General features: G+C 69.1%; 53 protein-coding genes (2 of these 53 running past the window's edge). 35 read left to right on the top strand and 18 right to left on the bottom strand.

Annotation, left to right across the window (positions count from 1 at the left end; translation table 11 throughout):
- Nucleotides 1-687 carry the 3' portion of a bifunctional acetate--CoA ligase family protein/GNAT family N-acetyltransferase gene (locus ABD255_RS12000; RefSeq protein ID WP_344212965.1) on the top strand. 2,034 nt of this gene lie to the left of the window's left edge, so the window shows 687 of its 2,721 coding nt (coding positions 2,035-2,721); its start codon lies beyond the left edge, outside the window; it ends in the stop codon at nt 685-687.
- A gap of 22 nt (nt 688-709) precedes the next feature.
- Here the strand turns inward: ABD255_RS12000 and ABD255_RS12005 are convergent, their stop codons facing one another.
- A complete protein-coding gene (locus tag ABD255_RS12005) occupies nt 710-1,219 on the bottom strand; it encodes a DUF2087 domain-containing protein (protein WP_344212967.1) in 510 nt (169 codons plus the stop codon).
- A gap of 56 nt (nt 1,220-1,275) precedes the next feature.
- Between ABD255_RS12005 and ABD255_RS12010 the strand changes: the two genes are divergently transcribed.
- The 5 genes from ABD255_RS12010 to ABD255_RS12030 all read left to right on the top strand — a co-directional run bounded on the left by ABD255_RS12010 (nt 1,276) and on the right by ABD255_RS12030 (nt 7,011).
- On the top strand, nt 1,276-2,442 hold the full coding sequence (locus tag ABD255_RS12010; protein ID WP_344212969.1) for a P1 family peptidase: 1,167 nt from the start codon (nt 1,276-1,278) through the stop codon (nt 2,440-2,442).
- A 91-nt stretch (nt 2,443-2,533) separates the two neighbouring features.
- The gene (locus ABD255_RS12015; RefSeq protein ID WP_344212971.1) at nt 2,534-3,247 is read left to right on the top strand and encodes an ABC transporter ATP-binding protein; all 714 of its coding nucleotides are present in this window, start codon (nt 2,534-2,536) and stop codon (nt 3,245-3,247) included.
- Complete coding sequence (locus ABD255_RS12020; RefSeq protein ID WP_344212973.1) at nt 3,244-5,151, top strand: FtsX-like permease family protein; 1,908 nt, start codon at nt 3,244-3,246, stop codon at nt 5,149-5,151. The genes ABD255_RS12015 and ABD255_RS12020 overlap by 4 nt, the downstream gene beginning before the upstream one ends.
- A 95-nt stretch (nt 5,152-5,246) precedes the next feature.
- Entirely contained in the window at nt 5,247-5,867 is a 621-nt protein-coding gene (locus ABD255_RS12025) for a DUF5998 family protein (protein ID WP_344212975.1), read from the top strand.
- A 4-nt stretch (nt 5,868-5,871) separates the two neighbouring features.
- Complete coding sequence (locus tag ABD255_RS12030; RefSeq protein WP_344212977.1) at nt 5,872-7,011, top strand: alkaline phosphatase family protein; 1,140 nt, start codon at nt 5,872-5,874, stop codon at nt 7,009-7,011.
- Here ABD255_RS12030 and ABD255_RS12035 read toward each other — a convergent pair.
- The gene (locus tag ABD255_RS12035) at nt 7,008-8,651 is read right to left on the bottom strand and encodes a S8 family peptidase (RefSeq protein WP_344212979.1); all 1,644 of its coding nucleotides are present in this window, start codon (nt 8,649-8,651) and stop codon (nt 7,008-7,010) included. The genes ABD255_RS12030 and ABD255_RS12035 overlap by 4 nt on opposite strands.
- Before the next feature lie 122 nt (nt 8,652-8,773).
- On the opposite strand from ABD255_RS12035, the gene ABD255_RS12040 reads away from it, so the two are divergent.
- The 3 genes from ABD255_RS12040 (at nt 8,774) to ABD255_RS12050 (ending at nt 11,476) form a co-directional block, all read left to right on the top strand.
- Nucleotides 8,774-9,424 carry a thymidine kinase gene (locus ABD255_RS12040; protein WP_344212981.1) on the top strand — a complete coding sequence of 217 codons (651 nt, stop codon included), beginning with the start codon at nt 8,774-8,776 and terminating at the stop codon, nt 9,422-9,424.
- Entirely contained in the window at nt 9,421-10,257 is an 837-nt protein-coding gene (locus ABD255_RS12045; RefSeq protein ID WP_344212983.1) for a sulfurtransferase, read from the top strand. Before ABD255_RS12040 ends, ABD255_RS12045 begins: the two co-directional genes overlap by 4 nt.
- 130 nt (nt 10,258-10,387) lie before the next feature.
- On the top strand, nt 10,388-11,476 hold the full coding sequence (locus ABD255_RS12050; protein ID WP_344212985.1) for a glycoside hydrolase family 183 protein: 1,089 nt from the start codon (nt 10,388-10,390) through the stop codon (nt 11,474-11,476).
- Here ABD255_RS12050 and ABD255_RS12055 read toward each other — a convergent pair.
- The gene (locus tag ABD255_RS12055; RefSeq protein WP_344212987.1) at nt 11,473-11,943 is read right to left on the bottom strand and encodes a GNAT family N-acetyltransferase; all 471 of its coding nucleotides are present in this window, start codon (nt 11,941-11,943) and stop codon (nt 11,473-11,475) included. The genes ABD255_RS12050 and ABD255_RS12055 overlap by 4 nt on opposite strands.
- A 46-nt stretch (nt 11,944-11,989) precedes the next feature.
- Complete coding sequence (locus ABD255_RS12060; protein WP_344212989.1) at nt 11,990-12,373, bottom strand: VOC family protein; 384 nt, start codon at nt 12,371-12,373, stop codon at nt 11,990-11,992.
- Nucleotides 12,374-12,528: 155 nt separating this feature from the next.
- On the opposite strand from ABD255_RS12060, the gene ABD255_RS12065 reads away from it, so the two are divergent.
- Genes ABD255_RS12065 through ABD255_RS12100 form a run of 8 tightly spaced genes read left to right on the top strand, consistent with a single transcriptional unit; the run spans nt 12,529 to nt 20,673 of the window.
- Nucleotides 12,529-13,908: an ABC transporter substrate-binding protein gene (locus tag ABD255_RS12065; protein WP_344212991.1), complete on the top strand. Its 1,380-nt coding sequence runs from the start codon at nt 12,529-12,531 to the stop codon at nt 13,906-13,908.
- Nucleotides 13,909-13,912: 4 nt separating this feature from the next.
- Nucleotides 13,913-14,836 (top strand): carbohydrate ABC transporter permease, encoded by a 924-nt coding sequence (locus tag ABD255_RS12070; protein ID WP_344212993.1) that lies wholly within the window; start codon nt 13,913-13,915, stop codon nt 14,834-14,836.
- Nucleotides 14,833-15,795 carry a carbohydrate ABC transporter permease gene (locus ABD255_RS12075; protein WP_344212995.1) on the top strand — a complete coding sequence of 321 codons (963 nt, stop codon included), beginning with the start codon at nt 14,833-14,835 and terminating at the stop codon, nt 15,793-15,795. Before ABD255_RS12070 ends, ABD255_RS12075 begins: the two co-directional genes overlap by 4 nt.
- Entirely contained in the window at nt 15,792-16,670 is an 879-nt protein-coding gene (locus ABD255_RS12080) for an NAD-dependent epimerase/dehydratase family protein (protein WP_344212997.1), read from the top strand. Before ABD255_RS12075 ends, ABD255_RS12080 begins: the two co-directional genes overlap by 4 nt.
- Nucleotides 16,671-17,936, top strand: a complete 1,266-nt coding sequence (locus tag ABD255_RS12085; protein WP_344212999.1) for an enolase C-terminal domain-like protein — start codon at nt 16,671-16,673, stop codon at nt 17,934-17,936. It abuts the gene before it with no gap.
- A complete protein-coding gene (locus ABD255_RS12090; RefSeq protein ID WP_344213001.1) occupies nt 17,933-18,790 on the top strand; it encodes a sugar phosphate isomerase/epimerase family protein in 858 nt (285 codons plus the stop codon). The genes ABD255_RS12085 and ABD255_RS12090 overlap by 4 nt, the downstream gene beginning before the upstream one ends.
- A 54-nt stretch (nt 18,791-18,844) precedes the next feature.
- Nucleotides 18,845-20,119, top strand: a complete 1,275-nt coding sequence (locus ABD255_RS12095) for an ROK family transcriptional regulator (protein WP_344213003.1) — start codon at nt 18,845-18,847, stop codon at nt 20,117-20,119.
- Complete coding sequence (locus ABD255_RS12100; protein WP_344213005.1) at nt 20,116-20,673, top strand: GNAT family N-acetyltransferase; 558 nt, start codon at nt 20,116-20,118, stop codon at nt 20,671-20,673. The genes ABD255_RS12095 and ABD255_RS12100 overlap by 4 nt, the downstream gene beginning before the upstream one ends.
- On the opposite strand, the gene ABD255_RS12105 is transcribed toward ABD255_RS12100, so the two are convergent.
- A complete protein-coding gene (locus ABD255_RS12105) occupies nt 20,674-21,768 on the bottom strand; it encodes a Gfo/Idh/MocA family protein (RefSeq protein WP_344213007.1) in 1,095 nt (364 codons plus the stop codon).
- Between the two features lie 15 nt (nt 21,769-21,783).
- On the bottom strand, nt 21,784-25,656 hold the full coding sequence (locus tag ABD255_RS12110; protein ID WP_344213009.1) for a discoidin domain-containing protein: 3,873 nt from the start codon (nt 25,654-25,656) through the stop codon (nt 21,784-21,786).
- A gap of 175 nt (nt 25,657-25,831) precedes the next feature.
- Here ABD255_RS12110 and ABD255_RS12115 point away from each other — a divergent pair, with 175 nt between their 5' ends.
- The gene (locus tag ABD255_RS12115) at nt 25,832-27,091 is read left to right on the top strand and encodes an erythromycin esterase family protein (protein ID WP_344213011.1); all 1,260 of its coding nucleotides are present in this window, start codon (nt 25,832-25,834) and stop codon (nt 27,089-27,091) included.
- Here the strand turns inward: ABD255_RS12115 and ABD255_RS12120 are convergent.
- From ABD255_RS12120 to pepN, 4 genes are all read right to left on the bottom strand, one after another.
- The gene (locus tag ABD255_RS12120) at nt 27,088-27,498 is read right to left on the bottom strand and encodes a hypothetical protein (RefSeq protein ID WP_344213013.1); all 411 of its coding nucleotides are present in this window, start codon (nt 27,496-27,498) and stop codon (nt 27,088-27,090) included. The genes ABD255_RS12115 and ABD255_RS12120 overlap by 4 nt on opposite strands.
- 202 nt (nt 27,499-27,700) lie before the next feature.
- Nucleotides 27,701-28,354, bottom strand: coding sequence for a class I SAM-dependent methyltransferase (locus tag ABD255_RS12125; RefSeq protein WP_344213015.1), 654 nt, complete (start codon nt 28,352-28,354; stop codon nt 27,701-27,703).
- A gap of 27 nt (nt 28,355-28,381) precedes the next feature.
- Nucleotides 28,382-29,875 carry a septation protein SepH gene (sepH, locus tag ABD255_RS12130; protein WP_344213017.1) on the bottom strand — a complete coding sequence of 498 codons (1,494 nt, stop codon included), beginning with the start codon at nt 29,873-29,875 and terminating at the stop codon, nt 28,382-28,384.
- 201 nt (nt 29,876-30,076) lie between these two features.
- A complete protein-coding gene (gene pepN / locus ABD255_RS12135; protein ID WP_344213019.1) occupies nt 30,077-32,536 on the bottom strand; it encodes an aminopeptidase N in 2,460 nt (819 codons plus the stop codon).
- Between the two features lie 58 nt (nt 32,537-32,594).
- Between pepN and ABD255_RS12140 the strand changes: the two genes are divergently transcribed.
- From ABD255_RS12140 to ABD255_RS12150, 3 genes are all read left to right on the top strand, one after another.
- Entirely contained in the window at nt 32,595-33,542 is a 948-nt protein-coding gene (locus ABD255_RS12140; RefSeq protein WP_344213021.1) for an aldo/keto reductase, read from the top strand.
- Nucleotides 33,543-33,657: 115 nt separating this feature from the next.
- A complete protein-coding gene (locus tag ABD255_RS12145) occupies nt 33,658-34,425 on the top strand; it encodes a YaaA family protein (protein WP_344213022.1) in 768 nt (255 codons plus the stop codon).
- Between the two features lie 75 nt (nt 34,426-34,500).
- Entirely contained in the window at nt 34,501-35,130 is a 630-nt protein-coding gene (locus ABD255_RS12150; protein WP_344213023.1) for an HNH endonuclease family protein, read from the top strand.
- Here the strand turns inward: ABD255_RS12150 and ABD255_RS12155 are convergent, their stop codons facing one another.
- Complete coding sequence (locus ABD255_RS12155) at nt 35,131-36,078, bottom strand: LuxR C-terminal-related transcriptional regulator (protein ID WP_344213025.1); 948 nt, start codon at nt 36,076-36,078, stop codon at nt 35,131-35,133.
- An 87-nt stretch (nt 36,079-36,165) separates the two neighbouring features.
- Here ABD255_RS12155 and ABD255_RS12160 point away from each other — a divergent pair, with 87 nt between their 5' ends.
- A complete protein-coding gene (locus ABD255_RS12160) occupies nt 36,166-39,543 on the top strand; it encodes a S8 family peptidase (RefSeq protein WP_344213027.1) in 3,378 nt (1,125 codons plus the stop codon).
- Nucleotides 39,544-39,763: 220 nt separating this feature from the next.
- The gene (locus ABD255_RS12165; protein ID WP_344213028.1) at nt 39,764-41,182 is read left to right on the top strand and encodes an APC family permease; all 1,419 of its coding nucleotides are present in this window, start codon (nt 39,764-39,766) and stop codon (nt 41,180-41,182) included.
- A 12-nt stretch (nt 41,183-41,194) separates the two neighbouring features.
- On the opposite strand, the gene ABD255_RS12170 is transcribed toward ABD255_RS12165, so the two are convergent.
- Nucleotides 41,195-42,400 (bottom strand): Cmx/CmrA family chloramphenicol efflux MFS transporter, encoded by a 1,206-nt coding sequence (locus ABD255_RS12170; RefSeq protein ID WP_344213030.1) that lies wholly within the window; start codon nt 42,398-42,400, stop codon nt 41,195-41,197.
- A gap of 128 nt (nt 42,401-42,528) precedes the next feature.
- On the opposite strand from ABD255_RS12170, the gene ABD255_RS12175 reads away from it, so the two are divergent.
- Nucleotides 42,529-43,143, top strand: coding sequence for a rhomboid family intramembrane serine protease (locus ABD255_RS12175; RefSeq protein ID WP_344213032.1), 615 nt, complete (start codon nt 42,529-42,531; stop codon nt 43,141-43,143).
- A 12-nt stretch (nt 43,144-43,155) separates the two neighbouring features.
- A complete protein-coding gene (locus ABD255_RS12180) occupies nt 43,156-43,596 on the top strand; it encodes a GNAT family N-acetyltransferase (protein ID WP_344213034.1) in 441 nt (146 codons plus the stop codon).
- On the opposite strand, the gene ABD255_RS12185 is transcribed toward ABD255_RS12180, so the two are convergent.
- Complete coding sequence (locus tag ABD255_RS12185) at nt 43,582-44,502, bottom strand: threonine/serine dehydratase (protein ID WP_344213036.1); 921 nt, start codon at nt 44,500-44,502, stop codon at nt 43,582-43,584. The genes ABD255_RS12180 and ABD255_RS12185 overlap by 15 nt on opposite strands.
- A 34-nt stretch (nt 44,503-44,536) precedes the next feature.
- Between ABD255_RS12185 and ABD255_RS12190 the strand changes: the two genes are divergently transcribed.
- Genes ABD255_RS12190 through ABD255_RS12205 form a run of 4 tightly spaced genes read left to right on the top strand, consistent with a single transcriptional unit; the run spans nt 44,537 to nt 47,912 of the window.
- Nucleotides 44,537-46,411, top strand: coding sequence for a propionyl-CoA synthetase (locus ABD255_RS12190; RefSeq protein ID WP_344213038.1), 1,875 nt, complete (start codon nt 44,537-44,539; stop codon nt 46,409-46,411).
- Nucleotides 46,412-46,426: 15 nt separating this feature from the next.
- Nucleotides 46,427-47,077: an SDR family oxidoreductase gene (locus ABD255_RS12195; RefSeq protein ID WP_344213040.1), complete on the top strand. Its 651-nt coding sequence runs from the start codon at nt 46,427-46,429 to the stop codon at nt 47,075-47,077.
- A 32-nt stretch (nt 47,078-47,109) separates the two neighbouring features.
- Nucleotides 47,110-47,550, top strand: a complete 441-nt coding sequence (locus ABD255_RS12200) for an OsmC family protein (RefSeq protein ID WP_344213042.1) — start codon at nt 47,110-47,112, stop codon at nt 47,548-47,550.
- Nucleotides 47,547-47,912, top strand: coding sequence for a YciI family protein (locus tag ABD255_RS12205; RefSeq protein ID WP_344213044.1), 366 nt, complete (start codon nt 47,547-47,549; stop codon nt 47,910-47,912). Before ABD255_RS12200 ends, ABD255_RS12205 begins: the two co-directional genes overlap by 4 nt.
- On the opposite strand, the gene ABD255_RS12210 is transcribed toward ABD255_RS12205, so the two are convergent.
- Complete coding sequence (locus ABD255_RS12210) at nt 47,909-48,367, bottom strand: Lrp/AsnC family transcriptional regulator (RefSeq protein WP_344213046.1); 459 nt, start codon at nt 48,365-48,367, stop codon at nt 47,909-47,911. The two genes, ABD255_RS12205 and ABD255_RS12210, sit on opposite strands and share 4 nt — an antisense overlap.
- A gap of 93 nt (nt 48,368-48,460) precedes the next feature.
- On the opposite strand from ABD255_RS12210, the gene ABD255_RS12215 reads away from it, so the two are divergent.
- From ABD255_RS12215 to ABD255_RS12225, 3 genes are all read left to right on the top strand, one after another.
- A complete protein-coding gene (locus ABD255_RS12215; RefSeq protein WP_344213048.1) occupies nt 48,461-49,315 on the top strand; it encodes an LLM class flavin-dependent oxidoreductase in 855 nt (284 codons plus the stop codon).
- The gene (locus ABD255_RS12220; protein WP_344213050.1) at nt 49,312-49,737 is read left to right on the top strand and encodes a nucleoside deaminase; all 426 of its coding nucleotides are present in this window, start codon (nt 49,312-49,314) and stop codon (nt 49,735-49,737) included. The genes ABD255_RS12215 and ABD255_RS12220 overlap by 4 nt, the downstream gene beginning before the upstream one ends.
- 67 nt (nt 49,738-49,804) lie before the next feature.
- Nucleotides 49,805-51,067: a serine/threonine-protein kinase gene (locus ABD255_RS12225; RefSeq protein ID WP_344213052.1), complete on the top strand. Its 1,263-nt coding sequence runs from the start codon at nt 49,805-49,807 to the stop codon at nt 51,065-51,067.
- Here ABD255_RS12225 and ABD255_RS12230 read toward each other — a convergent pair.
- Nucleotides 51,054-52,964, bottom strand: coding sequence for a vWA domain-containing protein (locus ABD255_RS12230; protein WP_344213054.1), 1,911 nt, complete (start codon nt 52,962-52,964; stop codon nt 51,054-51,056). The two genes, ABD255_RS12225 and ABD255_RS12230, sit on opposite strands and share 14 nt — an antisense overlap.
- Before the next feature lie 123 nt (nt 52,965-53,087).
- Between ABD255_RS12230 and ABD255_RS12235 the strand changes: the two genes are divergently transcribed.
- On the top strand, nt 53,088-53,630 hold the full coding sequence (locus ABD255_RS12235; protein ID WP_344213056.1) for a helix-turn-helix domain-containing protein: 543 nt from the start codon (nt 53,088-53,090) through the stop codon (nt 53,628-53,630).
- Nucleotides 53,631-53,663: 33 nt separating this feature from the next.
- Here the strand turns inward: ABD255_RS12235 and ABD255_RS12240 are convergent, their stop codons facing one another.
- On the bottom strand, nt 53,664-54,407 hold the full coding sequence (locus tag ABD255_RS12240; protein WP_344213058.1) for an LppU/SCO3897 family protein: 744 nt from the start codon (nt 54,405-54,407) through the stop codon (nt 53,664-53,666).
- Between the two features lie 141 nt (nt 54,408-54,548).
- Here ABD255_RS12240 and ABD255_RS12245 point away from each other — a divergent pair, with 141 nt between their 5' ends.
- Complete coding sequence (locus tag ABD255_RS12245; RefSeq protein ID WP_344213060.1) at nt 54,549-54,992, top strand: GNAT family N-acetyltransferase; 444 nt, start codon at nt 54,549-54,551, stop codon at nt 54,990-54,992.
- Here the strand turns inward: ABD255_RS12245 and ABD255_RS12250 are convergent.
- Nucleotides 54,971-55,924 carry a helix-turn-helix transcriptional regulator gene (locus ABD255_RS12250; protein ID WP_344213062.1) on the bottom strand — a complete coding sequence of 318 codons (954 nt, stop codon included), beginning with the start codon at nt 55,922-55,924 and terminating at the stop codon, nt 54,971-54,973. The two genes, ABD255_RS12245 and ABD255_RS12250, sit on opposite strands and share 22 nt — an antisense overlap.
- A gap of 140 nt (nt 55,925-56,064) precedes the next feature.
- Between ABD255_RS12250 and ABD255_RS12255 the strand changes: the two genes are divergently transcribed.
- Nucleotides 56,065-56,619, top strand: a complete 555-nt coding sequence (locus ABD255_RS12255; RefSeq protein WP_344213064.1) for a cysteine hydrolase family protein — start codon at nt 56,065-56,067, stop codon at nt 56,617-56,619.
- 12 nt (nt 56,620-56,631) lie between these two features.
- Here ABD255_RS12255 and ABD255_RS12260 read toward each other — a convergent pair whose 3' ends face one another.
- A protein-coding gene (locus ABD255_RS12260; protein WP_344213066.1) for a VOC family protein crosses the window boundary here: on the bottom strand, nt 56,632-56,741 show its end. It continues 607 nt past the right edge of the window; the window shows 110 of its 717 coding nt (coding positions 608-717); its start codon lies off the right edge, out of view; its stop codon occupies nt 56,632-56,634.

A 56,741-nucleotide genomic window follows, 5' to 3' on the forward strand; every position in this document is an offset into this window, starting at 1 on the left:
GACCTGGACGACGCGGATCGGCAGCGGCTGCTGAGCTTCTACGACATCAGCGTGCTGCCCGCGTTCCCCGTGCTCTCGGCCGACGAGGCGGTGGCCAGAGCGGCTGACCTCGGGTTCGAGGTGATCCTCAAGGCGACCGCCGAGCAGTGGCGGATGCGCCCGGACCTGGCCGACATCTGGCGCCACATCCACGACGAGGACGACATGCGCGAGGCGTGGGCCGAGATGACCCGGACCTTCGGGGTGGCGTCGGATCCGGGGCGGGCGCAGTTCGTCGTACAGAAGATGGCGCCGCCCGGAGTACCGGTGGTGATCTCGGCGCTGGAGGACGTGGCGTACGGGCCGGTGGTGACGTTCGGGTTGTCCGGGGTGGCGACGGACCTGCTCGGCGACCGCTCGTACCGGATGCCACCGCTGACCACAGTCGACGCCGCCGAGATGGTCGGCGAGGTCCGCGCCGCGCCGCTGCTCTACGGCTACCGCGGTTCCGACCCGGTCGACATCCCGGCGATCGAGAACCTGCTGCACCGGGTCTCCCGGCTGACCCTCGAACTCGAGGAAGTCGTCCGCCTCGACCTCCGCTCGGTCCTGGTCGCCGCCCAGGGCGCGACCGTCCTCGACACCTCCATCCGCATCGCCCCCAACGAAAAACCACGCCAGGACACCCCGGCCCGCCGCCTCACGTGACGCCCGTCGAGGCCGCCTAGCCTCAAGCCGGGCGTTGGTAGACGCTGTCGGTGCGGGTCAGGAGGCCGTAGTCGACGAGCAAGCGGCGGAGGGCGGCGTGGTCGGAGTGCCAGGTGTTGAGGATGGCGTTGACCTCCGGCTCCGGGTAGCTACGGCCGGGCTCGAACGAGTTGACGAGGTACTCGAGCACGATCCGGGTCTTCGCCGGGAACGTCGGGAAGCCCGTCAGCCGGCCGTCGCGGATGAAGGCGCGGAGGAGGTTGTCGCGGGCCGGATCCGGATCGAGCGGCTCTCGCTCCGGTCGGGCGCGGACCGCCTCCTTGAAGATCTCCTCGTCGGCGCGCAGTCCGTCACCGGCGGCTGTCAGCAGGCCGGTCTTGATCAGCCGCTGGACAGACTTGTGGACCGCCGCGTGGTCGAGTCCGGTGATTCCGGCGATCTCCTCCGGGCTGCGCGCGCCGAGGACGACGGCGGAGTACGTCCGCAGTCGCGACGGTTCGGCCAGTGATCCACAGAGCAGGTCGGCGTTCATGCCATTCACCGTAAGGTCGGTGGCAACTGGATTTCCCCGGATGCTAGACAGAGCCCATGACGACTGAGCAGCCCGGCCCGCACAACGCGATCACCGACGTCCCGGGCGTGCTGGTCGGCCAGGTCGAGCGCCTCGACCCGCCCTACCTGACCGGTACTACGGTCGTGTACCTGCCGAGTACCGCGGTCGCCGGCGTCGATGTGCGCGGTGGGGCGCCCGGCACCCGCGAGACCGACCTGCTCGATCCCGTCAACTCCAACCCGGGCGCGAACGCGATCGTCCTGACCGGCGGCAGTGCGTACGGCCTGGAGGCTGCCTCGGGGGTGATGGCGTGGCTCGAGGAGCAAGGGCAGGGTGTGCGGGTCGGGCCGGGGGAGCGGGACGTCGTACCGATCGTCCCGGCGGCGGTGATCTTCGACCTCGGCCGGGGCGGTGGTTTCCAGGCCCGCCCGGACCACGGCTGGGGCCGCAGCGCGATCGAGGCTGCAAGCAACGGTCCCGTTGCCGAGGGCAACCATGGCGCCGGAGCCGGGGCAAGAGCGGGCGATCTCAAAGGCGGTGTCGGCACCGCAAGCATCAGACTGCCAGACGGCACGACCGTCGGCGCCCTGGTCATCGTCAACGCCGTCGGCTCCGCCGTAGATCCCCAAGGCCGCCTCCTCGGCAGCCCGTACGGCCTGGCCGAAGAGTTCGCAGACCTGCGAACTCCCACCGAGCCACCACCCAACCTCCCCGACCACGCAACGCCGGCCGCGCCGGCGCCGCCTCCGCCGGAAGGGCCAGGGACGCCCCCGCCGGGTGAGCCGACGCCGCCCTCACCGGGAGGGCTGGGTGAGCCGGCGCTGCCACCCGGACGGGCCGAGCAGGCGGCTCCGGTGATGAACACCGTGATCGCCGTGGTGGCGACCGATGTGCCGCTCGACAAGGCCGCGGCCAAGCGGATGGCGATGGTTGCTCACGACGGCCTCGCACGCGCGATCGACCCTGTGCACACCCTCCTCGACGGCGACGCGATCTTCGCGGTCTCGACCGGGCAGCCACCTCGCCTCAGCGTCACCGACCCGGCCGCGCTGAGCCGGCTGGAGACAGTCTTCGCGGCCGGCGCGCGGACCCTGGCGCGCGCCATCGTCCGCGGAATGCTGGCGGCCGAGACCGTCGAAACCCCCGCGGGCAAGCTCATCAGCTACCGGGACGCCTACCCCTCCGCCGTACGACCGGAGTAGTACACGGACCACCCGGAAGACGTCGAAAGACGCGCCGAGAACCGGTCCGCAGGCCGACGCTCCAAGGCTCGCTTCGCGAAAGCCTTCGGATATGAGCTTCCCGAGTCCCCAGACGACCTACCAGCAACCAACTCAGCCGCAACCGCCTGTCCTCGCCGGCCGCGGCCTCGTCAAGTACTACGGCCAAGTGGTCGGCCTCGCCGGGGTGGACGTGGCCGTGAGGGCGGGGGAGGCCCTCGCCGTGATGGGCCCGTCCGGCAACGGAAAGACCACCCTCTTGCACGTCCTGGCCGGCATCCTCAGTCCCGACCAGGGCGAGGTTTGGCTGGCGGGCGAACGGGTCGACCAACTCGGCGACGCCGCCCGGACCGTACTGCGACGCCGGCGGCTGGGCTTCGTCTTCCAGGACAACCAACTCCTGGCCGAACTCCCGGCAGACGAGAACGTGGCTCTACCTCTGATGGTCGACGGCATGTCCCGCCGCGACGCGATCGGCCGGGCACGTGCCACGCTCGCTCAGGTCGGTCTGGCCAACGAGGTCAACCGCCGCCCCGGCGAACTCTCCGGCGGCCAGGCTCAGCGGGTCGCGATCGCCCGCGCCCTCGTCGGCGAACCGCAGGCCGTCTTCGCGGACGAGCCGACCGGCGCCCTCGACGCGACCACCGGAGCCCAGGTGATCGACCTGCTCGTCGGCGCCGCCACCCAGCGCGGAGCGGCCGTGGTCGTGGTGACCCACGACGACGCCGTCGCCGCGCGCTGCCACCGGGTCGTACGGATCGTCGACGGCCGGGTGAGCGAGCGATGAATCCGATGACCGATCTCGGGCTGCGCTTCGTCCGGCGCCCGGGACCCGGCGGCCGGGCGGCGAATCTCGCGGCTTTCGGCGCCACCGCGGTGGTCGCGTTGCTCGTGACATTCCTGATCGCGGGCTCGCTCGGCCTGACCCACCGCTCCGACCGGATCGGCTGGCGCACCACCAACGACGGCGATGCCAAGTCAGCCGTCGGTGTGGTCAACGATGTCCACGACATGGCCGATGGCGTCCCGTTCACCCGCTACGACCTCGCCATCAACAACCCGCAGCGCAACAGTGAACTGCCGCCGCCTCCCGGCCTGCCCAGCGCACCCAAGCCCGGCGAGGTCTTCGTCTCACCCGAACTGGCCAAGCAGTGGTCGGCAGACCTGAGTAGGCGCTACCAGGTCGACAAGCCCACCGGCACGATCTCCGAGGCAGGCCTGTCCTCACCAGACGAACTGGTCGTCATCCGTGGTGTCGAGAAGAACTCGCCCGGCGTCGGTTCGGCGGATCGCCCGAAGTACCTGGAGACCTGGCGCGGCACCACGCTGGACGACCGGATGGCACTGCTGCTTGCACTGGTCGCCTTCGGTATTGCCCTGGTCCTGTTCCCGCTCCTCAGCCTGGTCGGTCAGGCGGCAGGCGTCGCGGCCAAGCGGCGCGAACATCGCCTGGCCGCGCTGAGGCTCGCTGGAGCGACCAGGAGCCAGGTCCTCTGGCTGAGCGCGGTAGAGCAGGCAGTGCTCGCGTTCGCTGGGGCGATCGCCGGTCTGATCGGCTACACGCTGCTCAGCCCGCTCATCGCCCGTATCCCGCTCGGCGGCGGCCGGTGGTACCTGCATGACCTGACCGTGAGTTGGTGGGTCGTGCTCGTGGTGCTGGTCGCAGTACCGGTGCTGTCGGTGCTCAGCGCGATGATCGGCCTCGGCCGGGTGAGCATCACCCCGCTCGGCGTCGTCCGCGGGCAGACCCGCAAGGCCACCAGCGCGCTGCGACTCGGGCTGCTGGTGATCGGCCCGATCATGCTCGCGGTCCTGGGCACGGGCGGCGCGATCCTGCCGCTGCTGATCGGGATCGCGATGGCGGCGCTGGCGGTCCGCGTGGTCGGTCCGTGGGCGGTCCAGCTGATCGGCAAGATCATGGCCCGTACTGCGAAGGGCCCGGTGGCGCTGCTCGCTGGCCGGCGTCTGGCTGACGACCCGAAGGGCGCGTTCCGCCCGGTGGCGGCCCTGGTGCTGAGCGGGTTCGTGACCGGGTTCCTCGCCCTGTTCATGCCGTACGGCATCTCCCAGGACAGCACCAACGCCCAGTTCCAGCTCTACCCGAAGCAGGGTCAGAGCGTCGCTGTCGCCGAGGACGCGAAGAAGCGGCTCACCGAGGCCGGGTTCACCAGCGACGTGAAGACGGGCGACCAGAGTGTGACCATCTCTGTCTCGACCACCGATCGCGAGAAGGTACGGACCGTGCTCTACGACGTCGTCCCTAGCCAGGTGCCGTTGACGGATTGGGAGAAGGACGAGCAGGAGGCCGGGATCTACCTGGACCTGCGACTCGGCGTGGCGTTGCTGCTCGGGCTGGTGTTCGTCACCGGTGCCGCGTCCACCGCTGCCGGTGCGGTGGGGACCGCGCTGGACCAGGCCGCTCCGGCGAAGGCGCTGCGGCGATCCGGTGTACCGCTGCAGGTGATCGAGCGATCCGCGCGGCTGGCAGCCGTCGTGCCAGTGGTCGGTGTCGGGCTTCCGGTGGTCGGGTTCGGCGCGTTGTGCGGATTGGCGGTGAGCGGCGGACAAGTCATCACCGAAGGCAGTTCCGGAGTGATTCTCCTCGTGGGCCAGGTGATCATCGGCCTCGTCCTGGTCTTCGTCGCCGGAGCCGCCGGAGCGCCTGTACTACGCAAGGCCAGCGCGGGCTGAGCTGCACAACTACCTTCCCCACCCCGCCGCCCCGGTCAGGCAGCTATCCACAGGACGGATAAAGCTCCGGGCCCCGCGCATGCAAGGATGAGGTCATGCGTGACCTGAATGCGCCGGTCCCGGAGCTCGCGGACGCGTCGTCCGACCTTCGCGACGCGATCGACCGGTGCGGCTACTACCCAGACGTCGTGACGGACTCACTCGCGGTGGCGATCGCCGGCGAACCGATCCGGGCCTTCGTGCTCCAGCACGAGCCGACCTTCGATCGTGACGAGGTCCGGCGCCACATCACCATCCTGGCGCTGACCCCGAGCCGGCTGATCGTCGGGCACACCGACGAGCATGCCGCGGACGACCTGATCCGGGCGCCCTACGCGTCCACCTCGACCGAGGCGATCCCGCTGAACCGGGTGAACGCCGTGGTGGTGAACCGGGTGGTGCCGAACCCGGCCGGGTACGCCTCCGGCAAGGCGGACCGCGACCCGGCCGCCGGCGGCGAGGTCGTGCTGACGATCGGCTGGGGGATGGTGAACCGGATCGACCTCGAGCCGGCCGTCTGCGCCGACCCGAACTGCGAGGCCGACCACGGGTACACCGGGTCCGTCGCGTCCGACGACATCTCGCTGCGGATCAGCGCCGCGGCCGACGGCCCGGCCGGGATCCAGCAGGTGCTCGACTTCGCGGCCGCACTGTCCTTCGCGACGACCAGTAAGTAGCGCCGTGGCTGACCCGACGCCTGCTGGTCCCTACGGATACAACCTCCCTGCTTATGGCGGCGGGTCCCTTGCTGACGTTCTCCCGTCCGTCGCCGGCGCACTGTCGGTGCCGGAGGAGCAGAACATCCTCGACCTGCCACCAGCACCCCGGTACGCCGTATTGCTGCTCGACGGGCTCGGGTGGAATCTCCTGCGCCGCAACGCGGAGGTCGCGCCGTACCTGTCGTCCTTGGCCGCTCGCAGCCTGACGGCCGGAGTGCCGTCGACCACCGCGGCGAGCCTGACCAGCCTGGGCACGGGACTTCCGCCGGGCGCTCACGGCATCGTCGGCTACACCTCGATCGTGCCGGAGACGGGTGCGCTGCTGAACGCGCTGCAATGGGACGCCCCGGTGGATCCACGCAAGTGGCAACCACATCGGACAGTGTTCGAGCGCGTCGCCGCAGCGGGTGTCGCCGTGCGCAACGTGAGCAAGGCGCGCTTCGACACCTCGGGCCTGACGGCGGCCGCCTTCCGGGGCAGTGCGCACCGCGGTGCCGACACGGTCGAGGATCGCCTCGACGCGACCAGGTTCGCCAGCCGCGAAGGCAGGTCATCGCTGGTCTACGTGTACGACTCGCAACTCGACTACACCGGCCACGGGCAGGGGAGCGAGTCGTGGCAGTGGCGTAAGGAACTCGCCGCGGCTGATGCGTTCGCCTCGCAGGTCAGGTCGGCGCTGCCGCGCGATGCCGTGCTCGTGGTGGTCGCCGACCACGGCATGATCGACGTCGCGCCGGAGAACCGGGTCGACCTCGACGCGGAACCGGCGCTGACAGAGGGGCTGCGGTTGATTGGTGGCGAGTCCCGCTTCCGTCACCTGTACTGCGTGGACGGCGCGGCCGGCGACGTACTGGCGACGTACCGCGAGCGGGTCGGGGACAAGGCACTCGTGCTCAGCCGCGAGGAGGCGATCGCGCGCGGGTGGTTCGGCCCGGTCGACGAGCGGGTGGCGCCTCGGCTCGGTGATGTCGTGGTGGCGGCTCTTGGACCGCTGGCGCTGGTGGCCGGCCGCCGGTACCCGCAGGAGGCCGGACTGATCGGCTTGCACGGCTCCCTGACCGAGGACGAGATGATGATCCCGCTACTGGTCGACGCGGGCTAGAAGCTCCACACGTTCCAGAAGAAGCTGGACTGAGCCGTTTTGGCTTCGGCGTCGCGAGCGGTGACCGTCACCTTGTAGCGGCCTGAGCCGGGCGTGAGGACACCGGTGATCCAGCCGCGCTCGGCATCGATGCTGAGCCCCGGCGGCAGCCCGGTCGCCGTGTAGCTGATCTCGCCGGACGAGCTGAGGCCCTTGATGAGCAGCGGGATCGCCGGAACACCGCCGACGCCGAGTTGCTCGGACGGCTTGGTGATACTGACCCCGGTCCGCGGAGCCTGCCCGGCGACGCCGACAGCCTCCGCGGCGTCGACCAGTCCTTCGCCGTAGTACGAGTTGTTTTCCTCGGTGCCGGTGCATTCACCCGCCGAGGAGGCCGGGCAGGGAATGTCGTTGGCCTGCGCTGTCAGCCGCGCCCGCACCTGCTCAGGCGTCAGCTTCGGATTCGCGCTGCGGACCAGCGCGGCGACGCCCGCGACGTGCGGCGATGCCATCGACGTCCCGTCCAGCGACTGGTAGGCGCCGCCCGGGACGGTCGAGTAGACGTCCTCGCCGGGCGCGGCGACGGTGATCTTGTTCGTGCCGTAGTTCGAGAAGTTCGACTTGCCGCTCTGCGGGTTGACCGAGGCGACGACGATCATGTTCGGCAGTTCGGTCGGCAGGGTGATGCACTCGTTGGTGATCTGGCGGATGGCCGGCGTGGAGTCGTTCGGGCTGGTCGGATCGGTGGTCTTCGCGGCCAGGTCGTAGTCCTCGTTGCCGGCGGCCGCGACGTTCACGACGCCCTTCGAGTCGGCGTACGCGACCGAGCGCCGGACGGCCTCCGCGATCGCCTCCTGGTCGGGGTCGGTCGGACACAGGAACAGCCACGGGTCGACGTAGTAGCTGTTGTTGGTGATCGAGACGCCCTTGTCGGCGGCGAAGATGAACGCGCAGACCGTGTTCTCCGGAAAGAACAACTGGCTGCCGGCTTCCGCGACGCGAATCGACGACACCTTGGCTCCGGGTGCGACACCGACCATGCCCTTGCCGTCCTTGGCCGCCGCGATCGAGCCGGCGACGTGGGTGCCGTGCTCACCGACCGGGCGCCACGCACCGGGCCGCACGTCGGCCTTGCCGTACGCGCAGGACGCCGACTTGGCCGCGTCGAAGTTCGCCTTCAGGTCCGGGTGCAGGTCGTCGACCCCGGTGTCCAGTACCGCGACCGTGATCGCCTTCGAGCCCGGGTTCACCGCCCAGGCCTTGTCCGCGCCGATCATCGTCATGTCCGGCCGGGCGGTCTCGGGTGCGCGGTCCGCGATCTCGGTTGGAGCCGTCGGGATGGCCGGGTTCGCGACGGCGGCGGGGAGGTCCGACGTACGGGTGGCGCCGACTTTCTCGACGCCGCTGACCCCGCGCATCTTGGCGGCGAAGTCCGCCGCCGCCGAGTGCACCACCAGAACGCCGATCGCGTCGTACGCCGCGTAGACAGTGCCGCCGCTGGACGTCACTCCGGCGGTGACTCCGGCCGTCTGCTTGGGGGCGGTGATCACGAAGTACGCGCGCAGCCCGGCCTCGATCCGCGTCGGAGCCGCGGTGGACGGCACCGTCGAGGTCAGCAGGCTCAGGCACAGCGTCAGGAAGAGAATCAGGGCTTTGCGCACGCTCAAGTAGAACCCGCGGGAGGTGCATTGCGAAAGCCGACGCACTCCCGGCGGCGGTCGGCATTCCCCGCGTGACCCCCGGTGTCACTGACGCGGAGACGACTTTGGCAGGATGAGCGCCCGTGGCTGATCTGCTCTACTTCACCGGGACCATGGACTGCGGCAAGTCCACGCTGGCACTGCAGATGGATCACAACCACAAAGCGCGCGGCCGGATCGGCCGGATCTTCACCAGCAACGACCGCGCCGGCGAGTCGACGCTGTCCTCGCGGCTGGGGCTGGAGGCCGAGGCGATCGAGGTCCGGCCCGACTTCGACTTCTGGCAGTACGTCGTCGACGAACTGACCCAGGGCGGCCGGATCGACTACGTCGTCTGCGACGAGGCGCAGTTCTACCAGGCCGAGCAGGTCGAGCAACTGGCCCGGCTGGTGGACGAGTTGCAGATCGACGTCTTCTGCTTCGGCATCCTGACCGACTTCCGGGCCCGGATGTTCCCCGGCTCGGCCCGGCTGGTCGAGTTGGCGGACCGGATGGAACTGCTCCAGGTCGAGGCGCTGTGCTGGTGTGGCGAGCGTGCCACCCACAACGCCCGGACCGTCGGTGGTGAAATGGTCACCGAAGGCGAGCAACTCGTCGTCGGCGACATGGTCACCAACGCGGCGGACGTCGCCTACGAGGTGCTCTGCCGTCGTCACCACCGGCGCCGGCTGACCGCCGCCCGTGCCCGTGCCACCCTGTCACCCGAAGTACTGCCGTTCGGAGGCGCACTGTGAGCCCGCTGATCTCTGCTTCCTCGTTGCTGTCGGCCCCTGTGGGCGAAAACACCGTCCGGCCGGTGCTGATCGACGTCAGCTGGAACCTGGCCGGCCCGCCCGGCCGGGAGGCGTACGACGCCGGCCACCTGCCCGGCGCGTACTTCGTCGACCTGGAGACCGAGCTGGCCGGACCGCCCGGTGACGGCGGCCGCCATCCGTTGCCGTCGGCAAGCATTGTGGAGGCGGCGCTGCGCCGGGCCGGGGTGGACCAGGACAGCGCGGTCGTCGTCTACGACGCGGCCAACTCGATGGCCGCCGCCCGCGCCCGCTGGGTCTTCCAGTACTTCGGGCTGCGCGACGTCCGTGTCCTGGACGGCGGCTTCGCGGCCTGGCAGGCAGCCGGGGGAGAGGTCAGTACCGAGGTACCGGCCGACGCTGCTGGTTCCTTCGTCGCCTCTGCCGGGCACATCCCGGTTCTCGATGCCGCGGGAGCCGCCGAGATCGCTTCGAGCGGGGTACTGCTCGATGCGCGGGCGCCGGAGCGTTTCGCCGGCGAGGTGGAGCCGATGGACAAGGTCGCCGGGCACATCCCCGGCGCGGTGAACGCCCCGACCACCGCGAACGTCAGCGCGGACGGCCACTTCCTCCCCGCCGACGACCTCCGCGCCCGCTTCACCGCTCTCGGCGCGGACGGCTCGAAGCCGGTCGGCGCGTACTGCGGTTCCGGTGTCACCGCCGCGCATGAAGCCCTGGCGTTGGAAGTAGCCGGCATCGAGGCGCCCGTCTACATCGGCTCGTGGTCCGAGTGGATCACCGACCCGACCCGGCCGATCGCCACCGGGCGCTCCTAGCGGTTCCCGCCCTGGCCTTTCGACCAGGGTCGAAGGGCCGCAGGCTGGCTCCGGAGTGAGTCCTTGACTTCCTCCGCAGGCTGCGGAAACGTCGTGGGCAATCGATTTCTCACCGCCCCGAGGAGTGACGATGCCGCCCGAACCGACGCTCAGACGATCCACTTTCCTGAAGGCAGCGGTCGGCGCCGGCGCGCTGCTCGCCGTACCGGGAGCCGCTGAGGCGGCCACCCGAGGTGGTACCGGAGTACAGGCGGTGCTGACCAACAAGGTGGCCGACCTGACCGGGCCGGGGCTGACCGACCGGTTCCGGATGGCGGCGACGGATCTGGGGATCCCGGTGCGGACGCCCGACGGGCGGATGCTGTTCATGTTCGGCGACACGTTCGAGAATCCGGTCGTCGGTGGCGGCTGGTGGCGGTCGCCGGTCGCGTTGTGGTCGACCACGACGAACCTGGCCGGGGGAGTGCAGTGGTCCGGCGCCGTCGGGGGAGCGGCGGCGCAGCAGTTGTGGGACTACCCGCACGACAACCCGACGTTCTCGACCGTGCTGCCGTCGGACGTGATCACCATCGGCGGCTCGATGTACCTGCACGCCATGGTGAACAAGGGGTTGGGAAACGTCGTCTGGACCGAGATCTGGCGGTCGGACAACTCCGGGGCCAGTTGGTATCACACGGGCGCGAAGTTCCCGAGCGACCTCGACGGCGGGCTGTTCCAGTTGCTGACCTGGGGAGAGGGCAACGACGGCTATGTGTACGTGTACTCGACCGGGTTCCAGCGGAACAAACCGATCATCCTCAAGCGGGTCCGGAGCAACCAGATCGCGAACCCGGCGGCGTACGAGCCGTGGGGGTATCGCAACGGCGTCTGGGCGTGGGGGAATCCGGCCACGCCGATCCTGACCGGCAGCTTCGGGGAGATGAGCCTGCGCCCGCTCGGCGGCAAGTGGGTGCTGACGTGGTTCAACGCCGGTGACTACCGGATCGACGGGATCATCATGGACACGCCGACCTCGAACCTCTACACGGCGTACCGGCAGACGCTCGTCTACGGCGGCGCCTGGGGTGCGGAGAACAACAACCACGTCGCGCAGTTGTACGGCGGCTACATCATTCCCGGCTCGACGTTGAGCGACATGCACCTGGCCGTGAGCCAGTGGAAGACCGACTCGGGCTGGCCGTACCGCGTCATGCAGTTCCGGGTGCGGGGTTTCGGCTAGACCTCGAGCACCATCGTGTCGGACCCGCCGGAGCGGCCGACCTTCCGGAAACCGAGCGAGCGGTAGAGGTCCGCCGCTCGGTTCTCCGGCTCCACGCTCAGACTCAACCGCGACCCGTACTCCGGCGCCGCCGCGACCAGCGCCTCAAGCAGCGCCCGGCCGACCCCACGTCCTCGCTGGCCGGGAGCCACCCCGATGCTGAGCTCCGGTACGTCGTCCGCCACATACCCGTAGCCCGGCCGGTCCGCGGTCAGCAACCTCGCCCACGCGGCACCAATCGGCCCGCCGTCCTCGGCGATGACCCCGAAATCACCCGGCCGCATCCACCCGTCGACGTACCGCCAGGCGTGGTCCTCGGCCCGCAACTGCTCCATCGTGAACCGCGGTTGGCCGTCCCAGTTGTACGCCTCCAGCAACATCTCCTCGAGGAATCCACGGTCGTCAGCGGTCGCCGCTCTGAGGAACATTCAGCCATCCTCGCCCACGGCGACCGCCGTCACCATCCGATTTCGCTCAGGCTGTGCCGGCGACGCCGATCAGGTTGCCCTCAGGGTCGGTGAACTGGCCGACCACGAGTTGGCCCGGCACGCCCTCCGGCCCGAAGACGCGTCGGCCGCCGAGGCGCTCGGCCTCGGCGAGAGCCGCCTCCACGTCCGGTACGCCGACGTAGAAGAGGGACTTCGGCGTGAGCTGGGGTCCACCGCCAACGCCGCCGTTGAGCCCGGTTCCCTTACCGGTCGTAGCGCCGTCGACGAAGCCATACTGACCGGGCGCCGAAACCTTGTCGGTGACCGCGTCATCCGTCGCGAACTGCCAGCCGAACAGGTCCCCGTAGTACTGCCTGAGTCCGGCCGGGTCGGTGCCGATGATCTCGAAGTGCACCACCGCGTCTGCCATCTTTTCCTCCCATAGTGTCACCACCTAGGTCGGAGTATCTGTCCCCGGCTCGACAAAACCATGATGTCCCTTGGCATTGATAAAGTAACACGCATGGTTTAACTTACTCGGGACTTGGCTCTCTGTGGCCCAGACCACACCCCTGAGGAGTTCCGATGACGAGAACGGCAAGGCTGGTTGTAGCCCTGACGTCGGCGGCCGCGCTGCTGACCGCGGCGGCCTGCGCGGATGGAAACACACCGGCGGCGACCAGCGGCGGATCGGTCGACGAGAACGCTCCGGTCACGATCACCGTCGGGAATCGGCCGAAGCCGGACAAGCCGGCCGACGTCGCCACCTTCGATCGCAACGTGAAGAAGTTCATGGACGCGCACCCGAACATCAAGGTGTTGTCGACCGAGACGGCCTGGGACGCGCAGACCTTCCAGGCCCAGGTGGCCGGCGGCTCGCTGCCGACGGTGATGAGCATCAGCTTCACCGAGCCGCTGAACATGATCCCGAACAAGCAACTGCCCGACATCACCGACGAGCTGAAGCTGGTCGACCTGACCAAGGACCTCAACCCCGAGACGCTCAAGCTGGTCTCCGACGACAAGGGCCGGATCTACGGCGTACCGTTCGAGGCCTTCTCCGTCGGGCTCGCCTACAACAGGGCGTTGTTCCAGCAGGCCGGCCTGGACCCGGACAAGCCGCCGACGAACTGGGACGAGGTCCGGCAGTACGCCCAGCAGATCACCGAGAAGACCGGCAAGGCCGGCTACGCGCAGCTGACCAAGGACAACACCGGTGGCTGGATGCTCACCACGATGACCTACAGCATGGGCGGCACCGTCCAGAGTGACGACGGCAAGAAGAGCACCTTCAACGACGCGCCGGCCAAGAAGGCGCTGCAGTTGCTGAAGGACATGCGCTGGACCGACAACACGATGGGCACCAACTTCCTCTACAACCAGGAGGAGGTTCGGCAGGACTTCGCCGCCGGCAAGATCGGCATGATCATGCAGGCACCGGACGCCTACGACATGGCGGTGAAGAACTTCGGGATGAAGCCGGCCGACTACGGCCACGGCGCGCTGCCGCAGGACGGTGGCCCGCACGGCACCCTGACCGGTGGCTCGATCAAGATGATCAACCCGAAGTCGAGCAAGAACGAGATCGTCGCCGCGCTGAAGTGGATCAAGTCGCAGGAGTTCGACAAGTACACCGACCAGGCGGTCGCGATCCAGAACGCCAAGGACGCGATCGCGGACAAGGGCTTCGTCGGCCGGCCGGGCGTCACGCCGCTGAGCCAGGAGACCTACGACCAGTACAACAAGTGGCGCGAGCCCTACAACAACGTGCCGGTCGAGCAGTTCAAGGGCTACGTCGAGTCGACGAAGTCGCTCAAGCTGCTGCCGGAGCCGTCGAACAAGGGACAAGAGGTCTACGCGCTGCTCGACCCGGTCGTGCAGCAGGTGCTGACCAAGAAGGACGCGGACATCGACAAGTTACTCGCCGACGCCGCCGCGAAGATCGACGCCCGCCTGGCGCGGTAGTTCGATGGCTGTCCTCACCCGCACCCCTGCTTCTCAGTCCGGCCGGAGCCTTTCCACCTGGTTCCGCTCCGGCGGGCTGAGCAGTATCGTCTTCGCGCTGCCCCTGGTGCTGGTCTTCCTGTACTTCTCCTGGGGCCCGATCGTGCGCGGGCTGGTGCTCAGTTTCCAGAAGAACAACCTCGTCACCACGCCGGAGTGGGTCGGCTGGTCGAACTTCAGCTACGTGCTGACCGATCCCCAGCTCCCGCAGGCGACCGTGAACACCCTGTACTTCGCTCTGCTCGCGCTGATCTTCGGCTTCCCGGTGCCGTTGTTCCTGGCGGTGTTCATCAGCGAACTACGCAGTACCGGCTGGCTCTACAACGTGCTCTCCTACCTGCCGGCGGTGGTGCCGCCGGTGGTCGCGATCCTGCTCTGGAAGATCTTCTACGACCCGGGCACCTCCGGGCTCTTCAACTCGGTGCTCGGCTGGTTCGGCATCGGGCCGTTCTCCTGGCTGAACTCGCCCGACCTGGCGATGCCGGCGATCGTGCTGGAGGCGACCTGGGCCGGCGCGGGTGCCACCTCGATCATCTACCTGGCCGCGCTGACCGGAGTACGGACCGAGTTGTACGAGGCGGCTGAGCTGGACGGGGCCGGGATCTGGTCGCGGGTCTGGCACGTCACGCTGCCGCAGATCCGCGGAATCATCCTGATCATGATGCTGCTGCAGTTGATCGGCACGTTTCAGGTGTTCACCGAGCCGTTCCTGTTCACCGGCGGCGGCCCGGACAACGCGACCACCACGATCCTGCTGCTGATCTACCGGTACGCGTTCATCAACGGCGACTTCGGTGCCGCCACCGCGCTCAGCGTGCTGCTCGCGCTGGTGCTGTGCGTGCTGTCGGTCGTGTACCACTTCCTCACCCGGCGTTGGAGCACGACATGACGAGTCTCCCGGTCACCGAACAGGTCGCCACCAGCCCTGAGGCGGCGGCTCCGGCCCGGCGCAAGCGCCGTACGGCCGAGCCGCAGGAGCGCGGGATCATCTCGCCCGCCGACCGACGCCGGCCTCTGATCCAGTACGGGCTGCCGATCATCCAGGTGTTGCTTTTCATCGGGGTCGTCATCGCGGGTGTCGGGCCGCTGCTGTGGCTGCTGAAGTCCGGGCTGTCGACCAGCCAGGACATCCTCCGCGGCCCGATGCAGCTGTGGCCGTCCGGAATCCAGTGGCAGAACATCCCGAACGCCTGGAACCAGGTCCAGATCGGCTCGTACCTCGGCAACACGGCGATCATCGCGATCGGCTCGCTGATCTCCACGCTGTTCGTCTGTACGACGGGTGCCTTCGTGCTGAGCGTGCTGCGGCCCAAGTGGGGCCCGATCATCACCGGTGCCGTGCTGGCCACGCTCTTCCTGCCCGGCGTGATCTCGCTCGTCCCGCTCTACCTGACGATCCTCAAGATGCCCGTCCTCGGCGTCAACCTGCAGAACACGTTCTGGGCGGTCTGGCTGCCGCAGGCCGCGGGCGCGTTCAACATCCTGGTGATGAAGCGGTACTTCGACGCGATCCCGCGGGAGCTGATCGAGGCGGCGCGGATCGACGGCGCGAGCAACCTGAGGCTCTTCACCTCGCTGATCCTGCCACTGTCGAAGCCGATCCTCGGCGTCGTCGCGCTGCTCACCGTGATCGGTTCATGGAAGGACTACCTCTGGCCACTGCTGGTGCTGCCGGACCCGAAGATGCAGCCGATCTCGGTCGCCCTGCCGCGAGTGGCGGAGACCACTGAGATCTCTTTGCAGATGAGCGCGTTGTTCCTGGCGGTCCTGATCCCAGTAGTGCTCTTCTTGATATTCCAGAAGCAGTTCCTGAAGGGTGTGGGGATGTCAGGAGGTATCAAGGAGTGAGTTCTTCGCTGGCCGGGCGCCGGGTATTGGTGACGGGGGCGGCGGGCCGGATCGGCTCGGTCACCACCCGTCACCTGACCGAGCTCGGCGCCCTGGTGACGGCGCTGTCGATCACCGAGGATCCCGAGCTCAAGGCCGACCGGGTGGTGATCGGCGACACCAGGTCGGAGGACGATGTCGCGGCCGCGCTGGCGGAGGTGGATCTCGTCGTCCACCTGGCCGCTCTCCCGCACCCGTCGGCCGGTACGCCGTACGACGTGTACAGCACGAACGTGGTGTCCACCTTCAACGTGCTCGCGCAGGCGGGTGCGTTGGGCGTCAAGCGCGCGGTGGTTGCCAGCAGCATCAACGCGTACGGGGTGCCGTTCAACCCGCACGACATCCGGCCTGCCTACTACCCGCTGGACGAGAAGATCCCCACGGACGTGGCCGACTGGTACTCGTTGTCGAAGCAGAACGACGAGAACACCTGCCGGATGGCCTGGCGGCGCTGGGGGATCGACGTGGTCTCCTTCCGGTTCCCGCACGTGAATTCACCGGACGTGCTGGAGCGGCAGGCCCGAGGGTTCCGCGAGGATCCGGCACCCGGAGTCCGCGAGGCGTGGAGCTACCTGGACACCCGGGACGCGGCGTACGCGATCGAGTTGGGGCTGACGGCATCGTTGTCGGGGGCCCACACCTTCTTCGTTGCCGCCGGCACCACCAACGCGCCGTACGAGACCGAGGCGTTGCTGGATGCTTTCGCGCCCGGCGTACCGCGGCTGCGGCGCTTCGTGGGGCGCGAGGTACCGATCGACCTGACGGCCGCCCGCACCGTGCTCGGTTTCCGGGCGCAGCACGAACTCGACCTTCCGACCGATCGACTGGAGAGCTGAATGCCGCACGAGACGCCCGCCACCTTCGCCCAGCCCTGGCCGGTCCGCGACGACGTCCGGATCCGGGCGGTCAAGGCGATCGTGACCGCACCCCAGGGCATTCCGCTGGTGGTGGTGAAGATCGACACCACCGAGCCGGGGCTGTACGGACTGGGCTGTGCGACCTTCACCCAGCGGTGGAAGGCGGTGCAGACCTTCGTCGACGAGCACCTGGCCCGGCTGCTGATCGGGCGGTATCCGGGCGACATCGGCGACCTGGTCCGGCTGGCCGGGTTCTCCGGCTACTGGCGCGGCGGCCCGGTGACGAACAACGCGATCTCGGGCATCGACCAGGCGCTGTGGGACATCGCCGGCAAGCGCGCGGGGATGCCGGTCTACGAGCTTCTCGGCGGCAAGGTCCGCGCCGCCGCCGACACCTACATCCACGCCGGTGGCATCAGCATCGAGGAGACCCTGGAACAGGCGAAGGAGTTCGTCGCGCAGGGCTGGCGTCACATCCGGCTGCAGGTCTCCACCCCGGGCGGAGGCGGGTACGGCGCTCCCCGGCTGGCCACGCTCTACCCGGACGCGCCGTACCGCAATGGCTGGAGCGCCCGCGACTACCTCCGTACTACGCCCGACCTGTTCGCCGCGGCCAGGCAGTCCCTCCCGGACAACGTCGAACTGCTCCACGACGTGCACTCGCGGCTGACCCCGAAAGAAGCGGTGCTGCTGGCTCGTTCGCTCGAGCCGTACCGGCTGTTCTTCCTCGAGGATGTCCTGCCGCCCGAGCACTGGGACCGGCTTCCGGAGGTCCGGGCGGCCTCCCCGGTTCCGCTGGCTGTCGGTGAGCTGACCACGTCGATGGGCGACGCGGTACGGCTGGTGCGTGACGGTGGCGTCGACTTCATCCGCTCGCACATCTCCGACATCGGCGGACTCACCCCGGCCCGCAAGATCGCCGGCCTCGCCGAACTGTGCGGAGTCCGTACCGCGTGGCACGGGCCCGGCGACACCTCGCCGATCGGCGCCGCCGCGAACGTCGCGCTCGACGTGAGTTCCGTCGCCTTCGGCATCCAGGAGGGCCACATCTACAACGACGCGACCCACGAGGTCTTCCCCGGCACGCTGCGGATCGTCGACGGCTGGCTGACCCCGAACGAGGCCCCCGGCTGGGGGATCGACATCGACCTGGAGGCGGCCGCGCGCTATCCCGCGCAGTTGTCCGGCCACGACGAGTGGGCGGCCGGAGTACGGCGTATCGATGGGGCGCTGGAGGCGCCGTGAAGTTCGCCGTGTTCACGGACTCGACGCCGGAGTGGACTCCTGAGGAGGCCGCGAAGCTCTTGGCCGGGCAGGGATGGCAGGGCATCGAATGGCGGATCACTGACCAGGAGGCGTCCGCTACCCCAGGGTTCTGGGCCGGCAACCGGGCGACCTGGCCGTTGACCGGACTGGAGGACAACCTGGAGGCGATCCGCACGGTCACCCGCGATGCGGGACTGGAGTTCGCGTCGCTCGGCGGGTTCGTCCCACCGACTCAGCGCGACGATGTCGATCGGATGCTGGCCGCGACTGCCGCGCTCGGCGCGGGCCAGGTCCGGATCATGGGGCTGCCGGTGGAGAAAGGCCAGACGTACCGGGAGGCGTTCGCGGCGTACCGGGGTGACTGGGAGTGGGTGGCCGAGCGCGCCCGCCATCACGGCGTACGGGCGCTGGTGGAGTTGCACTTCGACAGCCTGACGCCGAGTGCTTCGGCGGCGCGGCGGTTGCTGGAGGGCCTCGACCCGCAGTACGTCGGGGTGATCCACGACATCGGCAACCTGGTCATCGAGGGGTGGGAAGCGCACTCGCTCGACCTGCTCGGCGAGTATCTGGCGCACGTGCACGTGAAGAACTGCGCATTCCATCTGGCCGGTGTGGAAAGCGACGGCACGTTGCGATGGGAACCGAAATGGGTACCGCTGCGGGAAGGCCGGGCCAACCTGCCGGAATTGTTCCGGGCACTGGCCGCGGTCGGCTACGACGGCTGGGTCACGGTGGAGGATTTCTCCACCGCCGTGTCCTTACCGGAAAGAACGGCGGCGAACCTCGAATACCTCACCGGTCTGGCGATCGCAGCGGGGTACGATCTCGGCTAGTCCGGGGGCGAGGTCTTTTGTCAGCGGGGAAAGTCATGGATGAGGAGGTGGGCGATGGTCACGCCTGACAGTGACTCGGCGGTACTCGACGAACCGACGCGTTCCGGCGCGAACCAGTACGACCTGGGCTCCTTCAACGAGGCCGTGATCATCGAGACGATCCGGCTGGCCGGCATCATCAGCCGGACGGAGATCTCCCGGCGGACCGGGCTGACCCAGCAGTCGGTGTCACGGATCCTGCGCATCCTGCTGCAGCAGGGCCTGCTGGTCGAGGAGGCCCAGGAGCGGGCCGAGCGGCTGGGCAAACCGCGCACCCCGGTCCGGCTGCGGTCGAACGCGGCACACGCGGTCGGCATCCACATCGACCCCGAACTGCTGACGGTCGCGGTCGTCGACCTGGACGGCGCGATCGTGCGCCGCGAGACGGTCGACCTGCCCGCCGACCTGGACGCCGTGCGCCTGGTCGACCTGACCGCGGCCACCGTGTCGGCCGCCTTGAGCATCAGCCAGGTGGACCCCGAATCGATGCTCGGCGTGGGCGTCGCGGTGCCCGGCCCGATCAACGCCGACGGCACCTTGCTCGACCTGCCGCTGCAGCCGGCCTGGCGAGGTCTGGAGATCCGCCACCTGCTGCAGGGCAAGCTCAACCACCCTGTCCTGGTCGAGAAGGACGGCACCGCGGCCGCTATCGGCGAGCGCTGGATCGGCCGCTCGGCCCGGGCCCGCGACTTCGCCTACCTGTACCTGGGGACGGGGGTCGGCAGCGGCCTGATCCTGAACGGCTCGATCTACCGCGGCGGTACTGCGAACGCCGGCGAGTTCGGCCAGTTGTGCGCTCTGAAGATGGGGGAGTGGGACGAAAAGGGCGGTCCCCGGATGATGGCGGAGTGCAATCCGACCGCGTCGCTGCCGGTGATCGCGGCAGGTTTCGGATATGTCGAGACCGATCCGGACGCGACCGACGAGGCAAAGCGCTACAAAGCGGTCTGCAAAGCCGCCGCGAGTGGCGACGAAGCGGCCCGGAAGGCGGTGACCCAAGTGGCCTCGGTGATTGCCCAGGGTGCCGTCGGCCTGGTCGATCTGCTGGATATCGATTTGATCGTGCTGGGCGGCCCGGCGTTCGACCAGGAAATCGCCGGGGTGTTTCTTTCCGAAATCGACCGGGCGGTGAATTCGCACCCGATCGCGAAAGGCACCCGGACGGTCGCGGTGGAGGAGTCGATGCTGCAGGCCGACGCGGCCGCGGTCGGGGCCGCGTCGACGATCTTCCACGACGCGTTCACCCCCCGGGTGAGCGGATCGAGTCAGGCTCGTAAGCTGCCGAAGTGATCGCCGCCCGCTCGCTGACCCCCGAGATCCAGTTGCGGATGGCGACCCTGGGCGATGCCCAGGCGATCGCCGACGCGCAAGTCCGCAACCGTGAGCATCTGCGTCCGTGGGAGCCGCGACGGTCCGAGGAGTGGTTCACCGCCGCCGCTCAGGCCGAGCGCCTGGAGGGTCAGTTGGAGCGCTACCAGCGCGGCCAGGTGGTGCCCTGGCTGATGGTGGAAGGCGACCGGGTCGTCGGTGCGATCACCTTGACCGACATCGTGCCGGGCCCGTTCCGCAGCGCCGCCCTCGGTTACTGGGTCGACGCCGAAGCCCTTGGCAGGGGGCTCGCCTCGACCGCGGTCGAGACCGTCGCCGGGATCGCCGACACCGAGCTGAGGCTGCACCGGATCGCAGCCAGCACCGTGACCCACAACGTCGCCTCTCAACGCGTCCTGGACAAGTGCGGCTTCACCCGGATCGGCACCGCTCCCGACTACCTGCACATCGATGGCGCCTGGAGCACGAGCCACCTCTACCAGCGCATCCTCAACACGCGCGCTCCCGGCGAGTGATCAGGCCGGCGGCAGCCGGACGCCGCGGCTGACGTCGACATCGTCGTAGCGGCCTTCGAGGACGTCGATGAACTTGACCGGACGCTGCAGCGTCGAGGCGATGTAGACGGCGCGGACCGTGGCCAGCGCCTCGATCGCGTCGTGCACAGTGATGCCGGGCTGTTCGTTGTTGTCGATCGCCGTGAAGATGTCCTCGTACTGCGCCACGTGGCCGCCGGGCTTCTCCGCCTCGACGGCCACGTCGTCCGTGGAGCCGTCGACGGTGAAGCGGCGGAGCAGGTCGTCCTCGAGTTCGGCGCCCCCGGCCGTGCCGTGGACCGAGACGCGGGTGCGGCCGCCGGGGAAGGCGGCGGTGGTCGCGTGCAGGGTGGCGACGGACCCGTTCTCGAAGGTCAGGGTCGCCACCACCGTGTCCTCGACCTCGATCTCGTGGTGCGCCGCGCGGAGCGCCTGGGCCTGGATGTTGACCGGGCGGCCCATGAACCACAGCAGCAGATCGACGGTGTGGACACCCTGGTTCATGAGTGCACCGCCGCCGTCCTGGGCCCAGGTGCCACGCCAGCCGGCAGACGCGTAGTACTCGTCGCTGCGCCACCACGCGACCGTGGCGACGGCCGAGGTGAGGTGGCCGAACCGGCCGGTCCGGATCGCCTCGGCGACCGACGCGCTGCCCGGATCGAAGCGGTGCTGGCTGATCACCGAGGAGACGACTCCGTGGTTGGCCGCCCGGGTCGCCGCCGCGCCGAGGCGGCGGGCCCGGATCAGGTCGACGTCGAGTGGCTTCTCGATGACGACGTGCTTCTTCTCGTTCAGCGCCTGCTCGGCCAGCGCGGCGTGCGTGCCGCTGGGCGTGCAGATCGCGACGAGCGAGATGTCCGATCCCGACAGAGCCGCGGCCAGGTCGTCGTACACCTTCGGCTCGGGCTGCCCGGCTTCCTTCAGCCTGGCGGCCAGCGCTTCCCGGGCGGCGGCGTCGCCGTCGACCAGCGCGGTCACTTCCGCGTCCGAGCGCGCCGCGACGGTGTCCGCGTGGGTGCGCCCGATGATGCCGCAGCCCACGATGGCGACCTGGTGGTTGTTCGTCGAGTCAGACATCTCGCCCTTTCACTCCTACTTCGTGGTGAAGTTCGCCGTCAGCACCTGGTCCGTGGCCACGGGGAACGAGTCCGACGCGTCGGTCGAGACCACCGCGCCGGCCACGGTCCAGTTCTGGAAAACGCTATCCGATCCGGGCGCCGCCGTCACCGTCACCTGCGCGCCGACCTCGTACGTGCCCGGCTCGGACTCGTTCCCGACGATGCTCACGGTGCCGTTGCCCGCGGCCGCGACCGACACCGCCCGCTGGACGACGTTGATCACCATCACGTTGTGCAGGGTGACCGGGCCGGTGCTGGTGGCGCCGTTGTAGCGGGCCAGGTTGGTCGCCTCGACGTCGCCCTTGACCACCTTCACGGTGAAGCCACCCTCGCCGAGGTTGTCGGTGCCGAGGTTGAACGCGTCCACCTGCCCGTCGTTGACGACCAGCCCGTCGTGGAAGCCGTAGGCGAAGACGTTGAACAGCGTCAGCCCGGTGGCGCCGTCGACGGTGACGATCTTGGCGGTCTTGCGCATGTACTTGTCGATGACGAGTTCGAAGATGCCGCCCTCGTTCATCCAGTGCGGCTGCTGGTAGCCGATCCTGGTGACCGCGTTGCCGTTGGACAGCACGCCCTCGATCCGCCCGCCGGTACTGCGGCCGACGGCGATCGCGTGGTCGAAGAAGGCGCCGGCCACCTTGCGGACCACGAACCCGTCGTTGCGGTGGGTGGTGAAGTCGAGGCCGTTCCACGCGTTCGGGAAGCCTGCGTTGATCACGTAGGTTTGCGCGCCCTTGCCGCGGACGGCGTAGGGGTAGGCGACGACTCCTTCGGCGAGGCCGGGGTTGTTCTCCGGGTAGAACACCCGCAGGCCACGGACGCCGGCCTGCTGCCCGTTGAGCGTCACCAATGCGGTCGCCGTGTCCGGCGCCGAGGTGGCCCGCCCCTCGAACGCGTGCAGCACGGTCCCGCCGCTGGCCCCGCCCTGATCCCGATTCGGTACTGCGGACGCGCCGCGCAGCTCGACCTTCGCCGGAACGGTCAGGTGCTTGCTGATCCGGTACCACCCGGCCGGGAGGTAGACGATGCCGCCGCCCGCGCGGCCGGCCTTGTCCAGCATCTTCTGTACTGCGCCTGTCGCGTCAGCCGCGGGCAGATACCCGACGCCGTGCGGCACGTTCACGACGTACAGAGCTCTGCGAGCCGGACCAGGAAGCGCTCTCTGCGTGTAGGTGGGAGCAACGCCGGACATCCGGTGGACGATCCCGCTGACAGTCCCGGTCACCGAGGTGCCGGTGACCTTCACGTAGCCGCGCGAGTCGTTCTTGATCGCCTGGATGCTGCCCTCGATCCGCCCACCGGCCAGTGTCATCCCCCACCGATCGTCCATCACGTCGACCTTGACCGCGATGTCCGTACGGCGGATGTCCGGCTGCAGGAAGCTTCCCGTGAACTGGGCGCGCTGACCCGCCACCACGTGGATGCCGACCTGGTAGTCGGAGAGCGTGATCCGGTGGAACTGGTCCCATTCGAGGTCGCCGAGCACCAGGCCCGTGCCGTTCGCGCGGGTCCAGCTGTCGAGCGTGGCGCGCGCCGGCGGCTTGTAGGCGCTCGGGGCGGATGCCCAGTAGGTGTTGCTGAAGGTGACGTTTTCCCAGGTGCCGACGTCGGCGCCGTTGTAGGCACGGGCACCCTCGAAGAGAGCGGTTCCCCGGATGTTCCGGATCGTGGTGGATTCGTGCACCTGGCCGGAGCTCGGCGCCGAGCCCCGGTCGTTCGCGAACGTGCTGATGCCGATACCGCGGTACGAGTTGAGCATGGTGACGTCCGAGACGGTCGCCATCATGTAGTTCTCGTTGCCGATCCAGGCGCCGCCGGGGACCTCGAAGGTGTAGTTGTACGGGATCGGTTGGGCCGCGCTCTGCCGCGGGTAGTAGGTGGTCACGCCGATCACGCCGGCCGAGCCGCCGATCCGGAACAGGCTCGGCCCGTCGTTGCCGGAGGCAAGATCCGCGACGATCACGGTGCCGTAGTCGCCTCGGCCCTTGTCAGCGTCGTCCGGATCCCGACGGTCACCGCGCAGCGTGCAGAACGCGTGGACCTCGACGGTGTCCTTGACCAGGTACTTGCCGGCCGGGAGCCAGACGGTCCCGCCACCGGCGTCCTGGCACGCGTAGACGGCCTGCTGGATCGCCTTGGTCGAGTCCTTCTTGCCGCTGCGGTCCGCGCCGTACTTCGTGGCGTCGAAGTCGGCGATCACCGCGTCCTCGGTCGGATGCCGCGTGTCGACCAGCGTCGGCTTGGGCGTGACCACCGGCGATTCGCGCAACTGGAGTTCCTTGACAACGAAGCTGTCGGCTCCGGTCATCGTCACCCGGACATAGCGGGCCTCGGTGGTCGCGAAGCGGGTCTTGCTGAACTGGTTGGCGCCGGGTGAACCGGTGCGGCCGACCGTGGTGAAGTTGATGCCGTCGTTCGAGACCTGCACGGTGTAGTCGGGGGAGTAGGCCTGGGCCCACTCCACCCGGACGTCGTTCACGGCGCGCGGCTGCTTGAGATCCACCTGCAGCCAGGAGTCGCCCGCGCCACTCGTCCACTCGGTCTGGTGGTCGCCGTCGTTCGCGTTGGTGGCGCCGGTGCCGTTGCCGGCGGTCGCAGTACCGGTGGGTGCGAAGTTCGTGTCGACGACGGAGGCGGTGAACGCGTCGAGCTTGGCCTGCAGGGTGGTCAGAGCAGCCTTCACCTGAACGTCGGTGACGCCCGGCGTGGCCGCGATCGCTTGAGCGTCCTCGATGGCCTGCAGCAAGGTCGCGCGGCTGCCGACCGGGAACTGACCGTCGCGACTGCCTTCGCGGGCGCGCTTCTGCACCCGGGCCGCCTCGTCGATCAGATCGACCAGGCCCTCGGTGACGTCGAGCACGGTCGCCACCTTCGCGACCCGGACCGCCGCGACCTTGAGGTCGGCCGCGCCGTCGCCGATGTGGATGCGGAAGTCGGAGCCGTTGGACCGGTTCGTCATCACCGCGTCGCCGAGCGCGAAGGTGTGGGTCTTCCAGGTCTTGGTGTCGCCGTAGCCGATCACCTCGGAGTTCTTGAACTTCTCCGGGATGGTCTCGCCGGGCGAGTCGTAGTGCAGGCCGAACTGGCCGTTGCCCTCGTCGAAGTAGTCGATGCTGATCAGCACCAGGCTGCGGTTGTCGTAGAGATAGGTGTCGGACACGTTCATGTACAGGAAGTTCGTGCCCGGCGCGGGGGCCGTCCGGTCGGTCTGCCAGTACGGCCGTCCGTCCTGCACTCCGGTGACCAGGTTCTCCGGGCGGTCGCCGGCGCGCGGGGAGATGCCGCTCTGCAGCGGGGACGCGCCGAGTTCGACCGACGCGCCCGCAGTACTGATGCGCAGGGCGGCGACGGTGATGTCCGCGCTGCCCTGGAGGCGAAGATCCGCGCCGCCGAGACGGTCGGTGAAGCCGATGTCGGCGAGGGCGAAGGTGCCGGTCTGCCAGAGCCCGGTGTTCTTCAGTTGGACGTCGTCGGCTTCCGCGGCGGGGTCGGCGGCGGCGTCGTACTGGAGTTGGAGCGTGCCGGTGCCGCTGTCGAGGTAGGTGACCGTGACGACGACGTCGTCGGTGCTCAGTTCCTCGACGTAGTCGCGGTCGACGTCGAAGCTGAAGTAGCCGGTGCCGGCCGCCTGGTTCGTCCGCCAGTAGGTGCGGCCGTGCTCGGTGCCGGTCTGCAGGCCGGCCGGATCGGCTCCGGCGGCGGGCCGCACGCCGAGCGTGGTGGGTGTCGGGCCGAGATCGGCGCCGACGCCGCTCGGATACATCGTGGCCGCATGGGCCGCGGGCACGGCGAGTACGCCGGTCAGCAGCAGGGCGGGGAGTAGTCCCGCCAGCAGGCGTCTGGTCATTCGGGGAACCTCCGGGTGGCGGGCCGGGAGCAAGCAGGGATCCGCTAGGACGGGCGGCGGGACGTGATCTGCCGCACACGTAGCGGTAGTGTTCGTGTAAGTTAAACCATGCGTGTTACTTATTCAAGAGCGGGTGATGGCCGGCACTGGTGGCCCGGCTGGATAGGCTTTTCCCGTGGCGAACGAGGGCTCGGCCGAGATCCAGCAGTGGTTGTCCGGTACTGCGAACCCGTTGGCGAGCCTGGTCGCCGGATCACCCGTCGATGATCTGCGGCCACTGGGGAAGGCGCTCGACGGAGTACGGGTGATCGGGCTGGGGGAGGCGACCCACGGGACGCGGGAGTTCTTCCAGCTCAAGCACCGGTTGTTCGAGTATCTGGTGACCGAACTCGGCTATTCGGTGCTCGCGATGGAGGCCAGTGAATCCGCTGCGCCGGCGGTCGACGCGTATGTGCGCGAGGGCGTCGGAGATGCCGCGTCGGTGGTGGCCGGTCTGGGGTTCTGGACCTGGCGGACCGAGGAAGTCGTCGCGCTGGTCGAGTGGATGCGCTCCTACAACAAGGGCCGGCCGGCAGCGGAGCAAGTTCGTTTTGCTGGGATCGACGCGCAGCGGTGCTCGGCGTCGGTGGCCGCCGTGCGGGGGTTTCTCGCGGAGGCGGTTCCTGATCGGCTGGACGCGTTCGAGGAGGGTTTCGGGTTTCTCTCGGACGCGCAGCCGGGCTCGCGGCCGGACCCCGAGCGGTTGGTGGTCCGCGAGGCGGAGCAGTTGATCCCCTTCCTCGAGGCGAAGGGTGCTTCCGAGGAGGTCGTCCGGCATGCGCGGATCCTGCAGCGCGCGGCCGACCTGGTCAGCCGGGCCAAGGAGCACAAGGACCCGGCCGAAACAGTGTTTGCCGCCCGGGACGCGTTCATGGCCGAGGCGGTCGGCCGACTGGCTGACGAGGACCCGGCGCGGAAGATCGCGGTCTGGGCCCACAACGGCCACCTCGCGGCCAGTCGGCAGACGCCGGGCTTGCGCCCGATGGGACAACATCTGCGGGAACGGTTCGGAGCGGAGTACTACGCGTTGGCGCTGCTGTTCGGCTCTGGCGGCTTCCGTGCGCGGCGTCTGCGTCCCGGGCCGTGGCCAGGGCCTTTGGACGGCCCAGTCGTCGTCAACAGCATCGACCGCGGCGGCTTCAACGCCCTCGAGGGTCAATTGGCAGCCGGTACGCCGGGCGACCACTTGCTGGACCTACGCGGTACCGGCGACGCGCCGGCCGCGGTCAAGCGCTGGCTGGAGGAGCCCCAGATGTTCCGAAGCTTCGGCGCCTACGTCCAGCGCTGGACGTACCGGATGCAGTTCACGCCGACCCTGCTGAGCCGCGAGTACGACGGGTTGGCGTACGTGGCGACCTCGACTCCCTCCGTGCCGCTGAAGGAGGCGGCGAGCTAGGCGACTCCGACGAGCGTGCGCGTCGGGGTCAGGAGGGGGAGCAGGGTGAAGAAGTGCGTGGCTGCGTCGGCCAGGCGAAGGGCGCCGGCTTCGTGGTGCTGCCAGCCGAAGAGGAGTTCACCATCGATGGTGTGCTCGGCCAGAGGGACGGCGAAGGCGCTCAGGGTGACGCGGTTCGGGCCCGTCTGCGGGTGGTGGTCGCCGCAGCCGCACTCGGCCTCGATGGTGAGTGACGTCAGCGCGTCGGGGGAGTAGTGCCGGAGCCGCAGCCTGGTGCCGCGGGCGGTGAACCGGGCGATCGTTCCATCCGGCAACTGCACGAGCAGTTCGACCGGGACCGCGTGGGAGCCGGGGAGCAGCCGCAGTCCACGGGACGCGAGGAGATCGGCGAAAGCGCTGAGATTCATGACGGGATTCCGGAATCCTGTGAGTGCTGGTGTCGGCGGGCGGGCCTGGGAAACAGAGCAGGGCCTCGCGCGCCTCAGACGGCGCGCGTCAGCGACAACAACAGCAACAACACAGCGAGCTTCGCATGAGGATGATGATGGCAGAGGCGACGGCGCCGTGCCAAGACCGACCGCGATCTGAGACAGCTGTCCGTAACCGGGCTCAGGGACGCTGCGCGACCAGCACCAAGGAGGGAACCCCGGCCACGCTCTGGGGAAGGCGCAGTTCGGCCACCGGATCGAGGCCCGCCGCGGCCAGCAGGGCCCACAGTTCGTCGGGCTGCCACAGGTATGTGGTCCAGGCGACCGGAACCGCGCCATAGGCCTCGGTTCGTTGGATATCGCCGTCACCCAGGTGGGTTCCGATGATGAGGTGCCCGCCTGGAACCAAGGCTCGGGCGAAGGATTCGAGGACCGGGGGAAGAATGTGCCGGGGCAGGTTGAACAGTGACCACCACCCGAGAATCCCTCCGAGCGACGAGTCCGCGAGATTCAGGTCGGTTGCCGAGGCGACGGCGAACCGTTGGTCGGGGTGTAACCGCCGGGCGTGGTCGATGATCCGGGCCGAGAGGTCGACCCCGGAGACATCGAGGCCGCGCTCGGCCAAGTAGGCGGTAACAGCTCCAGGACCGCATCCGACGTCCAGTACCGGGCCAAGACCGTGCACCGCGGCTGCGAAGCCGTCGATCGCCGTCCGCAACCAGGGATACGTCGTGATGTCACCGAGGTTCAGCTCGACGTAGTTGTCGGCGACGCGGTCGTAGGAGGTCCGGACCACGTCAAGATCGGCAGGTTGCTCGATACGGGGAGCGTTCATGATTCCGGATGCTCGGCAAGAAGCCGTTCAGTCGGCTTTCTTGCCGAACATGATCTCGTCCCAGCTCGGGACGCTGGCGCGCTTGGAAGCGCGCTTGGCGGGCTTCTTCTTGGGCTCGGCAGCCGGCGCCTGCTCGGTCTGTTCCGTGGACTGTGGTTCCTGCGCTGCCACGGCTGCAGTCTCGGCGAGAGGCTTCGGCTTCGGACGGGGATCGGCCGGCTTGGGCGCGAACTGCCGCGGGTCGGCCGGCCGCGGACGATCCGCAGCCTTCTTTGCCTCAGCAGACCGCCGCTCGGCTTCCCGTCGGTCAGCTTCTTTCTGCTCAGAAGCCCGCTGCTCCGATGCCCGCCGCTCAGCCTCGCGCTGCGCTGCCTTGCGTTCCTCGGCCTGGCGTTCCTCGTTCTGGCGCTGTTCCCACTCGCGCTGCTCGGCCTGGCGCTGCTCGAACGGGCTCAGCTCGGCAGGAGCCTGGCGCTCCGGAGCCGGCATCCGCCGTTCGGTGAAGCGGTTCTCCGGAGCGGCGGCCTGCTCCTCCGGCGGCAACTGCGCCGGCCGCTCAACCGCCCGTACCGCGGGCCGCAACGTCGGCGGCTGCTCGATCGGTACGTCGATCAGCGTCGGCTCTTCGTCCGGGCTCGGCACCGAGTGCACCCGGCGCGGACCACGGTCGTCTCGCGAAGCGTCCCGCGCGGTCTCCCGCGGCGGCTCCCATCCGGGCAGGCCCTCGCGCCCGAGGTCCGGGGTGTCGCGCCCGAACCCACGCCCGGTGTCCCGGTTCGCGTCGCGATCGGCCTGGGCGGCGCGTCCTCGCGGCAGGCTGATGGTGTCCTCGAACCCGGCCTCGTAGCTGTCCGCGCCGTGGTCGGGAGCAAGGCTCAGATCGAAGTCGGCGACCGCGGTCAGCCGGCGCTCGTTCTGCTGCGCGGGCGCGATCACCTGGGCCTGCTCACCGACGAGCCAGCGCGCCTCGTCGTCGTCGGGTACGGCGTACCGGCCCGGGGCGTCGTAGGCGAACATCGCGACCTTCTCGTCGTTCTCCTCGACGAAGTAGGAGACGCGCACGGCCCAGCGGCCGTCGTCGCGGCGCCAGGCGTCCCACTCGGCCGAGGCGGGGTCGACGTGGCGGATCCGGAGGCGCTCGGTGACCCAGGCGCCGAGGTTGCGGGTCGGTGCGTCACCGCCGCCGCGACGGCGGACGGAGGCGCGCTGCGCGAGGTTGGCGACGTGGTCGCGCTCAGCGAGAACCGGGCCGGCGAACGCCATCACGCGTTCCATCGGCATCTGCGCGACGGCTGCGACCGCCTCGGGACTTTCACCGGCTCGAATTCGAGCCTGGATGTCTCGTGGGCGGAGCGCGCTCTCCATTTGAATCTCCAGCTGGCCGAGTCGGGCACGGTCGCCGCGCAGGGCCGCACGCAACCGGTCGTCGACCGGGATGGCGAACTCCTCACCCGTCTCTGCCAGCGCCAGGATGAGCTGCTTGCCATCCTGGCTCAGGCCAACGAGCCTCGCCTCGCGCATTGCCTTTGTTCTCCTGTGCGGTTCTCGACAGTCTCTCCCGATACCTGCGCCTCGACCAAGACCGGCGCGCCGTGCCCGCCGGTCATTGTGGAGGTTATGTCACGAAACCCCATCTTGCCTGCTCAGGAGGGTCCTTGTCGTCACATCAGTCACACTAGTCACAACCTTGAGTGACCATGCCGGCGAGGTCCTCCAAACCGATCAGCTCCCGGGGTACGCGGCCCGGACGGCGAGGGCGCGCTTGAGGTCGTCGAGGCCGTCCCCGACGGCCCGCCGGACCCCGGCCGCGACCGATTCGTCGGCGATCAGTGCGGCGGCAAGCCCGACCACCCGGTCGTCGATCGCGTAGGACGGGAACGCGAGGCTCGCACTGCGCGCGACGACCCAGCCGGACCGGAGCTTCTCGGTGCCCGCGATCTCCTCGAAGTACCGGTTCACGTACGGCGCGGTCAGCTCGAGCTGCGCGGGATTCCAGAAGCCCTCGCAGGCGGCGTACAGGTCGTAGTTGGCCGCGTCGGCGTCGGTCATGATCAGCTTCCAGGCGCGTTCCTTGGCCTCTTCGGTCGGCAGCGCGGCCCGGCATCGGGTCGCATGCACCGCACCCTCGGAGGAGTTGTCGCGCGCGAGCTCGGCATCGATCTCCGCGTCGCCGATCGCGCCGAGACCGGCCAACTGCAGCGTGAGCAGCCAGCGCAGGTCGGCGTCGATCGACAGACCTTCCGGTACGTCGACTCCGGTGAGCCACCCCTTGAGCAGCTTCACGTCGTCGGTCAGCTTGACGGCTCCGCGAGCCACGGCGAGCTGCAGGCTGCTGCCCTGAGGAGTCGAACTGAGCCGCTCAGTCAGTACTTCGGCCAGCTTCGCCCGGTACGGCTCGAGCGGAAGGTAGATCCCGAGCAGCCAGGCCTCCGCCCAGCGGACCATCGTCGACACGGCGATGTCGCTGGTCTCGTGCGGCAGCGTGGCCAGCAGTACGTCGAAGCCGAGCCGCGGGTCGAGCTCGGTGTCGGCGATCGCGTCGCGCAGGCTGTTGAGGACGACCGCCCGGGTCACCCCGTCCTCGATCTTCGGCAGTACCGCGGTCAACCGAGCCAGGCTGTCGGCGTCGAGCCGGATCTTCGCCCAGGTGTCGTCGGACGCGTCCGGTACGACGACCGCCAGCGACGGGTCGAGCTCCACCTCGACCTCGTCGGCGTCCAGCAGGACCGGCACGGACACGGCGGTCCCGGACTCGTCGAACCCACCGACCGTGAGCTGGTGCGGACGGTCCGCCGGGTGGTCGGCGGGTGCCTGGCGGCGGAGCTTGATCCCGGTCGCGGTCCGCTCGGCGCTGATCGTGTCGACGCCGGGAGTCCGGAGCCAGTTCTGCGCCCACGCGTCCAGGCCGACCGCGCCGGCCTCGGTCCACTTGGCCACCAGGTCGGCGAAGGTGGCGTTGCCGAACTCGTTCGACTTGATGTGCGCGCGGACGCCGGCCAGGAACACGTCGTCACCCAGGTAGGCGGCGAGCTGTTTGAGCACGGCCGCGCCCTTGGCGTACGAGATGCCGTCGAAGTCGTCGAGCGAGGCGAGCGCGTCCTTGACCGCGTCGGCGGCGACCGGGTGGGTCGACGACCGCTGGTCGGCCTGCAGTCCCCACCACTTGCGGATGAAGGCGAAGTCGATCCAGTTGTCGGTGTACCGCGTCGCCTCGGTCGCGACCCGGTGGGCCATGTACTCCGCGAACGACTCGTTCAGCCACAGGTCGTTCCACCACCGCATCGTCACCGTGTCGCCGAACCACTGGTGCGCCATCTCGTGCACCACGGTCCGGGCCCGGTTGCTGCGCTCGCCGTCGGTCACCGCGGAGCGGAACACCATCGAGTCGCGGAACGTCACGCAGCCCGGGTTCTCCATCGCGCCGGCGTTGAACTCGGGCACGAAGGCCTGGTGGTACTCGCCGAACGGGTAGCGGTAGCCGAACAGCCGGTGGAACTCGTCGAAGGACTGCTTGGACACCGTGAAGATGTCCTCGGCCTCGCGGTCGAGCGCCTCGGCGAGCGACTGCCGCGAGACCACACTCAGCGGGATGCCGTCGTGCTCGTCCTTGATCTGGTGGTACGGCCCGGCCACCAACGTCACGAAGTACGTCGACAGCGGCTGGGTCTCGGCCAGCTCCCACCGTCCCGGGGAGACCTGGGTGGCGGCGCCGTTGCCGAGCACGATCCACTCCGGCGGAGCCGTCACCTTCAGCTTGTACGGGGCCTTCAGGTCCGGCTGGTCGAAGCAGGCGAAGATCCTCGGCGCGGCGTCGAGGAACGACATCGCGTACAGGTAGGTCAGCCCGTCGGCCGCGTCGACGCTGCGGTGCAGGCCCTCGCCGTCGTTGGAGTACAGCATCGAGGCCACCACGACCAGTTCGTTCTCCGCGGCCAGGCCGGTCAGGGCGAGCCGGCCGTCGGTCAGGCCGGCGACGTCGACGGGCTGCCCGTTCAGCGTGACCGAGGTCAGCTCGTCGGGCTTCACGTCGAGGTAGCTGGTCTGCGCGGCGGCGGAGAAGACGATCCTGGTGGTCGATCCGAACGTCCGATCGCCCCGGGTCAGGTCGAGGTCGACGGCGTAGGAGTGGACGGTGAGGGCGGCGGCCCGGGTGCGGGCGCCGTCGACGGTGAGACTCGGCATGCGGTGCACTCTATGCGGTCGTTCCACCGTCCGGCAGAGGCATCGATACAGTTTGCCCATGACGGTAGTGATGGAGTACCGGCAGCTGGGTGACTCCGGGCTGACCGTGAGCGTGGTCGGCCTGGGCTGCAACAACTTCGGCGGCCGGATCGACGCCGACCAGGCCGGCGCCGTGGTGACCGCGGCGCTCGACGCCGGGATCACCCTGTTCGACACCGCCGACGTGTACCGCGGCGACCAGGGATCGAGCGAGGAGATCCTCGGCAAGGCACTCGCTGGGCGGCGCGACGAGGCGGTGATCGCGACCAAGTTCGGCGGCGACATGAAGGGCGACAACGGCCCGGACTGGGGCGTCCGCGGCTCCCGGCGCTACATCCGCAAGGCGGTCGAGTCGAGCCTCCGCCGGCTCGGCACGGACTGGATCGACCTCTACCAGCTGCACGTGCCGGACCTGGTCACACCGATCGAGGAAACCCTGGCGGCGCTGTCGGAGCTGGTTGCCGAGGGCAAGGTTCGCTATCTGGGCAGCTCCCAGTTCGCGGGCTGGCAGGTGGTCGACGCCGACTGGGCCGCGCGGACCGCCGGGTCGGAGCACTTCATCAGTGCGCAGAACCGCTACAACCTGCTCGAGCGCGAGGCCGAGGACGAGTTGATCCCGGCCTGCGAGCATCTCGGCATCGGCGTGCTGCCGTTCTTCCCGCTCGCCTCGGGCCTGCTGACCGGCAAGTACAAGCGGGGCGAGGACGCGCCCGAGGGCACCCGGCTGGCCAAGATGCCGGACCGGTTGGCGCGGGCCGACTTCGACAAGATCGAGGCGCTGGACACGTTCGCGGCCGAGCGTGACCTGACTCTGCTGGATGTCGCCATCGGTGGACTGGCCGCGCAGCCCGCGGTCGCGTCGGTGATCGCCGGAGCCACCCGGCCCGAGCAGATCGAGCAGAACGTCGCGGCCGGCCTGTGGGAGCCAACCGTCGAGGACCTGGCTGTACTGGACGAGCTGACGTGACCGTGTTGAATGCCGCGCCTCCGGCGCGGGTGTCATGGGGCGTTGACTCCCGGCCTTCCCTCGTCGCTCCGGTCGCTGCGCTCCCTCCTCTCCTCAGTCCAGGCCGGGAGGCCCCATGACACTGATCTTGCTGCCGCCCTCCGAGGGCAAGGCCGGTCGCACCCGGGGCAAGGCGGTGCACCTGCCTGCTCTGTCGTTCCCGGAGCTCAATGACGTCCGGGAGATCGTGCTGGACACGCTGCACAAGGTGAGCGCCTCCAGCGACGCGTACGACGTACTGGGGGTTGGGCGGTCATTGCAGGCGGAGGTCGAGCGGAACACGCGGTGGCGGTCGGAGCCGGCTGTTCCGGTGTCGGAGTTGTACTCGGGCGTGCTGTACGACGCGCTCGGGTACTCGACGTTGCCGGCCGGCACCAAGCGGCGGGCGAATTCCCGGCTGCTGGTGGTGTCGGCGGCCTGGGGTGCGTTGCGGATGGGCGACCGCGTACCGCCGTACCGGTTGTCGATGGGTACGACGTTGCCGGGGCTCGGGCCCCTTGCGTCGGTCTGGCGTGATCCGCTGATGACGTCGCTGGAGGAGGCCGCGGGGAAGTCCGTAATCGTGGACTGCCGCTCGTCGACCTACGCCGCCGCGTGGCGACCCATCGGTGACCAGGCCGCGAAGTGGGTCGCTGTATCGGTCGTCCGCGAGCGCGGCGGGGTCCGCTCGGTGGTGTCGCACAACGCGAAACACACCCGCGGCCTGGTGGCCCGGCACCTGCTCGAGTCCGGCAAGGACCCGGGTACCCCGAAGGCACTCCACAAACTGATCTCCGAGCGCTGGAACGCGGAACTCGAGCGGACCGGCCCCGGCTGGACGCTCACCGTTGTGGAGCACGACTAGCTTTCGCCCAGTTAGCTTTCACCCGGCGGGGGAAGGCTTCGTGAGGGGGATCCGCCCAACCCTCGGAGGCCTGAGATGCGTCGTCTGCTCATCAGCACTGTCACCGCACTTGCCCTCGTCACCGCCTGGCTGGTCGGCGCGACACCCGCGCTCGCCTACCCGCCCACCCCACCATCAGCCAGTACTGCGGCCTCTCAGCTCGCGAGTCTCACCGTGAAGGCCGAAGGAACCACCACCGGCTACAGCCGGGACAAGTTCCCGCACTGGCACACGGTCTCCGGCACCTGCGACACGCGGGACCAGGTGCTCAAGCGCGACGGTACCGGCGTCACCGTCGACAGCAACTGCGAGCCGACCGCCGGCCGCTGGTACAGCGTGTACGACGCCATCTACGTCACCGACGACTCCGCGGTCGACATCGACCACATCGTGCCGCTGGCCGAGTCGTGGAAGTCCGGCGCGAACACCTGGACCACCGCCAAGCGCGAACAGTTCGCCAACGACCTCAGCATCGCCCAACTCATCGCGGTCTCGGCCTCGAGCAACCGGTCCAAGGGCGACCGGGATCCCGCGTCCTGGAAGCCCACCAACACGTCGGTCCACTGCATCTACGCCCGCGAGTGGATCTGGGTGAAGTACGTCTACGGCCTGTCTCTGCAGTCAGCCGAGAAGACCGCGCTCCAGCAGATGCTCAACGCCTGCTGATCACGCGCCTTCGAGGAGGCGCCGGCGCTGGGCGTGGATCCCGGCCTGGAAGCGAGTGCGGGCGCCCAGCGACTCCATCAGTTCCGCGACGCGACGTCCGACAGTGCGGCTGCTCAGTGCCAACTGCCGGGCGATCGCGTCGTCCTTGAACCCGGCGGCGAGCAACGTCATCAGCCGAGCGTCGAGCGGATCCATCCGCGCCGGCACCACCGGGACGGCCTGGTCCCAGAGCAGGCTGAACATCTCGATCAACGCGTCGAGCAGCGCGCACGGATGGACCACCAGCGCGCTGTCGACGAGTTGGTCCACCGACAGCGGCAGCAGCGCGGCCTTGCGATCGAACACGGCCAGCTTCATCGGAACCTGGGGATGGACCCGGGAGGTCTCCCCGGCATCAGCCGCGCTGTAGGCCTCGTCGACACCGCCCGGCACGTCGAGCGAGTCAGGCGAGTAGATGCCCCGCACGCTGACTCCTTCGCGCAGCAACCCGCGCACGCTCGTATCGGACTTCTCGATCTCCGACGCGTACGGCGGCCGGTCCAGGACGAGCAACTGCTCCTCGGTGCCGTTCAGCAATTGCGCGAACCGGGCGGCGATCGCTTCCTGTCCGACGATCACCTCGACCAGGTTCTCCGGCCGATGCTGCTCCTGCGCCCGCAGTTCGGACAACATCACCCGGGCCTCCGCACGGACGCGGTCGAGCTCTGCCCGGCGTACTGCGACGAGCGCGTCGATGGCGACATCCGGCCGGGTCGGCAGCAGTCGCACCGGGTCGTCGCCCGCGGTGGTGAGCAGGCCGAGTTCCTCCAGCCGCTCGACCGTGGCGACGACGTCATCCAGATCCCTGCCGAGCCGTTTGGCCAGGTCGTCGACGCGGCAGCCAGGATTGGCGAGCAGCGTCCGGTAGGCCTCCTCGTCCGGTGCGTCCACCCCGACCGTCTCCAGCATGCGACCTCCTGACCAGTTCATGACATGTCCGGCATGCGACAAGCTATCTCGTAGCGTGGACCACCGCGGATTCGATACCACAGGGGAATGAAGTTCGCCGCCCCGGCTTTGTCCCTGTTCCTGACGGGTGCGCTGGTCCTCCCCCTGAGCGCCCCCGTCTCCGGCCAGGCCGCGCCGCGTCCTTCCGCCGCTGCTCGCCCTGCCGCCGCAGCGTCGATCGGGGCGGCGCCGCCTGGTGCCACGGTCACGCTGCTGACCGGCGACCGCGTGACGCTGGGCGCTCCGGGGCCTGACGGCCAACCATCAGTACAGGTCGAGCCTCGCACGCCGGGCGCCGGCGGTTTCTCCGTACGCCGGGACGCCGGGCGCGTCTCCGTGATTCCACAGGACGTGGCGAAGTTGGTCCCGGACGTCCTTGACCCGGCGCTGTTCGACGTCACCGGTCTCGTGGAGATGGGGTACGACGACGCGCACCGCGCCGACCTGCCCGTCATCGTGCGCCAGGACCTGAGCGCTCCGGTCGGGGCGAAGGCCGCGGTCCGCGGACAGTTGCGAGGCGACCGGGAGTTGGCCAGCATCGACGCGGTCGCGGGCGTCCTTCCCAAGACGAAGGCAGCGGAATTCGGTACCCGACTCGCCGCCCCCAGCGCCACCATCCGCAAAGTCTGGCTCGATCGGCCGGTCGGCGCGACCGTTTTATCGTCACAACACGCGCTGCGAGCGGCCGCCCAGGACGGCTACCTCGGCCAGGTGAAGGCCTCCGCCGCCTGGGACCGCGGGCTCGACGGCCGCGGCGTGAAGGTTGCAGTACTGGATACCGGTGTGGACGCCGATCACCCGGCGCTCGCAGGCAAGGTGTCGACCCAGGCCAACTTCACCGACGGCGCCGGGCCGGCGGACGGCAACGGGCACGGCACCCACGTCTCCTCTTTGATCGTCGGCAGCGGGGCCGGCTCGGACGGTGCCCGGCAAGGCGTCGCCCCGGCCGCCGAGTTGATCTCCGGCAAGGTCCTGGCCGACGACGGTTTCGGGCAGGAGTCCTGGGTCATCGCGGGGATGGAATGGGCCGCCGCCCAGGACGCGGACGTGGTGAACCTGAGCCTCAGCTCAGCGCCCTCGCGAGGCGACGATCCCGTCGCCGTCGCGCTGGACGAACTGACGGCCGACACCGGCACCCTGTTCGTCGCCGCCGCCGGAAACCGCGGTGGCTTCGGGTCGAACCCGTACACGATCGGCAGCCCGGGCGTCGCCGCCTCGGCCCTGACCGTCGGCGCGGTCGACGCCGCGGACAGGCAAGCGGGCTTCTCCAGCGAAGGCCCGACCCTCGGCTCTTACCGCCTCAAACCCGATGTCGTTGCTCCAGGCGTCAACATCCTCGGCGCCAAGGCAGGTGCCCGTGACGGCAATCTCTACGTCGCGATGTCCGGTACCTCGCAGGCGACGCCGATCGTCGCCGGAGCGGCCGCGCTCCTGCTGCAACAGAACCCCGACCGCACCTGGCAGCAACTGAAGGCCCATCTCACCAACGCCTCGGACCCGACGCCGATCTTCAGCGGCTGGACCCACGGCGCCGGCAGGCTCGACCTGCAGCGGGCGACCGGCACGGGCCTGACGGCCGATGTCGCCTCGCTCGACTTCGCCTACCTCCGCTGGCCCGACAAGTCGGTCCGGACCCGGGTGGTGACGTTGACGAACTCCGGCTCGGAGCCGGCGACCGTCTCGATCACGGACCAGCAGAAGAACGAGCAGAGCAGCACGGCACCGGCCGACGCGGTCGTCGCCACGCCCTCGACGCTGACGATCCCCGCGGGCGGAACCGCCAGTACGACTGTCTCCGTCGACCCCGCGGTGCTGCCCGACGGCAACTGGCAAGGCGGCGTCGACTTCGTCGGACCCGATCAGCAACGGCTGCTCCGCCTCGCCTTCGGCACCTTCGACGAACCCGAACGCTACGACCTCACCGTTCGCGTCCTGGACCGCACCGGTACGCCGTACGCGGGTGGCCAGGCGACTGTCTTCAACTACGACACCGGCGGATCGGCGACCCTCCGACTCGATGCCGACGGCACTGGGTTCATCCGGATGGATCGCGGCCACTACGGGATCTTCTCGGCGGTGACCACTCCTGCCGTCGGTGACCAGCCGGAGACGTTCGCCCTCGCCGGGACCGCGGAGATCCCGGTTCTGCGCGACACGACGTACGTGGTCGATGCCCGGCAGGCGAAGGTGCTGCGGCCGCCGGCGGTGGACAAGGTGAAGACCGCGGTGATCGAGTCCGCGATCAGCATCTCCAGGCACAGCGCGACCCGTGGGCTGAGCGACTTCTACTTCTTCACCCCGGCGCAGATCGAGGCCGGCACGGTCTTCGTGCAGCCGACCACGACCACCTCGCACGGGTCCTTCGAGGCATCCACCCGATGGCGGCTCGAACCGACCGGCACTGTTCGGGCGGGTGATCCGGCGGTGTACGAACTGCTCTATCCCCGGGACCGGTTCTCGCTGCCGCTCACTCCGCGGCTGGACCGGCGGGCGCTGTCGCGGATGGCCCGAGTGGAGAACACCTTCGGCAGTTTCACCGGACCGGGAACGCAGACGGTCGAGCGAGTGTGGTCGACGGGTGGGACCAGCATCGGCTGGGTCACCCGCCGCCCGGTCGCCGTACCGTCCACGCGGGTCGAGTTGCTCACCGCGGATCCCGCGGCCAAGTGGAACCAGTGCCTGACGTTCACTCCAACCAGTACTACGCGGCTGTGTGGCCGCGAGAACCTGGCGTTGCCCACCGGCGCCAAAATCAGCCGCAGCTTCGGTACTGCGATCCACCCGGACGCCTACGCCGCTTCGCACACCCCGACGTACTTGTTCGCGGACGTCGGAATCGCCGACGCGTACCACCACGGCAAGTTGCCGGCGGCGGCGTACAAGAGCAGGAAACTCAAGCTGTTCCGCGACGGCGCACTCGTGGGGGAGACCGGCAACGGCTCCACCTACTTCCAGATTCCCAACGGGAGCGGCAACTTCCGGCTGGAACACACCTGGAGCCTGGACGCGGCGAACTACCCGGTCTCGACCGAGGCCTCGACCGTCTGGACCTTCGCCTCGGCGCCGCCGCCGGATCCCACCAAGGCCAACGCGACCACGCCACCGCTCTTGCGCATCGACTACGACGCCGACGTCGACGGCAACGGACGCGCAGCGGCGTGGCGACCACTCCCACTCAACCTGTACGTCGACCACCTGGGCGGCTCCGCCCCTAGTCGAGTCACCGACACACGGCTGTCCTATTCGAACGACGGCGGCAAGCACTGGACACCAGCGCAGGTACTGCCGATCGGCGGCAGCTACCGAGCCATCGTTCCGCCCTGGGCGCTCTTGCCGGGAAAGAGCCTCTCGCTTCGCGCATCCGCGACAGACGCGGCCGGCGGGACCATCGAGCAGACCGTGGTCGGAGCGATTCCGGTGAAGTGACCAAAGCCGGCCGGGTGCGCGCGGACCGGACTGGGGACGCCCGGTCAAGCCTCAAACGCGCGCACCCGGCCTTTCTCGTCGCGTGTCCCGGATGTGCGCGCCCAGATCCGGTGCGACGATGAAGAACAAGGTTCGAGCCACGCCGAAGCTCACGCCGAAGAGTAGGCGAGTGGCCCCGGACTGTGGTCGACTGCTGGCAGTCGAGAGCCTGGGAGGCAGGATGAGCGAGAGCGCTAGCGCGAGTGCACCCACCGCGACCGGGGACCGCCCCGAACTGAAGCGGGTGATGGGTCCCGGGCTGCTGTTGCTGTTCGTGATCGGAGACATCCTCGGCACCGGCGTCTACGCGCTGACCGGCAAGGTGGCCGGTGAGGTCGGCGGCGCGGTCTGGCTGCCGTTCCTGTGCGCGTTCATCGTCGCGTTGCTGACGGCGACGAGTTACCTGGAACTGGTCACCAAGTACCCGAAGGCCGGCGGCGCCGCGGTCTACACGCACAAGGCGTTCGGCATCCACTTCCTCACCTTCCTGCTCACCTTCGCGGTGATGTGCTCGGGTCTGACGTCGGCCTCCAGTGCCTCCAAGGCGTTCGCGGCGAACTTCTTCTCCGCACTGAAGATCAACCCCGACCGCGGCTCGGTGCTGATGATCACCGCCCTGTCGTTCATGGCGTTGATTGCCCTGGTCAACCTTCGCGGCGTCGGCGAGAGCGTGAAGGCGAACGTCGTACTGACCTGCATCGAGCTGACCGGTCTGCTGATCGTGATCGCCGTCGGCGCCTGGGCGCTGGCCAACGGCAACGGCGACACCGGCCGGCTGGTCGAATTCAACACACCCGAGGGCGACACGGCCTTCGGCGCGGTGACGGCGGCGACCGCGCTGGCGTTCTTCGCGATGGTCGGCTTCGAGGACTCGGTGAACATGGCCGAGGAGACCAAGGACCCGGTCAGGATCTTCCCTAAGATCATGCTGATCGGCCTGAGCATCACCGGCGTCATCTACGTGCTGGTCGCGATCTCGGCGGTCGCGCTGGTCTCGCCGGAGGAACTGAACAAGGGTGCCACGCCACTGCTGAAGGTGATCCAGGCCGGCGCACCGGACTTCCCGCTGCAGGTCTTCGCCTGGATCACGATGTTCGCCGTCGCCAACTCCGCGCTGATCAACATGCTGATGGCCAGCCGGCTGCTCTACGGCATGTCCCACGAGAAGGTGCTGCCGGGCCCGCTCGGCCGGGTGCTGCAGCGCCGCCGGACCCCCTGGGTGGCGATCATCTTCACCACCCTGCTGGCCTTCCTGCTGATCGGGTACGCCGACCTCGCCGCGCTCGGCGGGACGACGGCCTTCCTGCTGCTGTGCGTGTTCGCCGTCGTCAACGTCGCCGTCCTGGTACTGCGGCGCGACCGGGTGGAGCACAAGCACTTCCACGCGCCGACCGCGCTGCCGGTGCTGGGGCTCATCCTCTGCGTGTACCTGGCCAGCCCGCTGTCCGGCCGCGCCAAGGACGACTACAAGATCGCCGGCTACCTGATGCTGATCGGCATCGGGCTGTGGGCGCTCACCTGGGTGCTGAACAAGTACGTGTTCAACCGCAAGTCCGACTTCGACCCGACCCACCTGGATCCGAGGGGCCCGGTCAACTAGCTCTCGGTCCTTCTAGACCTCAGTACTGCGTCCGGTGGGCACCGCGTCGGTGCCCACCGGACCCATGTCGGGGCGGACCGGCAGCAGCGCGGCGAGTACGACGGTGCCCAAGGCAACCAATCCGAGAGCTGCGGCGATCCAGCCGAGCGCCGGATAGCCGGTACCGGCGGTGATCGCCAGCCCGCCGAGCCACGGGCCGATGGTGATCCCGACGTTGAACGAGGAGAAGTTGATCGCCGTCGCCAGCGTCGGTGCCTCCCCGGCCAGGCTGAAGACGCGGGCGTTGAGCGCCGGGTTGACGGCGAACCCGAAGCCGCCGAGCAGGAAGATCGCGCCGAGCGCGACCACCGGGATCGACGCCCACAGCGCCACCACGACCGAGAGCACCGTCAGCCCGAGGATGCCGATCGACAAGGTCTGGAACGGGGTGGCGTCGGCAGTACGGCCGCCGATGGTGATCCCGATCAGCGAGCCCACGCCGTACAGGGCGAGGACGGCGGGAACGGCTCCCGGCTCGAGACCGGTGGCCTCGGTGAGCAGGGGAGCGAGGTAGCTGAAGATGACCAGGATCGCGGCGGTGACCAGAGCGGTCGTGCTGTAGGACAGCCACAGGCGCGGATTCACCATCGCGCGAAGCTCGGTCCGCAGGTGCGGAGTGACCGCTGGGTCCGGCCGCCCCGGCGGGATGGTGGCGAGCACGCCGGCCATCGCGCAGGTCGACAGGATCGCGACCGCCCAGAAGGCGGCCCGCCAGCCGAGGTGCTGACCGATCACCGTGCCGGCCGGCAGACCGATGATGGTGGCGATGGTGAGCCCGCTCGCGACCACGCTCATCGCTCTGGCCCTGGCGTTCACCGGGACCAGCCCGACCGCGGTGACCGCCGCCACCGCCCAGAACCCGGCGTAGACGAAAGCGCCGACCACGCGGGTTGCCAGCAGTACGGCGTAGTTCGGGGTGAGAGCACCCGCGACGTGGGTCAGCGCGAAGATGGCGAGGAACACCAGTAACGCAGTACGGCGGGGGAGGCGCAGGGTGGCGACCGCCAGGATCGGGGCGCCCAGCAGCATGCCGACGGCGAACGCGGAGATCAGCAGGCCCGCGGCCGGGATCGAGACCTCGAGATCGGTCGCCAGTTCGGGCAGCAGCCCGGCCAGCATCAACTCGGACGTGCCCTGGGCGAAGATGGCGAGGCCCAGGATGTACACGGCGAGCGGCATCGTCCCAGTTTGGCGGAGCCGCCGCGACGGCGCACTGCCGCAACCGGCTACCGACGGTGACAAAAGCTGCAATTTTCGCGAAACGCGGTCGGCGGGCCGGGTTTGGCCCGATCGGGCATTGTTGGTGCATGAGTTTCTCGACTCCGGCCCGGCGGCGCGGCACCGTCGTCGACGGCGCCAAGATCAGCAGCGGCATCAAGCTGCTGGTGCTGCTCGTCGGGTTGATGTGGATCAGCGAGTTGGTCGACACCGCGCTGAACGGGGAGCTCGACCAGTACGGGATCATCTCCCGCGATCCCGAAGGCCTGTTCGGCATCCTGACCGCGCCGTTCCTGCACCTGGGCTTCAGCCACCTGATCTCGAACACGCTGCCGCTCGTCACGCTGGGCGCGCTGATCGCGGTCAGCGGCGCGATGCGGCTGTTCTCGGTGACCGCGATCGTGACCACGATCGGCGGGCTCGGCACCTGGCTGATCTCACCGCCGAACACCATCACCATCGGTGCCAGCGGCCTGGTCTTCGGCTACGCCGCCTACCTGATCGCCCGCGGCGCCTTCAACCGCCGGATCGGCCAGGTCCTGATCGGCGTGATCGTGGTGCTGGTCTGGGGCAGCGCACTGCTCGGCGGCCTGCTCCCACAGGACGGGATCTCCTGGCAGGGCCACCTGTTCGGCGGCATCGCCGGCGTCCTCGCCGCCTGGGTGCTGACCGACGAACGGCCGAAGAGCAAACCCGTCATCTGATTGGATGCGGTGGTGAGCCTCCGCATCGAGCCGGTCAGCGACGACGCAACCCTGCGCGACTGGCAGCACGTCCACAACGAGATCATCCCGACGGATCCGCTGTCCCTCGACGACATCCGCGAGCGCGCCCGGCGCAACCGCCTGACCGTCGCGTACTCGGGCGAACTGCTGGTCGGCTGCTCGACCGTCCGGCCGCCCTCGGACGAGACAACGGCGGCCACCGTGATCGTCCGCGTCCTGCCGGAGCACCGCCGGCGCGGCTTCGGCACCGCCATGTACGAGAGCGAACTGGCCGAGGCACGCGACCTGGCGGCGACGATCGAGACGATCATTCTGGAGTCCAACCAGGACGGCCTGCGGTTCGCCGAGAAGCACGGGTTCGTCGAGTTCGAGCGCTACGTCCTGCCGGGGGCCACCATCGCCTACCTCACCCTGCGGCTAGCCGATCGTTGACAGGTCGGTGTTCGCACCGCACACCACCACGACGACACGCTCGTCGGCTGCGGGCTGGTAGACACCGCTCCGCAGCGCCGCGTACGTCACCGCGGCGCCGTGCTCGACCGCGAGTTGGTAGTCGCGCCACAGCTCGGTGCGGGCAGCAACGATGGCGTCCTCACCGACCAGCAGCGACCGGACGTCGTTGGCCTTGACCGCCTCGAAGGCCAGCGCGCCGAGCCGGCGCGCACCGAGCGAGTCCGCCGCCACGCCACCGACCTGGACGTCGACCGGCCGGTCGGCCTCGAGCGCCGCGTGAAGAGTGGGCGCGAGCTCAGGCTCGACGCCCAGCACGCGAGCCCGGTCCCCGATCGCGGTCGCAATCCCGGCGATCAGCCCGCCACCACCGACAGCGACCAGGACCGTGTCGAACCCGTCCAGCTCCGCCAGCAACTCCAGACCGAGCGTGCCCTGCCCGGCGACGACCTCCGGCTGGTCGAAGGCGTGCACGATCAGCGCCCCGGACTCCTCACTCGCGACGAGCGCCGCCTCATAGGCCTCGGCGTACTCGTTCCCGACCTGGACCACGTCCGCCTCGAGAGTCCGCAGCCGCGCCACCTTGGTGGCAGGAGCATTCACCGGCACGAAGATCCGGGCCGGTACGCCGAGCTCCCGCGCCGCGTAGGCGACCGCCAGTCCGGCGTTACCGCCCGAGGCCGTGACGACTCCCTGCCCGGTGAGCGTGCCCTGTTCCTTGGCGCTGAGCAGGCGGTTGAACGCGCCGCGCGGCTTGAACGACCCGACGTGCTGCAGGAGTTCCAGCTTCAGCGTCAGCGTCGGCGACACCCGGAGCACCGGAGTACGGCGTACGCGGCCGGTGATGCGCTGGGCGGCGAGCTGGATGTCATCGCGAGTCACGGTCATGACCCAACCCTGCCACGCTCCTTAGACTGCCCCCATGGGTGCCTACGAGGACAGCTACCGCCGCAGCCTGTCGGATCCCGAAACCTTCTGGCTGGAGGCGGCCGGCGCGATCTCGTGGACGCGACCACCGAGCCGCGCGCTGGACGACTCGGGCGCACCGCTGTACCGATGGTTTCCGGACGGCGAGCTCAACACGTCGTACAACGCGCTCGACCGGCACGTGGAAGCCGGACACGGGGATCGCACCGCGCTGATCTACGACTCGCCTGTCACCGGGACCGGCCGCAGCTACACCTACTCCGAACTCCGGGACGAGGTCGCTGTCTTCGCGGGGGCACTCCGGGCGCTCGGTGTCGGCAAGGGCGACCGGGTGATCGTGTACCTGCCGATGGTGCCCGAGGCCGTCGTCACGATGCTGGCGTGCGCACGCCTCGGTGCCGTCCACTCGGTCGTGTTCGGCGGGTTCGCACCCAAGGAACTCGCCGCGCGCATCGACGACGCGACGCCGAAGGTGATCGTCGCGGCGTCCTGCGGGATCGAGCCGACCCGGGTGGTCGAGTACAAGCCGATCATCGACGCCGCGCTGGAACTGGCCACGCACCAACCGGAGCGGACCGTGCTGCTGCAACGCGAGATGGCGCCCGGGAAGCTCGGAGAGCTCGATCTCGACTGGGAGACCGCGATCGCTGAGGCGACTCCAGTGGATCCCGTCCCGGTGGCAGCCACGGATCCGCTCTACGTGCTGTACACCTCCGGTACGACCGGGAAACCGAAGGGCGTCGTCCGGGACAACGGCGGACACGCGGTCGCGCTGGCCTGGACGATGGGCGCCGTCTACGACATCGGGCCAGGTGATGTCTGGTGGACCGCGTCGGACGTCGGTTGGGTCGTCGGCCACTCCTACATCGTCTACGCGCCGCTGCTCGTCGGCGCGACGACGGTGCTCTACGAGGGAAAGCCCGTCGGTACTCCGGACGCGGGCGCGTTCTGGCGGGTGATCTCCGAGCACGGCGCGAAGGCGCTGTTCACCGCTCCGACGGCCCTGCGCGCGATCAAGAAGGTGGACCCGGACGGCGCCGAACTGGCGAAGTACGGGCTCGATCGGTTCAACACGCTCTTCCTGGCCGGCGAACGGCTCGACCCGGAGACGTACCACTGGGCGCACGACAAGCTCGGCGTACCGGTGGTCGACCACTGGTGGCAGACCGAGACGGGCTGGCCGATCGTCGCCAACCCGCGCGGACTGGAACCACTCCCGGTGAAACCTGGCTCGGCCACCGTGGCGCTGCCGGGGTGGAACGTACAGATCCTCGACGGCGAAGGAGTCCAGCAGTCGGCGGGGGAGGAGGGCTCGATCGCGATCAAGCTCCCGCTGCCGCCCGGAGCGCTCCCGACCCTGTGGGGAGACGACCAGCGCTACATCGACAACTATCTGAGCCGGTACGACGGGTACTACCTGACGGGCGACTCCGGCTATATCGATGCCGACGGCTACGTCTTCGTGATGGGCCGGACCGACGACGTGATCAACGTGGCCGGGCATCGGCTGTCGACCGGGAGCATGGAGGCGGTGCTGGCGGCCCATCCCGCGGTCGCGGAGTGCGCGGTCATCGGCGTCCACGACGCGCTGAAGGGCCAGTTGCCCCGCGGCCTCGTCGTACTGAAGGCGGGCGCCGCGATCTCACCGGAGACGCTGCAGGAGGAGTTGGTGGCCGCGGTACGACGCGACATCGGTCCTGTCGCTGCCTTCCGGGACGTCTCCATCGTCGAGGCGTTGCCGAAGACCCGCTCCGGCAAGATCCTGCGCAAGACGATGCGTGGCATCGCCGACGGCCGCGACGAACCCGTGCCCTCGACCATCGAGGACGCCACCGTGCTCGACGCCCTCCGCCCTATTCTTCGGCAGTGACCTAGGCTCGGGGTTATGCGAGTCGTGATTGCTGGTGGACATGGACAGATCGCGCTGCGGCTGACGAAGATCCTCTCCGCCGACGGGCACCAGGTCGTCGGGCTGGTGCGGAACCCCGCCCACGAGGCCGACATCGCCGCGGTGGGCGGTTCGGTCGCGGTACTGGACCTGGAGCAGGCGTCGGTGGACGCGGTTGCCGAAGTACTGGCGGGCGCTGACGTCGCGATCTTCTCGGCAGGCGCCGGGCCGGGCAGCGGGGTGGACCGCAAGCAGACGGTCGACAAGGGCGCCGCGGTCCTGCTCGCCGAGGCGGCCGAGCGCGCCGGCGTACGGCGGCACATCCAGGTCGGCTCGATGGGCGCCGACCAGACCGACGGACTCGACCCCGACGACACCTTCACCATCTACCTCAAGGCGAAGAAGGCCGCCGAGGACGACCTGCGCGGCCGCGACCTGGACTGGACGATCCTGCGACCCGGCGGCCTCACCAACGACCCCGGCACCGGTCAGGTCCTGCTCGCCGACAAGACCGGCCGCGGCAGCATCAGCCGCGACGACGTGGCATCGGTCCTGGCCGGTCTGTGCGACACCCGGGCCTCGATCGGCCGCACCCTCGAATTGATCGGCGGCGACACCCCGATCGCCGCCGCACTGAAGAACCTCTGACGTTGCCAGCGGCAACAGATTGTGACGGATAGATGGGCGACGAAACCCTCCGGCAGGTGCACTTCGAGCGCACCGCCGGCAACACGTACGAGGTCCGCAACCTGCGCGGTGGCAGCCTCACCGTCGGCTCCGGCGGCGGCACCGACTTCACTCCGGTGGAGCTGTTCCTGGCCGCGATCGGCGTCTGCACGGCGATCGACGTGGACACGGTGACCAGCCGCCGCGCCGAGCCGACCGAGTTCCGCGCGGTGGTCAGCGGTGACAAGTTGCGTGACCCCGAGCAGGGCAACCGGATGGAGAACCTGGTGGTCGACTTCACCGTCACGTTCCCCGAGGGAGAGGACGGCGACAAGGCGCGCGAGGCGCTGCCGCGGGCGCTGAAGATGTCCCACGACCGGTTGTGCACCGTCAGCCGTACGGTCGAACTCGGCACCCCGGTCACCACCACGCTGTTCGACAAGCCGTTGACGTGAAGTTCCTGCTGCTGATCTGCGCCGACCCCACCCAGGTCCCCGACGACGCGTTCGCCCGAGGCTGCGAAGGCTGGACCGAGGAGATGCAGCGCCGGGGCGTCCTGCAGGGTGGCGGCACCGGCCTGCACGCACCAGCGGCCGCCCGCACCGTCCGGGTCCGTCCAGGCGTCGACGACGACGAGATATCCATCACCGACGGCCCTTTCGCGGAGACGAAGGAACTCATCGGCGGCACCGTCATCCTCGACTGTCCGACCCTCGAGGAAGCAGTTGCCTTCGCAGCCCGGCACCCCTCCGCCCGCTACGGCGCGATCGAGGTCCGTCCGATCTGGGACCCCGCCACGCCACCCCCCTGGTCCTAGCCCGAAGGCGGCGGCGCCTGGGGGCCGCGGAACGGCTGGGTCTGGCTGTAGACGAGGTTCGTCGTCGTACTGCCGAACTCGGTCAACTCGTTCACCAGGTCCTCCAGATGGGCCATCGACCCGGCGGCGACCTTCAGCGTGTAGCAGTCGTCGCCGGTCGTCCGCAGGCACTCGAGGATCTCGGTCCGCTGCTCCAACAGTTTGTGCAACGGGCCGTGCTTGTTCCCCGGATACTTCAGCCGTACTACGGCCAGGACCGCGAACCCCACCTTCGCCAGGTCCACGTCCGCTCGGTAGCCACTGATCACCCCGGTCGACTCCAGCCGCTTCAACCGCTCGGTGGCTGCCGACGCGCTCAGGTTCACCCGCCGGCCGAGTTCGGTCAGCGGGATCCGGCCGTCCCGTTGGAGCTCGACCAGGATGGCCCAGTCGGTCGGATCGAGAGTCTCGGTCATTCCGCCAAGATACCGGCAAATCCACGGTGGTCGAGCCGATCTACCCGGGGAAATCTCTTCAATCAGGCCCTTCCGGCTGGATAGCCTGAAGGGGTGGAACTCGCTGTGAACGTCCCCAACTTCGGCCCTGGAACAGACCCCGGCCGGCTCCGCGACTGGGCCCGCACGGTCGAAGGGCTCGGCTACGACCTGCTGATGGTCTCCGACCACGTCGCGATCACCCCCGACGTCGCCGAGCAGTACCCGGCGCCCTTCTACGAGCCGTTCACCACCCTCAGCTGGCTGGCCGGAATCACCGACTCGATCCGGCTCGGAACCACCGTACTGATCGCGCCGTACCGGCATCCGCTGCTGGTCGCACGGATGTCCGCGAACCTCAACCAGCTCAGCGGCGGCCGGTTCGTGCTCGGCCTCGGCATCGGCTGGGCCAAGCAGGAGTTCGAGGCACTCGGCGTCGACTTCAGCCGCCGGGGGAGGCTGACCGACGAACTGGTCCGCGACGTCCGCGCGGCCTGGGAGAACGACGCGGACTACCGCAGTGGGGACATCCCGATCTGGATCGGTGGTGCGAGCGACGCCGGCCTGCGCCGCGCGGTACGGCTTGGTGACGCGTGGCATCCGCTCCGCCAACGCGTCGACTGGATGCGCGGGAAGCTGGACCGGCTGAAGGAGATCGCCGATGAAGAAGGCCTGGCCGTGCCCGGGTTCGCGCCGCGGATCCTCTTGCGGCTCACTCCTGCTCCGTTGCCGGACGAAGAACGTGTCGCCGGCGAAGGGTCGCTCGAGCAGGTGATCGGAGACCTCACGGAGCTCCGCTTGCTGGGCGCGCAGACCGTCGTACTGGATCCGTTCGCCGGCGATCCCGCCGAGACCGAGCGCCCTGAGAACGCCTGGAGAGACCTCGCGACCGTCGCGGCGTCGTGGCACCGAGGAAAGGAACAGAAGTGACCCCAGAAGCCGAGGAGTTCCTGCGCCGCGCGATCGACCTCGCCGCGACCGCCCGGAAGTCCGGGAACCCGCCGTTCGGCTCGCTCCTGGTCGGTCCGGACGGCACGGTCGTCGCGGAGGACCACAACACGAGCATCACCGACAACGACATCAGCGCCCACCCGGAGTTCAAGCTCGCCAAGTGGGCCGCCCGCGAGCTCGACCCGGAGACCGCCGCCGGCACCACCATGTACACGAGCTGCCAGCCCTGCGGCATGTGCGCCGGCGCGATCGCGCGGTCAGGCCTCGGCCGGGTCGTGTACGCACTGTCCGGCGACCAACTGGACGGCCTCAAGCCCGGCGGCGGCTTCGCCCCGGTCCCAGAGGAAGGCCCCGCCCTGCACGACGAGGCGCGCGTCCCCGTCGACGGCTACTACAGCTGACCCCGACTCGCCCGGGACCCGGCAGCCTGGCAAGGTATGCCGCGACCCGGGTGAGAGGAGTCCGCTGGTGCCCGACGTGTTCGCGGGCCGGTTCGAGCTGATCGACCCGGTCGGTTCCGGCGGGAGCGGCACCGTCTGGCGCGCCTGGGACCGTCGCCTGGAACGGCTGTGCGCCGCCAAGGTACTGCGCCAGCGCCACGCCGGCGTACTGCTCCGCTTCGTCCGCGAGCAAGGGCTTCGCCTGGACCACCCGAACATCGTCAGCCCGTACGGGTGGGCCGCCGACGACGACCAGGCGCTGCTCGCGATGGACCTTGTCGGAGGTGGTTCGGTCAGCAGCCTGGTCGCTGACTTCGGCGCGCTGCCCGAGCGGTACGCGGCTGAACTGCTGGCTCAGTTGCTCAGCGCGCTGGAACAGGTCCACGCCGCCGGACTCGTCCATCGCGACGTCAAGCCGGCGAACCTGCTGCTCGAGGCAACCGGCACCGGACTTCCTGTACTCCGGCTCAGTGACTTCGGTATCGCTTTGGCGCTGGGGGAACCACGTCTTACTCAGCAGGGTGCGGTTGTCGGTACACCCGGGTACGTCGCGCCGGAGGCACTCGCTGGTGAGCTGCCTTCGATCAGGCAAGATCTGTATGCGGCTGGCGTGACCGGCTGGCAGTTGTTGACCGGCGAGGAGCCTCCGGTCGCCGGGGGACTGCCGTCCCGGCCGTCTGGGGCGAGCATCTTGTGGGATGTCATCGAGGACTTGGTCCGTGCTGATCCGGTCGAGCGCACGGAATCAGCCCGCGCGGCGCTCACCGCGCTTGCTCCGCTGCTGGCTGTACCGCTGCGGATCCCGGCGTACACGGGCGATGGCGAGCTCATCGAGGTCTTCGACCAACTACCGGCACCGCCACTGGAGTACGAGCACTTGGCCGCGCCCGCGGAGCCACCGCAGCCGCCGGAGCCGTCTCAGCCACCGCAGGCGCTGGAGCCGTCTCAGCCGTTCCAGCCCTCGTCGCCGTCCACCCGGAGGCCTGTAGCCAGACGGGTACTGCTGGCGGCGGGTGGGCTCGTAGGACTTGCTGCCGCGGTCGCCATCGCAGTACAGGCACTGGATGGCTCACCCGACGGCGGTGGCTCGCCACAGCCGAGTACCGGGCTGTCCTCCACGCCCTTGCCGTCAATCCCCACCGGACCTGTCACACCCGTCCCGAACCCCCAGATCAAGCTCGGCGGCACCTGCGGCTGGCAGGAGGCGGGAAGTGTGGAGACGACCGCTGACGGCACCCGGGTCGAGTGCCGTCAGCAGGGTTCGTCCTATCGCTGGGTCAAGGCCGGTTAGACCAGCCCTGCGCCGGACCGTTCGGATACATCGGCGGCGCCGGCGGCTTACGCCGACGAAGGATCAGCGCCGCGACGACGATTGCCAGCGCGAGCACCAGGACACTTCCGCCGATGATCCAGGGCAACGACGACGAACTCTCGGCCGCCACCGGCTTGGCGTCGCCGCCCGGCTCGACCCCACCGGTGCCCTGGGTGCCCGTGCTGGAAGGCGTCGGCTCACTCGGGCCGGCCGACGGCGTGGGGGAGGCCGGAGTCTCACCCGTCGAGGCGCCGTACTCGGGTCCGGCGACCTTGTCGCCCGCCACGGCCACGTCGATCGTCACCGGCACGCCACCCGGCGCGTCGTTTCCGGAGGGGGCGCCGAGCTTCGCCACGAGGTAGTACCAGCCGTCCACGCCCGCCTTGCGAAGTTGCGCGTTGTTCGCGTTGCGGTTCAGGTAGACCACCCGCGGCGTGGCGATCGGCTTGCCGTCCGTCGGCAGGATCTTGGTGACCCCGGTGTAGGCCGTGGTGTCGAAGCGCATCTCCGACCTCACCGGACTGAACAGCCCGGTCCGGATGTTCGTCGTCTTGCCGTCCGGCCTGCCGCCGAAGGTGATCCGGTAGGCCAGACCCTGACCCCAGTCGAGCTTCACCCGGTAGAAGAGTTCCTCGCCGTAGTAGATCGTCTCGCCGTACCGGCCGGAGCCCGGCAGGGTGGTCGCCTCGTTGAACGATCCGCCGCCGCGCACCGCCCGGACCGCACCGGCCGGCGGCTGGGCGAACTCGACCACGCTCGTCTGGGCCGGCTCACCCATGCTGCCGGTCACCGGCGGCTCGATCCGCAGTTGGAGCTCGACCGGCACCCGGTCGATGCCGTCCTTCGCGTCCCGGGTGATGCGGAAGACGTACTTGCCGGGCACGCTGCAGCCCTTCGGCTTCGAGGAGCCGGCCGCGGTGCCGTTCCAGCTGAGCACCGCGGTCAACGCCCCGCCGTCGTCCTTCGCCCGGGTGTGCAGTTCGCGCTCGCGGTGGTAGCAATCGGCCCCGTTGGGACCGGTGATCTTGATGTCGACGACCTCGATGCGGCGGGGGTTGCCTCGGGGAAACACCGCCGTCGCCGCGAAGTACGCCGTGTCGCCGGCCTGCAGGTCGGCCGCGTAGAAGCGTTCCTCCACCGGGCTCAGCGTGTCCAGGTACTGCCCGGGCGTCATCGTGGGCGCCGTGAACGGATCCGCGGTACCGGTGATCGGCTTGCCGGTCGGCTCGTAGTGCCGCAGCGCGCGTTCCGTCACCCGGCCCAGGACGCCGAGCAGCGAGTCGGCGTCGGCCGCGTCGTGATAGGTGCCGCCCGTGTTCTGCGCGATGCAGGCGAGTTGGGCGCGCGCCTTCGCATCGACCCGGAACCCGATCGCGTGCACGTGCAGGTCGACGCCCTGCTTGCTCAGCTCCTTCGCCACCTCGCAGGGCTGCGGCGGCGCACAGGTGTCCTCGCCGTCGGACACCAGGACGATCGAGCGCTGCCCTTCCTTCGGGAGTTGAGCCGCGGCGGTCCGCAGGGCCTGGCCGATCGGGGTGTAGCCGCTTGCCTTCGTCGCGGTGACCGCGCGCTTGAGGGCCGGCTTGTCGACGGCGCCGACCGGCTGGACCACCCGGACGTCCTTGCAGCCGGCGGCCTTCTCGGAGCCACTCGATCCCGTCCCGGCTCCGTAGATCGCGAGACCGACCTGGGCCTGGTCGGGGAGGCCGTCGACCATCGAGTTGACGGCGCGCTTGGCGGCGTCCATCCGGGTCCCGCTGCCGCCTGCGTCCCGGGCCGTCATCGAACCGGAGGAGTCCAGCACGACCATCACAGGGGACAGCTCACCCTCGGCCGAGGCGGCCGGGGCGTTCGCGAACGAGAATGCTGCGATCACAGCGGACGCCGCAACGAGGGCGGCTGATCGGCGTATCATGGCGTCTCCTGGAGCTTGAGGCTGGTCAAGCACGAACTTAGCGTTTGCATATGCAATTCGCAAACCGTAATCGATGGAGGCGGAGTGACCGACGCGCACGCGCGGAACCTCGAACTGCAGCTCGAGTGGTACGGCGAACCCCTCGGCGATCGGTTCCGCCGCCTCCTGATGCGGCTGGGCCTGTCGCAGGCCCAGCTGGCAGGGCTACTCGGCCTGTCCGCGCCGATGCTGTCGCAACTGATGTCGGGCCAGCGAGCGAAGATCAGCAATCCGGCCGTCCTCTCGAGGTTGCTCCAGATCGAGGCGATGGTGGGGGAGCGGGGCTGGGACGCGCTCTCCCGGGCGGAGCAGGAGCGGCGACTCGAAGAGGTTCGCGCGGCCCAGCGATCCAGCCTGACCATCGACCAGAGCAGTACGGCGTCGTCGACCGAACCGCCGCAACCGGGTGATCCGGTCACGGCGATCCAGTCGCTGTTCCGCCACGTCGCGTCAGCGGGGGAGTTGCAGGGAGCCGCGGACCTGCTGGAGGACCGCTACCCCGATCTCGCCGAAGCGCTCCGGGTCCTCGGCGCCGGCCGGACCCAGGACGCCCGCGCCTACTACGCCCGCGTCGTCACCGGCGCCTGATCAGTTGGCGCCTGATCAGAGTTGGCTGCCTGATCAGTTGCCGGCCAGGCAGAGGGTGTACTTCTTCGAACCGCGCTGCTCGGTGTAGGACCTGGTGACGCCCTCGAACTTCTCGCACTCGATCGCGTTGGTGGAGTTCTCCAGCCTCGCGATCACCTTGAACTCGCCCTGGCTCGAACCGCAGTCCACGACCTTGACCTTCGGCGCCGAGTCGGTGCCCTTGTTCACCACGCAGGAGCCCACGTCGGCAGACGAAGGCTTGCCCGTGTTGGCCCAGACGAGCAGGGCGATCACCGCGACCGGGACCAGTAGACCGAACACGGCCGGCCGCTTGAACAGCGGCTTGCCCGGCTCCATCGGCCGTCCGGGCATTCCCGGAGCGGGCTCGGGCAGGTTCTTGAACTTCGAGTAGGTGCCGAGGTTCACCAGCATGGTGATCGGGTTGACGATCGCCGAGCCGATACCCCACCAGCCCTGCAGCATGCTTTTCGACGTCATCTCACGGATCGTCGCGACGCCGCAGGTCTTGCAGAACGGACCTTCGAGCTTGAGGAAGCGCATCACGACGATCAGCCCGACGTGCCCGCGGACGGTCGCCGGCACGGCCGGCACCGCACCGCAGAACCGGCACTGCAGCATGGTCTGCTGGGGGAACGGAGGGTGCTGCTGGTACTGCTGCTCGTACTGCGGCTGACCGGGCGGGGGACCGTAGCCGGCGGGTGGCTGCGCTGGGTGCGGGTTCTGATGCTGGGGCGGTTGCGGCGGGAGAGTCGTCACGAAGATTCCTGTTACTCGATTTGGGACAAAACCGACCAGCGCACCCTACTCAGCTGAAAAGGTCACCGAAGGCCATTCAACGCAGCGCCTACCAGTAGTCACCACGTGCTTCCCAACCGTCACCGTTCGAAGGAGATCCGCATGAGCGTCCTGACCATCGAGCCCTTGGTTCCGGCTGACCGCGAGGTCTGGCAGCAGTTGTTCGCGGGCTACAACGAATTCTACGGACGAACCATGCCGCCCGAATTCTTCGACCATTCCTGGGCCGAATTCAGCGCCGACGAGAGAATGCACGCGCTGGGCGCCAGATTTGACGGCAAACTGGTCGGGATCGCGCATTTCCTCACCCACGCGAGCACGACCTCGGCCGACGCCTGCTACCTGCAGGACCTGTTCACGGCGCCTGAGGCCCGCGGCCGCGGCGCAGCCAGGGCACTCATCGCCGCCGTCACCGATTGGGCGACGGCGAACAAGTGCGGCCGCGTCTACTGGTCGACCCACGAATCGAACAACACCGCCCGCCGCCTCTACGACCAGGTCGCCGAAAACCGCGGATTCATCCTCTACACGATTCCGTTGCCGTAGCGGGTCGCCAATTCCCGGCCCAATCGCGCGAGTTCGGCCTGCACCTCCGGCGGATCCAGTACTTCGATCAACGCGCCCCAGCCGGCCAGTTGCTGCGCGATCATCAGGGGAGTGGGGGCGGTCAACCGCACCTTGATCCGCCCGTCCCCGACCGGCCCGACCACCTCGAGGTGCCGGCCGTGCTGATCCTTCACCACCCACAGGTAGCGCTCCTCGATCAGCAAAGTGGCCGCGAGCAACGATCGCCGGTGCTCCATCTCCTCGACGACGAGGCTCCACGCCTCGTTCAGGTCGAAGTCCGGGGGCCGCTCAGCGGGCAGGTCTGTGACAGCGGCCGCTGTGATCCGCTCGACCCGGAACGTGCGCTGACCCTTCTCGGTCCCGGCGATCAGGTACCAGATGTCGTCCTTGTCGACGAGGCCGAGTGGATCGATGAGTCGTTCGGACACGTCGCGGCTGCGGCCGGAGTACGTCATCCGGACCTTCAGCCGGCGCACGACCGCGTCCTGTAGTCGGCGTACCATCTCGGGACGTTCTTTGACGCGGGCACCCCAGCGAGCGGGGTCGATCACCACGGCTTCGGCGGCCGCCTCGGCATTAGCCCGGAACGTGTCGGGCAACGCTCTGACCAGCTTCCTGAGGGCGGCCTTCGCTTCCGGCGCCACTGATGCGGCCGGGCCAACGAGCAGGAACAAGGCCTGTGCCTCGGTGGCGTTCAGTCCGCTCAGGTCGGTCCGCGCGCCACCCAGCAGCGACCATCCACCGTTGCGGCCGGGCTGTGGATAGACCGGGATGCCTGCGGTCGACAGCGCCTCGAGGTCGCGGCGCGCTGTCGCCACGGAGACCTCCAGTTCTTGGGCCAGTTCGGCTGCGGTCACCCGTCCACGAGCCTGCATCAGGAGCAGGGTGGCCACCAGCCGATCAGCGCGCATGCCCCGATTCTCGCAAACTAAGTGCTCATCAGCTGACTACTTTCCTTCGCGTACTTGCCTCTCCGTGCTTTCTGTCGGAGGGCGGCGTTAGCCTGACCGCCGGGGGAGTACCCCGTCCGATCAGCCGAAGGAGTCTCGCCATGACCACGCTGTCCGAGCGGCCCAACACCGCGCTCGTCGTGATCGACGTCCAGAACGACGTGGTCGCCGGCGCGCACCAGCGCGACACCGTCGTCGCCAACATCAGCACGCTCGTCGACAAGGCTCGCGACGAAGGTGTGCCGGTGGTGTGGGTGCAGCATTCCAGCGCGGAGAACCTGCCGCAGGGGAGTGACGGCTGGAAGTACGTCCCCGAGCTCGTCCGGCAGGACTCGGAGGCGCTCGTCCACAAGACCTACGCCGACTCGTTCGAGGAAACCAGCCTGGAAGACGTCCTGGCGACCGCAGGCATCGGCCACCTCGTCGTCACCGGCGCCCAGACCGACGAGTGCATCCGCTCGACCATCCACGGCGCCGTCGTCCGCGGCTACGACGTCACGCTGGTCGGCGACGCCCACACCACCGAAGACCAGTCCGAGTGGGGCGCGCCGACACCCGACAAGGTGATCGCCCACACCAACCTCTACTGGCAGTACCACAAAGCCCCCGGCCGCACCGCCGCCGTCGCTGAAACGAAGGATGTCACCTTCGGGTGACTCGGTGAGTGCTCACGCCTGGGTCAGCACACAGAACTCGTTGCCGTCGGGATCGGCCATCGCCACTGCGCCGACCTCGCCGTGCGCGAAGTCGATTCGAGTCGCCCCGAGGGAGAGGAGAC

The sequence above is a fragment of the Kribbella sancticallisti genome, assembly GCF_039530625.1.
GTDB lineage: Bacteria > Actinomycetota > Actinomycetes > Propionibacteriales > Kribbellaceae > Kribbella > Kribbella sancticallisti.

Bases quoted from the DNA above. Each gene is read 5' to 3' on its own strand.
- ABD255_RS12185 (WP_344213036.1), bottom strand. From the start codon at position 44,502: ATGACCGTGACTCGCGATGACATCCAGCTCGCCGCCCAGCGCATCACC.
- ABD255_RS12075 (WP_344212995.1), top strand. From the start codon at position 14,833: ATGACGAGTCTCCCGGTCACCGAACAGGTCGCCACCAGCCCTGAGGCG.
- ABD255_RS12165 (WP_344213028.1), top strand. From the start codon at position 39,764: ATGAGCGAGAGCGCTAGCGCGAGTGCACCCACCGCGACCGGGGACCGC.
- ABD255_RS12150 (WP_344213023.1), top strand. From the start codon at position 34,501: ATGCGTCGTCTGCTCATCAGCACTGTCACCGCACTTGCCCTCGTCACC.
- ABD255_RS12195 (WP_344213040.1), top strand. From the start codon at position 46,427: ATGCGAGTCGTGATTGCTGGTGGACATGGACAGATCGCGCTGCGGCTG.
- ABD255_RS12005 (WP_344212967.1), bottom strand. From the start codon at position 1,219: ATGAACGCCGACCTGCTCTGTGGATCACTGGCCGAACCGTCGCGACTG.
- ABD255_RS12010 (WP_344212969.1), top strand. From the start codon at position 1,276: ATGACGACTGAGCAGCCCGGCCCGCACAACGCGATCACCGACGTCCCG.
- ABD255_RS12250 (WP_344213062.1), bottom strand. From the start codon at position 55,924: ATGCGCGCTGATCGGCTGGTGGCCACCCTGCTCCTGATGCAGGCTCGT.
- ABD255_RS12055 (WP_344212987.1), bottom strand. From the start codon at position 11,943: ATGTTCCTCAGAGCGGCGACCGCTGACGACCGTGGATTCCTCGAGGAG.
- ABD255_RS12160 (WP_344213027.1), top strand. From the start codon at position 36,166: ATGAAGTTCGCCGCCCCGGCTTTGTCCCTGTTCCTGACGGGTGCGCTG.
- pepN (WP_344213019.1), bottom strand. From the start codon at position 32,536: ATGCCGAGTCTCACCGTCGACGGCGCCCGCACCCGGGCCGCCGCCCTC.
- ABD255_RS12190 (WP_344213038.1), top strand. From the start codon at position 44,537: ATGGGTGCCTACGAGGACAGCTACCGCCGCAGCCTGTCGGATCCCGAA.
- ABD255_RS12025 (WP_344212975.1), top strand. From the start codon at position 5,247: ATGCGTGACCTGAATGCGCCGGTCCCGGAGCTCGCGGACGCGTCGTCC.
- ABD255_RS12050 (WP_344212985.1), top strand. From the start codon at position 10,388: ATGCCGCCCGAACCGACGCTCAGACGATCCACTTTCCTGAAGGCAGCG.
- ABD255_RS12245 (WP_344213060.1), top strand. From the start codon at position 54,549: ATGAGCGTCCTGACCATCGAGCCCTTGGTTCCGGCTGACCGCGAGGTC.
- ABD255_RS12200 (WP_344213042.1), top strand. From the start codon at position 47,110: ATGGGCGACGAAACCCTCCGGCAGGTGCACTTCGAGCGCACCGCCGGC.
- ABD255_RS12175 (WP_344213032.1), top strand. From the start codon at position 42,529: ATGAGTTTCTCGACTCCGGCCCGGCGGCGCGGCACCGTCGTCGACGGC.
- ABD255_RS12170 (WP_344213030.1), bottom strand. From the start codon at position 42,400: ATGCCGCTCGCCGTGTACATCCTGGGCCTCGCCATCTTCGCCCAGGGC.
- ABD255_RS12125 (WP_344213015.1), bottom strand. From the start codon at position 28,354: ATGAACGCTCCCCGTATCGAGCAACCTGCCGATCTTGACGTGGTCCGG.
- ABD255_RS12145 (WP_344213022.1), top strand. From the start codon at position 33,658: ATGACACTGATCTTGCTGCCGCCCTCCGAGGGCAAGGCCGGTCGCACC.
- ABD255_RS12070 (WP_344212993.1), top strand. From the start codon at position 13,913: ATGGCTGTCCTCACCCGCACCCCTGCTTCTCAGTCCGGCCGGAGCCTT.
- ABD255_RS12085 (WP_344212999.1), top strand. From the start codon at position 16,671: ATGCCGCACGAGACGCCCGCCACCTTCGCCCAGCCCTGGCCGGTCCGC.
- ABD255_RS12210 (WP_344213046.1), bottom strand. From the start codon at position 48,367: ATGACCGAGACTCTCGATCCGACCGACTGGGCCATCCTGGTCGAGCTC.
- ABD255_RS12155 (WP_344213025.1), bottom strand. From the start codon at position 36,078: ATGCTGGAGACGGTCGGGGTGGACGCACCGGACGAGGAGGCCTACCGG.
- ABD255_RS12060 (WP_344212989.1), bottom strand. From the start codon at position 12,373: ATGGCAGACGCGGTGGTGCACTTCGAGATCATCGGCACCGACCCGGCC.
- ABD255_RS12020 (WP_344212973.1), top strand. From the start codon at position 3,244: ATGAATCCGATGACCGATCTCGGGCTGCGCTTCGTCCGGCGCCCGGGA.
- ABD255_RS12140 (WP_344213021.1), top strand. From the start codon at position 32,595: ATGACGGTAGTGATGGAGTACCGGCAGCTGGGTGACTCCGGGCTGACC.
- ABD255_RS12110 (WP_344213009.1), bottom strand. From the start codon at position 25,656: ATGACCAGACGCCTGCTGGCGGGACTACTCCCCGCCCTGCTGCTGACC.
- sepH (WP_344213017.1), bottom strand. From the start codon at position 29,875: ATGCGCGAGGCGAGGCTCGTTGGCCTGAGCCAGGATGGCAAGCAGCTC.
- ABD255_RS12095 (WP_344213003.1), top strand. From the start codon at position 18,845: ATGGTCACGCCTGACAGTGACTCGGCGGTACTCGACGAACCGACGCGT.
- ABD255_RS12105 (WP_344213007.1), bottom strand. From the start codon at position 21,768: ATGTCTGACTCGACGAACAACCACCAGGTCGCCATCGTGGGCTGCGGC.
- ABD255_RS12015 (WP_344212971.1), top strand. From the start codon at position 2,534: ATGAGCTTCCCGAGTCCCCAGACGACCTACCAGCAACCAACTCAGCCG.
- ABD255_RS12120 (WP_344213013.1), bottom strand. From the start codon at position 27,498: ATGAATCTCAGCGCTTTCGCCGATCTCCTCGCGTCCCGTGGACTGCGG.
- ABD255_RS12255 (WP_344213064.1), top strand. From the start codon at position 56,065: ATGACCACGCTGTCCGAGCGGCCCAACACCGCGCTCGTCGTGATCGAC.
- ABD255_RS12065 (WP_344212991.1), top strand. From the start codon at position 12,529: ATGACGAGAACGGCAAGGCTGGTTGTAGCCCTGACGTCGGCGGCCGCG.